The organism is Chryseobacterium electrogenes (assembly GCF_053553015.1).
Genome location: NZ_JBNPPB010000002.1, coordinates 634385 through 691298, shown reverse-complemented (window position 1 = coordinate 691298; position 56914 = coordinate 634385). Strand labels below are relative to the sequence as shown.

The 56914-nt window shown below is 34.5% G+C and carries 63 protein-coding genes and 1 pseudogene (1 of these 64 only partly in view); 37 read left to right on the top strand and 27 right to left on the bottom strand.

Annotated elements, in window-relative coordinates; all coding sequences use genetic code 11:
* Positions 1-4: 4 nt before the first annotated feature.
* The 5 genes from kdpB to ACQQ6V_RS03175 form a co-directional block, all read right to left on the bottom strand.
* Complete coding sequence (gene kdpB, locus ACQQ6V_RS03195) at positions 5-2014, bottom strand: potassium-transporting ATPase subunit KdpB (protein WP_234108521.1); 2010 nt, start codon at positions 2012-2014, stop codon at positions 5-7.
* A gap of 20 nt (positions 2015-2034) precedes the next feature.
* A complete protein-coding gene (gene kdpA / locus ACQQ6V_RS03190) occupies positions 2035-3723 on the bottom strand; it encodes a potassium-transporting ATPase subunit KdpA (protein ID WP_448844113.1) in 1689 nt (562 codons plus the stop codon).
* A 242-nt stretch (positions 3724-3965) separates the two neighbouring features.
* Complete coding sequence (gene kdpF, locus ACQQ6V_RS03185) at positions 3966-4043, bottom strand: K(+)-transporting ATPase subunit F (protein WP_081623247.1); 78 nt, start codon at positions 4041-4043, stop codon at positions 3966-3968.
* Positions 4040-4423 carry a DUF7674 family protein gene (locus ACQQ6V_RS03180; RefSeq protein WP_129758660.1) on the bottom strand — a complete coding sequence of 128 codons (384 nt, stop codon included), beginning with the start codon at positions 4421-4423 and terminating at the stop codon, positions 4040-4042. Before ACQQ6V_RS03180 ends, kdpF begins: the two co-directional genes overlap by 4 nt.
* Before the next feature lie 300 nt (positions 4424-4723).
* Entirely contained in the window at positions 4724-5083 is a 360-nt protein-coding gene (locus ACQQ6V_RS03175) for a DUF7674 family protein (RefSeq protein ID WP_123247948.1), read from the bottom strand.
* Positions 5084-5646: 563 nt separating this feature from the next.
* Between ACQQ6V_RS03175 and nhaA the strand changes: the two genes are divergently transcribed.
* The 4 genes from nhaA to ACQQ6V_RS03155 are packed head-to-tail and all read left to right on the top strand — an operon-like array spanning position 5647 to position 10762.
* Positions 5647-6978, top strand: coding sequence for a Na+/H+ antiporter NhaA (gene nhaA / locus ACQQ6V_RS03170; protein ID WP_448844112.1), 1332 nt, complete (start codon positions 5647-5649; stop codon positions 6976-6978).
* A gap of 13 nt (positions 6979-6991) precedes the next feature.
* The gene (locus ACQQ6V_RS03165) at positions 6992-8299 is read left to right on the top strand and encodes a DUF389 domain-containing protein (protein ID WP_234108506.1); all 1308 of its coding nucleotides are present in this window, start codon (positions 6992-6994) and stop codon (positions 8297-8299) included.
* A gap of 17 nt (positions 8300-8316) precedes the next feature.
* Positions 8317-10056: a TrkH family potassium uptake protein gene (locus ACQQ6V_RS03160; RefSeq protein WP_448844111.1), complete on the top strand. Its 1740-nt coding sequence runs from the start codon at positions 8317-8319 to the stop codon at positions 10054-10056.
* Positions 10057-10069: 13 nt separating this feature from the next.
* Positions 10070-10762: a potassium channel family protein gene (locus ACQQ6V_RS03155; protein WP_129758657.1), complete on the top strand. Its 693-nt coding sequence runs from the start codon at positions 10070-10072 to the stop codon at positions 10760-10762.
* Positions 10763-10805: 43 nt separating this feature from the next.
* Here ACQQ6V_RS03155 and ACQQ6V_RS03150 read toward each other — a convergent pair whose 3' ends face one another.
* From ACQQ6V_RS03150 to mobA, 3 genes are all read right to left on the bottom strand, one after another.
* A complete protein-coding gene (locus ACQQ6V_RS03150) occupies positions 10806-12143 on the bottom strand; it encodes a sigma-54-dependent transcriptional regulator (protein WP_129758656.1) in 1338 nt (445 codons plus the stop codon).
* A gap of 122 nt (positions 12144-12265) precedes the next feature.
* The gene (mobB, locus tag ACQQ6V_RS03145; protein ID WP_234108500.1) at positions 12266-13528 is read right to left on the bottom strand and encodes a conjugal transfer protein MobB; all 1263 of its coding nucleotides are present in this window, start codon (positions 13526-13528) and stop codon (positions 12266-12268) included.
* Between the two features lie 4 nt (positions 13529-13532).
* Positions 13533-13967 carry a conjugal transfer protein MobA gene (gene mobA / locus ACQQ6V_RS03140; RefSeq protein ID WP_234108499.1) on the bottom strand — a complete coding sequence of 145 codons (435 nt, stop codon included), beginning with the start codon at positions 13965-13967 and terminating at the stop codon, positions 13533-13535.
* Positions 13968-14514: 547 nt separating this feature from the next.
* On the opposite strand from mobA, the gene ACQQ6V_RS03135 reads away from it, so the two are divergent.
* The 6 genes from ACQQ6V_RS03135 (at position 14515) to ACQQ6V_RS03110 (ending at position 17758) form a co-directional block, all read left to right on the top strand.
* Positions 14515-14970 (top strand): DUF3408 domain-containing protein, encoded by a 456-nt coding sequence (locus ACQQ6V_RS03135; protein WP_234108497.1) that lies wholly within the window; start codon positions 14515-14517, stop codon positions 14968-14970.
* Between the two features lie 75 nt (positions 14971-15045).
* Positions 15046-15789 carry a nucleotidyl transferase AbiEii/AbiGii toxin family protein gene (locus ACQQ6V_RS03130; RefSeq protein WP_234108495.1) on the top strand — a complete coding sequence of 248 codons (744 nt, stop codon included), beginning with the start codon at positions 15046-15048 and terminating at the stop codon, positions 15787-15789.
* A 39-nt stretch (positions 15790-15828) separates the two neighbouring features.
* The gene (locus tag ACQQ6V_RS03125) at positions 15829-16146 is read left to right on the top strand and encodes a DUF6922 domain-containing protein (protein ID WP_139420220.1); all 318 of its coding nucleotides are present in this window, start codon (positions 15829-15831) and stop codon (positions 16144-16146) included.
* 556 nt (positions 16147-16702) lie between these two features.
* Positions 16703-17083, top strand: coding sequence for a hypothetical protein (locus tag ACQQ6V_RS03120; protein ID WP_234108493.1), 381 nt, complete (start codon positions 16703-16705; stop codon positions 17081-17083).
* Positions 17084-17183: 100 nt separating this feature from the next.
* Complete coding sequence (locus ACQQ6V_RS03115) at positions 17184-17480, top strand: helix-turn-helix domain-containing protein (protein ID WP_234108487.1); 297 nt, start codon at positions 17184-17186, stop codon at positions 17478-17480.
* The gene (locus tag ACQQ6V_RS03110) at positions 17477-17758 is read left to right on the top strand and encodes a helix-turn-helix domain-containing protein (protein WP_034979496.1); all 282 of its coding nucleotides are present in this window, start codon (positions 17477-17479) and stop codon (positions 17756-17758) included. Before ACQQ6V_RS03115 ends, ACQQ6V_RS03110 begins: the two co-directional genes overlap by 4 nt.
* 100 nt (positions 17759-17858) lie before the next feature.
* Here ACQQ6V_RS03110 and ACQQ6V_RS03105 read toward each other — a convergent pair whose 3' ends face one another.
* The gene (locus ACQQ6V_RS03105) at positions 17859-18632 is read right to left on the bottom strand and encodes a LuxR C-terminal-related transcriptional regulator (protein WP_234108486.1); all 774 of its coding nucleotides are present in this window, start codon (positions 18630-18632) and stop codon (positions 17859-17861) included.
* A gap of 188 nt (positions 18633-18820) precedes the next feature.
* Between ACQQ6V_RS03105 and ACQQ6V_RS03100 the strand changes: the two genes are divergently transcribed.
* The 10 genes from ACQQ6V_RS03100 to ACQQ6V_RS03055 all read left to right on the top strand — a co-directional run bounded on the left by ACQQ6V_RS03100 (position 18821) and on the right by ACQQ6V_RS03055 (position 25810).
* Positions 18821-19210 carry a hypothetical protein gene (locus ACQQ6V_RS03100; protein WP_234108485.1) on the top strand — a complete coding sequence of 130 codons (390 nt, stop codon included), beginning with the start codon at positions 18821-18823 and terminating at the stop codon, positions 19208-19210.
* Between the two features lie 105 nt (positions 19211-19315).
* Positions 19316-20599 (top strand): tetratricopeptide repeat protein, encoded by a 1284-nt coding sequence (locus tag ACQQ6V_RS03095; protein WP_234108484.1) that lies wholly within the window; start codon positions 19316-19318, stop codon positions 20597-20599.
* 152 nt (positions 20600-20751) lie between these two features.
* A complete protein-coding gene (locus tag ACQQ6V_RS03090; protein ID WP_234108483.1) occupies positions 20752-21450 on the top strand; it encodes a hypothetical protein in 699 nt (232 codons plus the stop codon).
* Between the two features lie 11 nt (positions 21451-21461).
* Positions 21462-21938, top strand: a complete 477-nt coding sequence (locus ACQQ6V_RS03085) for a hypothetical protein (protein ID WP_234108482.1) — start codon at positions 21462-21464, stop codon at positions 21936-21938.
* 98 nt (positions 21939-22036) lie between these two features.
* Complete coding sequence (locus tag ACQQ6V_RS03080) at positions 22037-22582, top strand: hypothetical protein (RefSeq protein ID WP_234108480.1); 546 nt, start codon at positions 22037-22039, stop codon at positions 22580-22582.
* A gap of 11 nt (positions 22583-22593) precedes the next feature.
* Entirely contained in the window at positions 22594-23148 is a 555-nt protein-coding gene (locus tag ACQQ6V_RS03075) for a hypothetical protein (protein ID WP_234108478.1), read from the top strand.
* Between the two features lie 5 nt (positions 23149-23153).
* Positions 23154-23720, top strand: a complete 567-nt coding sequence (locus ACQQ6V_RS03070; RefSeq protein WP_234108470.1) for a hypothetical protein — start codon at positions 23154-23156, stop codon at positions 23718-23720.
* 5 nt (positions 23721-23725) lie between these two features.
* Positions 23726-24292: a hypothetical protein gene (locus ACQQ6V_RS03065; protein ID WP_234108468.1), complete on the top strand. Its 567-nt coding sequence runs from the start codon at positions 23726-23728 to the stop codon at positions 24290-24292.
* 11 nt (positions 24293-24303) lie between these two features.
* Positions 24304-25206, top strand: coding sequence for an RHS repeat domain-containing protein (locus ACQQ6V_RS03060; protein WP_234108467.1), 903 nt, complete (start codon positions 24304-24306; stop codon positions 25204-25206).
* A gap of 19 nt (positions 25207-25225) precedes the next feature.
* A complete protein-coding gene (locus tag ACQQ6V_RS03055) occupies positions 25226-25810 on the top strand; it encodes a hypothetical protein (protein ID WP_234108465.1) in 585 nt (194 codons plus the stop codon).
* Positions 25811-25915: 105 nt separating this feature from the next.
* On the opposite strand, the gene ACQQ6V_RS03050 is transcribed toward ACQQ6V_RS03055, so the two are convergent.
* From ACQQ6V_RS03050 to ACQQ6V_RS03040, 3 genes are all read right to left on the bottom strand, one after another.
* Positions 25916-27166 (bottom strand): site-specific integrase, encoded by a 1251-nt coding sequence (locus tag ACQQ6V_RS03050; protein ID WP_234108463.1) that lies wholly within the window; start codon positions 27164-27166, stop codon positions 25916-25918.
* Positions 27167-27447: 281 nt separating this feature from the next.
* Entirely contained in the window at positions 27448-28824 is a 1377-nt protein-coding gene (locus tag ACQQ6V_RS03045; RefSeq protein WP_448844110.1) for an ATP-binding protein, read from the bottom strand.
* A gap of 1 nt (position 28825) precedes the next feature.
* The gene (locus tag ACQQ6V_RS03040; protein ID WP_448844109.1) at positions 28826-29503 is read right to left on the bottom strand and encodes a response regulator transcription factor; all 678 of its coding nucleotides are present in this window, start codon (positions 29501-29503) and stop codon (positions 28826-28828) included.
* A 113-nt stretch (positions 29504-29616) separates the two neighbouring features.
* On the opposite strand from ACQQ6V_RS03040, the gene yidD reads away from it, so the two are divergent.
* Positions 29617-29859: a membrane protein insertion efficiency factor YidD gene (gene yidD / locus ACQQ6V_RS03035; RefSeq protein WP_448844108.1), complete on the top strand. Its 243-nt coding sequence runs from the start codon at positions 29617-29619 to the stop codon at positions 29857-29859.
* A gap of 451 nt (positions 29860-30310) precedes the next feature.
* Positions 30311-31144, top strand: a complete 834-nt coding sequence (gene lgt, locus ACQQ6V_RS03030) for a prolipoprotein diacylglyceryl transferase (protein WP_448846170.1) — start codon at positions 30311-30313, stop codon at positions 31142-31144.
* Between the two features lie 189 nt (positions 31145-31333).
* Here the strand turns inward: lgt and ACQQ6V_RS03025 are convergent, their stop codons facing one another.
* Entirely contained in the window at positions 31334-32365 is a 1032-nt protein-coding gene (locus ACQQ6V_RS03025; RefSeq protein WP_448844107.1) for a threonine aldolase family protein, read from the bottom strand.
* Between the two features lie 111 nt (positions 32366-32476).
* A complete protein-coding gene (locus ACQQ6V_RS03020; protein ID WP_448844106.1) occupies positions 32477-33142 on the bottom strand; it encodes a head GIN domain-containing protein in 666 nt (221 codons plus the stop codon).
* Between the two features lie 129 nt (positions 33143-33271).
* Here ACQQ6V_RS03020 and ACQQ6V_RS03015 point away from each other — a divergent pair, with 129 nt between their 5' ends.
* From ACQQ6V_RS03015 to istB, 6 genes are all read left to right on the top strand, one after another.
* Positions 33272-34804: a S41 family peptidase gene (locus ACQQ6V_RS03015; RefSeq protein ID WP_448844105.1), complete on the top strand. Its 1533-nt coding sequence runs from the start codon at positions 33272-33274 to the stop codon at positions 34802-34804.
* A 61-nt stretch (positions 34805-34865) separates the two neighbouring features.
* The gene (locus ACQQ6V_RS03010; protein WP_448844104.1) at positions 34866-35405 is read left to right on the top strand and encodes a nucleotide exchange factor GrpE; all 540 of its coding nucleotides are present in this window, start codon (positions 34866-34868) and stop codon (positions 35403-35405) included.
* An 86-nt stretch (positions 35406-35491) separates the two neighbouring features.
* Positions 35492-36613, top strand: a complete 1122-nt coding sequence (gene dnaJ, locus ACQQ6V_RS03005) for a molecular chaperone DnaJ (RefSeq protein WP_448844103.1) — start codon at positions 35492-35494, stop codon at positions 36611-36613.
* Positions 36614-37357: 744 nt separating this feature from the next.
* On the top strand, positions 37358-37738 hold the full coding sequence (locus ACQQ6V_RS03000) for a hypothetical protein (protein WP_448844102.1): 381 nt from the start codon (positions 37358-37360) through the stop codon (positions 37736-37738).
* Positions 37738-38925: an IS21/IS408/IS1162 family transposase gene (locus tag ACQQ6V_RS02995; RefSeq protein ID WP_448844101.1), complete on the top strand. Its 1188-nt coding sequence runs from the start codon at positions 37738-37740 to the stop codon at positions 38923-38925. The genes ACQQ6V_RS03000 and ACQQ6V_RS02995 overlap by 1 nt, the downstream gene beginning before the upstream one ends.
* Before the next feature lie 21 nt (positions 38926-38946).
* Entirely contained in the window at positions 38947-39702 is a 756-nt protein-coding gene (gene istB, locus ACQQ6V_RS02990; RefSeq protein WP_448844100.1) for an IS21-like element helper ATPase IstB, read from the top strand.
* An 89-nt stretch (positions 39703-39791) separates the two neighbouring features.
* Here the strand turns inward: istB and ACQQ6V_RS02985 are convergent, their stop codons facing one another.
* The 7 genes from ACQQ6V_RS02985 to ACQQ6V_RS02955 all read right to left on the bottom strand — a co-directional run bounded on the left by ACQQ6V_RS02985 (position 39792) and on the right by ACQQ6V_RS02955 (position 46166).
* Complete coding sequence (locus tag ACQQ6V_RS02985) at positions 39792-40388, bottom strand: hypothetical protein (protein WP_448844099.1); 597 nt, start codon at positions 40386-40388, stop codon at positions 39792-39794.
* 470 nt (positions 40389-40858) lie between these two features.
* Entirely contained in the window at positions 40859-41491 is a 633-nt protein-coding gene (locus tag ACQQ6V_RS02980; RefSeq protein ID WP_448844098.1) for a nitroreductase family protein, read from the bottom strand.
* A 181-nt stretch (positions 41492-41672) separates the two neighbouring features.
* Complete coding sequence (locus tag ACQQ6V_RS02975) at positions 41673-42095, bottom strand: organic hydroperoxide resistance protein (protein WP_448844097.1); 423 nt, start codon at positions 42093-42095, stop codon at positions 41673-41675.
* A 13-nt stretch (positions 42096-42108) separates the two neighbouring features.
* Positions 42109-42543 carry a MarR family winged helix-turn-helix transcriptional regulator gene (locus ACQQ6V_RS02970; RefSeq protein WP_448844096.1) on the bottom strand — a complete coding sequence of 145 codons (435 nt, stop codon included), beginning with the start codon at positions 42541-42543 and terminating at the stop codon, positions 42109-42111.
* A 429-nt stretch (positions 42544-42972) separates the two neighbouring features.
* A complete protein-coding gene (locus ACQQ6V_RS02965; RefSeq protein WP_448844095.1) occupies positions 42973-43347 on the bottom strand; it encodes a DUF779 domain-containing protein in 375 nt (124 codons plus the stop codon).
* A 68-nt stretch (positions 43348-43415) separates the two neighbouring features.
* Complete coding sequence (gene adhP, locus ACQQ6V_RS02960) at positions 43416-44447, bottom strand: alcohol dehydrogenase AdhP (RefSeq protein ID WP_448844094.1); 1032 nt, start codon at positions 44445-44447, stop codon at positions 43416-43418.
* A 189-nt stretch (positions 44448-44636) separates the two neighbouring features.
* Entirely contained in the window at positions 44637-46166 is a 1530-nt protein-coding gene (locus ACQQ6V_RS02955) for an aldehyde dehydrogenase family protein (protein ID WP_448844093.1), read from the bottom strand.
* A gap of 204 nt (positions 46167-46370) precedes the next feature.
* Here ACQQ6V_RS02955 and ACQQ6V_RS02950 point away from each other — a divergent pair, with 204 nt between their 5' ends.
* Complete coding sequence (locus ACQQ6V_RS02950) at positions 46371-47297, top strand: helix-turn-helix domain-containing protein (RefSeq protein ID WP_448844092.1); 927 nt, start codon at positions 46371-46373, stop codon at positions 47295-47297.
* A 450-nt stretch (positions 47298-47747) separates the two neighbouring features.
* Here the strand turns inward: ACQQ6V_RS02950 and ACQQ6V_RS02945 are convergent, their stop codons facing one another.
* The gene (locus ACQQ6V_RS02945) at positions 47748-49010 is read right to left on the bottom strand and encodes a type II toxin-antitoxin system HipA family toxin (RefSeq protein WP_448844091.1); all 1263 of its coding nucleotides are present in this window, start codon (positions 49008-49010) and stop codon (positions 47748-47750) included.
* 2 nt (positions 49011-49012) lie between these two features.
* Complete coding sequence (relB, locus tag ACQQ6V_RS02940) at positions 49013-49279, bottom strand: type II toxin-antitoxin system RelB family anti-toxin (protein ID WP_448844090.1); 267 nt, start codon at positions 49277-49279, stop codon at positions 49013-49015.
* A 249-nt stretch (positions 49280-49528) separates the two neighbouring features.
* Here relB and ACQQ6V_RS02935 point away from each other — a divergent pair, with 249 nt between their 5' ends.
* Genes ACQQ6V_RS02935 through ACQQ6V_RS02925 form a run of 3 tightly spaced genes read left to right on the top strand, consistent with a single transcriptional unit; the run spans position 49529 to position 50859 of the window.
* Positions 49529-50191 carry a MarR family winged helix-turn-helix transcriptional regulator gene (locus ACQQ6V_RS02935; protein ID WP_448844089.1) on the top strand — a complete coding sequence of 221 codons (663 nt, stop codon included), beginning with the start codon at positions 49529-49531 and terminating at the stop codon, positions 50189-50191.
* Between the two features lie 40 nt (positions 50192-50231).
* A complete protein-coding gene (locus ACQQ6V_RS02930) occupies positions 50232-50408 on the top strand; it encodes a hypothetical protein (protein ID WP_448844088.1) in 177 nt (58 codons plus the stop codon).
* On the top strand, positions 50398-50859 hold the full coding sequence (locus tag ACQQ6V_RS02925; RefSeq protein ID WP_448844087.1) for an SRPBCC family protein: 462 nt from the start codon (positions 50398-50400) through the stop codon (positions 50857-50859). The genes ACQQ6V_RS02930 and ACQQ6V_RS02925 overlap by 11 nt, the downstream gene beginning before the upstream one ends.
* Here the strand turns inward: ACQQ6V_RS02925 and ACQQ6V_RS02920 are convergent.
* Positions 50846-50983, bottom strand: coding sequence for a hypothetical protein (locus ACQQ6V_RS02920; RefSeq protein ID WP_448844086.1), 138 nt, complete (start codon positions 50981-50983; stop codon positions 50846-50848). The genes ACQQ6V_RS02925 and ACQQ6V_RS02920 overlap by 14 nt on opposite strands.
* On the opposite strand from ACQQ6V_RS02920, the pseudogene ACQQ6V_RS02915 reads away from it, so the two are divergent.
* Both ACQQ6V_RS02915 and ACQQ6V_RS02910 read left to right on the top strand, forming a co-directional pair.
* Positions 50948-51117 (top strand): annotated as a pseudogene (locus ACQQ6V_RS02915) (sterol desaturase family protein); the annotation flags it as partial. The gene ACQQ6V_RS02920 and the pseudogene ACQQ6V_RS02915 sit on opposite strands and share 36 nt — an antisense overlap.
* Before the next feature lie 76 nt (positions 51118-51193).
* On the top strand, positions 51194-52483 hold the full coding sequence (locus ACQQ6V_RS02910) for a cryptochrome/photolyase family protein (protein WP_448844085.1): 1290 nt from the start codon (positions 51194-51196) through the stop codon (positions 52481-52483).
* Positions 52484-52680: 197 nt separating this feature from the next.
* On the opposite strand, the gene ACQQ6V_RS02905 is transcribed toward ACQQ6V_RS02910, so the two are convergent.
* A complete protein-coding gene (locus ACQQ6V_RS02905; protein WP_448844084.1) occupies positions 52681-53166 on the bottom strand; it encodes an Ivy family c-type lysozyme inhibitor in 486 nt (161 codons plus the stop codon).
* Between the two features lie 67 nt (positions 53167-53233).
* Here ACQQ6V_RS02905 and ACQQ6V_RS02900 point away from each other — a divergent pair, with 67 nt between their 5' ends.
* The gene (locus ACQQ6V_RS02900; RefSeq protein ID WP_448844083.1) at positions 53234-53428 is read left to right on the top strand and encodes a hypothetical protein; all 195 of its coding nucleotides are present in this window, start codon (positions 53234-53236) and stop codon (positions 53426-53428) included.
* A 343-nt stretch (positions 53429-53771) separates the two neighbouring features.
* On the opposite strand, the gene ACQQ6V_RS02895 is transcribed toward ACQQ6V_RS02900, so the two are convergent.
* Positions 53772-54278: a DUF2335 domain-containing protein gene (locus ACQQ6V_RS02895; RefSeq protein ID WP_448844082.1), complete on the bottom strand. Its 507-nt coding sequence runs from the start codon at positions 54276-54278 to the stop codon at positions 53772-53774.
* A gap of 9 nt (positions 54279-54287) precedes the next feature.
* Positions 54288-54533 carry a hypothetical protein gene (locus ACQQ6V_RS02890; RefSeq protein ID WP_448844081.1) on the bottom strand — a complete coding sequence of 82 codons (246 nt, stop codon included), beginning with the start codon at positions 54531-54533 and terminating at the stop codon, positions 54288-54290.
* A 1135-nt stretch (positions 54534-55668) separates the two neighbouring features.
* Here ACQQ6V_RS02890 and ACQQ6V_RS02885 point away from each other — a divergent pair.
* Positions 55669-56007, top strand: coding sequence for a helix-turn-helix domain-containing protein (locus ACQQ6V_RS02885; RefSeq protein ID WP_448844080.1), 339 nt, complete (start codon positions 55669-55671; stop codon positions 56005-56007).
* Positions 55997-56914 carry the 5' portion of a DNA cytosine methyltransferase gene (locus ACQQ6V_RS02880; RefSeq protein WP_448844079.1) on the top strand. Its footprint extends 120 nt past the window's final position, so 918 of the gene's 1038 nt are visible here — the first part of the coding sequence; it begins with the start codon at positions 55997-55999; its stop codon lies off the right edge, out of view. The genes ACQQ6V_RS02885 and ACQQ6V_RS02880 overlap by 11 nt, the downstream gene beginning before the upstream one ends.

The window sequence follows — 56914 nt, the reverse complement described above, 5'->3', positions numbered from 1 at the left end:
AGGATTAAAAGAAAACGGATATAAGCATATCTATCAGCTTGATTCCTACAAAAGGTATCAGTACACCGCCTAAACCATAAATGAACAGGTTTCTTCGAAGTAATGCACTTGCTCCAATAGGTTTGTAAGCTACACCTTTCAATGCTAATGGAATCAACATCGGAATGATGATTGCGTTGAAAATTACAGCTGATAGTATTGCACTTTCCGGACTGTGTAAATTCATAATATTCAGTCCTTGCAATGCAGGAATCGCTGTGATGAACAGTGCTGGAATGATGGCAAAATACTTAGCCACATCATTCGCAATACTGAAAGTAGTCAATGTACCACGGGTCATCAGCAATTGTTTTCCGATTTCTACGACTTCAATCAATTTGGTCGGATCGTTATCCAGATCGACCATGTTTCCTGCTTCTTTTGCTGCCTGAGTACCAGAATTCATTGCTACACCCACATCAGCTTGTGCTAAAGCCGGAGCATCGTTTGTTCCATCACCCATCATAGCGACCAAGCGACCTTCCGACTGTTCTTTTTTGATGTAATTCATCTTGTCTTCGGGTTTTGCTTCTGCGATGAAATCGTCCACACCTGCCTTCTCAGCGATAAATTTAGCAGTCAAAGGATTGTCGCCCGTTACCATGACGGTTTTGATACCCATTTTACGCAGCCGTTCGAAACGTTCTTGAATACCCGGTTTGATGATGTCCTGTAGCTCAATTACACCCAATGCGATTTCATTCTCTGATACGACCAACGGTGTACCTCCATTAGAAGAGATGGCTTTCACTCTTTCTTCGACCTCTTTTGGAAAGTTATTACCTGCTTTTGTAACCAGATTTTTTATCGCATCGGTTGCACCTTTTCGGACACGCACATTCTCATAGTCTATACCTGAACTTCTAGTTTCTGCTGTAAACTTGATGAATTGAGGATTTTTGACTTCGTAACTCAAAGGGTTGATACCTGCTAATTCGATAATCGATTTACCTTCAGGAGTTTCATCAGCCATGGAGCTTAATACAGCCGCTTTAATTAATCTTTTCTCGTCAATACCATTTGTTGGATGAAAATGAGTTGCTTTACGGTTACCAATCGTGATTGTTCCTGTTTTATCCAATAATAAGACATCGATATCACCTGCGGTTTCTACCGCTTTACCACTTTTTGTAATAACATTGGCTCTCAATGCTCTGTCCATCCCTGCAATACCGATTGCAGACAACAATCCTCCAATGGTAGTCGGGATAAGACATACAAATAAAGAGATAAAAGAAGCAATGGTAATCCCCACATTTGCATAATCAGCAAATGGCTTAAGCGTCACACAGACAATGATAAACACAAGTGTAAATCCTGCTAACAAAATGGTTAAAGCAATTTCATTTGGTGTTTTTTGTCGGGCTGCACCTTCTACCAAGGCAATCATCTTGTCCAGGAAGCTTTCGCCCGGTTGCGTTGTTACCTGCACCACGATTTTATCGGACAAAACTTTGGTACCACCGGTAACAGAACTTTTGTCGCCACCTGCTTCACGAATCACAGGAGCAGATTCTCCGGTAATTGCACTTTCATCGATGGTCGCTAAGCCTTCAATAATTTCCCCATCAGAAGGAATGATGTCGCCAGCTTCACAGATGAAAACATCACCTTTTTGTAATTGAGCAGAGGAGATCGTTTTCCCATTTTTTAATCTTGCAGGCGTTTCTTCTCTTGTCTTACGCAAACTATCTGCTTGTGCTTTACCTCTTGCCTCAGCAATTGCCTCGGCAAAATTGGCAAATAACAGGGTAAGCAAAAGGATAATAAAGACGGTAAAATTATAACCAAAACTTCCTTGTCCCTGAGCTCCTGCCAACGTCCATAAACTCACGGCTAGCATAACCAAAGTACCGATCCATACAGTAAACATGACCGGATTACGGAACATGGTTTTCGGATTGAGTTTCACAAAAGATTGTTTCAGTGCTTCCTGAACCATATCTTTTTGAAACAATGATGTATTATTGTTCATTTCTAAATTCTTTAATCAGTTTAATAAAGTGAAAAGTACTCTGCAATAGGACCTAATGCCAATACCGGGAAGAATGCTAAGGCAGCTACGATTGCGATTACAGCGAATACCATTAGTCCGAAAGTTGCCGTATCGGTTTTCAGGGTTCCGTCTCCCTCTGGTATAAATTTCTTTTGAGCTAACAAGCCTGCAATGGCTACCGGACCAATGATCGGTAAGAATCTTGAAAGAATAAGTACAAATCCTGTTGCAATATTCCACCAAGGTGTATTATCTCCCAATCCTTCAAAACCACTACCATTATTGGCAGATGACGAAGTGAACTCGTATAGCATTTCACTCAATCCGTGAAATCCCGGGTTATTTAGAGAGTCCATAGTATATTGTGGTGATGCAGCGGCTAATGCTGTTCCTACTAATATCAGGAAAGGATGAAGCAAGGCAATAATCATGGCTATTTTCATTTCCCTAGCTTCCACTTTTTTACCTAAGAATTCTGGTGTTCTTCCTACCATCAATCCACTGATAAATACAGCAAGAATGATAAAAATAAAGAAGTTAAGTATTCCTACACCGACTCCTCCGTAAAACGCATTGATCATCATTGCTAATAGCTCATTCATGCCTGACAATGCCATTGAGCTATCGTGCATAGAGTTTACTGATCCAGTAGAGATTACAGTGGTGACAATGCTCCAAAAGCCAGATGCAGGTGCTCCTAATCGAATTTCCTTTCCTTCCATTGCTCCAAGAGAATTATCAATTCCCATAGCTGCAATAGCAGGATTTCCGTTCATTTCCATGTTGATATTTGGAATGGTCAGCATTAAAAAACCTACTGTCATTACACCGAATATCATCCACGATAATTTTCTTCTTCTGATAAAATAGCCAAAGGCAAAGATCATCGCTAATGGTACGATCAGCTGAGCCACCATTTCGACCATATTGGATAGGTAGGATGGATTTTCAAACGGATGGGCAGAATTCACTCCAAAGAATCCACCTCCGTTGGTTCCTACGTGTTTAATAGGCACAAATGCCGCTGCGGGTCCTCTTGATACTTCCACAGAATCACCTTGTAAAGTGGTAATAGCGTCTTTACCTTCAAAAGTCATCGGGGTACCTTCAAATGCAAGAATGATGGCAATTACAAATGATACAGGTAATAAAATACGTGTACAAGATTTTACAAAGGTGTTGTAAAAATTACCCAAGGTTTCAGATGATTTGTCTCTGAATGCTCTAAATAACACTACAGCAGCAGCCATACCAGTTCCCGCACTTACAAACTGTAAGAACATTAACCAGTATTGTCCAAGATAACTTAATCCTGATTCCCCGGAATAGTGTTGCAGATTACAGTTTACCACAAATGATATCACCGTATTGAATGCAAGGTCTGCGGACATACTTGGATTGTTATCCGGATTAAGCGGTAGGCTTCCCTGCGTCATTAGAACAACCATTCCCAACAGGAACCACACCATATTGATCGTGATCATGGCTACCATCTGCTGTTTCCAGTTCATTTCTGTTTGCGGATTGATACCGCTTATTTTGTAAAAGATTCGCTCTATCGGATTAAAAATCGGATCGAGCAGCGTTTTTTCACCGCCATAGACTTTTGCAATGTATTTACCGAAGGGTATTGCAAGCAATATCGACAGGGTAAACATTACGATTATTCCTAAAATTTCTGTATTCATTTTTATTAATTAAATATGGTTTTAAACATCCATCCGAACAGCCTGACCAATGCTAATACAATCAGGAATATCAAAGCAATTCGGGCTACATCTTTCATTTCAGTAAGTATCTTTTTCATAGCAATATTTGAATTTTTAGAAAAGCCAGATAAATGATCGAAATGAAGAACAGTATCCAGAATATGATGGATACCCATTCCTTGATTTTTCCTTTTGTATCTTTCTTCATCTGCTGAAGCGTTTTAAAATTTTTCTGGTTTGAGCAATACGTAGCATATATAGACAAATACACCTATGGCTACTATGAATAATGCTGTCATAGACTTGTTTTTTGTGTTAAATAATTTGTGTTCTGAAGCTGATAAACATGCTTCAGGTTATTGGGAATGAGCTGGTACATATAAATCCATTGTTCTGTAGTGCAACGTCTTTTCATTCCTTCAAAAGAGCGCACAAACAAATTTTCAATGATGTATTGTACATACTCATTTCCTCTTTTATGAAGCCAACCGATGAACTTAATCTTTACCCCAATTTTCTCTATCTGTCCTTTGGAAAGCAAGAGATTGATGTGGTTGACGATTGCCTGAAATATTCCTGCAAAATTTTTTCGCATGGATAGTTCATTGATTTCTTCTTTAATTTCACCGTAGTGATGTGCCAGATAAGTACTGGCTGTGTTTTCATTTATTTCGTTCATTGATTTAAAAACTTCTTTTTATTTACTGGAGAACATCGCATAGAAAATACAGAAGACAATAAAAGCTAAAAGTACTTTTGCCAATATATCCGTAACTATTTCCCTATTTGATTTTCGTTCTTTTTTCATCTGCTTATTAATTGAAAGAATAAAAAGAAAAATACAAAGCCGATCAAAAGACCTGCGAATCCGCCAAGCTTTACGCATACGGCAAACAGGACAAACAATAAAATTGCTAATACTGCTTTTTTTATTTTAGCCGACCAATGTGTTTTTTCTTTTAAAACTTTCATTACTTAATTAGTTTTCTAAAATGGTTTTGATATACCCTTTCCGTAATTCGATCGGAAATAAATCCATATGTTTTTTTAGGCTTCCTGGGCTTTCTTCAAAAGATAGCGCTGTCAGAAACTCATTTTCAATGGCATTCCGCGTGTATTGATTTCCTCCTTGATACAAAAGATTTATAACTTTGGCTATCTCTTGAACACGCTCTAATTCATCTTCTAATCCAGAACCTATTTTTTGTGAACAAACTTCTGCCAGTTTATGCAGTAGCAGATAGTCTGCAATAGAATCGTCCAAAGTATCCAAATCAGGAATGAGTCTTGCGGCTTCAGGAGCCCATTGTTGTATCGTATTTATGATTTTTGTTTTCATTTTATTTTAGATTTTCTCAAAGAAGTCAATTGACTTAATGAACAGACCGAAACAGGCTAAACCTGCGAGTACTAAAACTATTGTTATCATTTTTATTTATTTTTAAGTGGTACTAATGTGCTTCATAATTGCTCCAAAAATCATAACCACAATAAATGCGAAAAGTAATAAGTGGTATGATTTTAGCCATTTTGGAAACGAAGGCGGTTCTTTCTGCTGTTTCCATTTGACATTTCTTTTCCTCATTTTTAATTTCTTTTATATCCTCTATGCCAAAACTTATTCCAATAGAATTTCACAAGTCATAATAAATTGAAAATCAATATTTTATTCCGATCTCACGGAATTTATTGAAACAAAAACCTTATCAAAATGATAGGATGATTATCATTTTGATAAGAGCACAGATTTTTTGGGGATAACGAGCGAAATTCTAAAGGACTATATCACCTTGATTAATATGGGGAATCGTTTTTAATTTTATATTTTTGTACTTTATTAATCATAAAATGACTGGTTTCTAAGTCATTTTCAGCATAAATCAGAGGGATAAGCAAAGAAAGATGAATAAATTAAAAAAGACTCCTATTGAGAAAATCGTATCACCCATTCAAAGCTTTATTAAAAATGAAAAAGCAGGTGGCATTGTATTAGGAATCAGTGTGGTGATTGCATTGATATTAGCCAATTCGCCTTTAGCTGAAGAGTACCATCATGTTCTGGAACATAAATTTGGACTTCAGTTAGACGGAAGCACGTATTTTGAATACAATCTTCATCATTGGATCAATGATGGTTTGATGGCTATATTTTTCTTTGTAGTGGGTTTAGAACTAAAAAGAGAAATCGTTGGGGGAGAGTTATCCAATCCACGAAAAGCTTTATTACCCATCGCTGCTGCATTTGGAGGAATGGCTGTGCCGGCTGCGATTTATTTATTCTTGAATCCAACAGGAGAAGTGCACAGCGGTTGGGGAATTCCAATGGCAACAGATATAGCCTTTGCGTTAGGAGTGCTTTATTTATTGGGAAACAGAATTCCGCTTACACTAAAAGTTTTTTTAACTGCTTTAGCTATTGTTGATGACTTAGGTGCTGTTTTGGTTATCGCTTTTTTCTATACTTCAGATATCTCCATGTTCCATCTCATTATCGGTGCTTTGGTGCTTTTGACGATGTATACCGGTAATAAAATGGGAGTAAGAAGCATTTTATTCTATGCCATTTTAGGAATTGGCGGTGTTTGGACAACTTTTTTACTTTCGGGTGTACACGCCACTATCGCAGCTGTTTTAGCAGCATTTACCATTCCGGCAGATGTGAAAATCAATGAGAAAATATTCAGTAATAATATCCAAAAACTTTTAGACAAGTTTAAGGGCATTGACCCGGATAACAGCAAACCTACTTTGACAAATGAGCAATTACATATTCTGGAAGAAATTCAAAATAGTACGGTAGCAGCAACTCCGCCATTGCAACGATTAGAACATGCAATGCATCCCATGGTGACCTTCTTAATCATCCCTATTTTCGCTTTAGCAAATGCCGGTGTTTCATTGGCTATCGATATGGAACATTTATTCAGTACCAATGTAGCGTTGGGTGTTGCCTTAGGTCTTTTGGTCGGTAAGGTTGTTGGCGTGGTTGGTTTTACATTGCTTTTGGTGATGCTGAAAGTGGCTCCTTTTCCAGAAGGAATGAATGTAAGAAACCTGTTTGGACTAGGTTTACTGGCTTCTATAGGTTTTACGATGTCGTTATTTGTAACTTCTTTGGCGTTCTCGCATGAGGAATACATGACACAGGCGAAGATTGGAATTTTTGCAGCTTCTATTATTGGCGGTGTATTGGGTTATTACGTGCTGAGTAAGCAGTCTAAAAAGCAACTGTAAACGTTGTAAGCAAATGAGCAATAAATTATGGGATTTTATCAATCTGCACAACGGTGAAGAAGATAAACAGAAAGTTTTAGAAAATGTAACCGCTAACATTTCTTTCAGGGGATCTAACCTATGGATATTGGCTTGTGCTATCCTTATCGCTTCTGTTGGATTAAATGTCAATTCAACAGCTGTGATTATTGGAGCCATGTTGATATCTCCTTTGATGGGGCCTATTTTAGGAGCAGGATTTGCATTGGGAACGTACAATTTTTTACTCTTACGGAAATCTATTAAAAATCTTTTAATAGCAACTGTAGTTAGTTTATTGGTCTCAGCCTTTTACTTTTATATCAGTCCATTCAAAGATGTGCAATCCGAATTATTAGCCCGAACTTCTCCGAATATTTATGATGTATTGATCGCTTTTTTTGGAGGTTTAGTAGGTGTTATTGCCATCACAAGGGTAGAAAAAGGAAATCCCATTCCCGGTGTAGCCATTGCTACGGCTTTAATGCCTCCATTGTGTACGGCAGGGTATGGACTGGCTACCTTTAATTTTAGCTATTTCTTTGGGGCGTTTTACCTGTACACCATCAACTGTTTTTTTATTTGTATTGCCACGTTTTTAGTTATCAAATATTTAAAATATCCTGCTTCTGCTACGATTGAACCAAAGAATGAAAAACGCATCCGGTACGGAATTACCACCTTGATGATGATTATGATCATCCCCAGTTTTTATCTGGCGTATAATCTATTTGAAGAAAAGAAGTTTACTAAAACCGTTGAAGAATTCATCAATTCTGAATTCAGTAGCAGAGGATATACGGTGATTTACAAAAAACTGAATTATAATTCCAATCCAAAAAAGGTGGATCTGGCATTTCTGAATAAAAAACTCAGCAAAGAAGAAATGGAAATGTATAACCGATTACTGGATGAAAGAGGTATTCATAATACGATGCTGAATTTCAGACAGGATGATGCAGATCTTAAGTCGGAGATACTCAGTGAACTGAATAAGCAGGATGCTTCTTTGTCAGAAAAAGATGTGACCATCAACAACCTTCGACAAGAACTGAATAAATATAAAGTAAATGAATCAGGACTTGTTAGAGAACTGAACGTTCTTTTCCCTGAACTGAAAGATGTGTCTCTTGGTAAAATAGAAAAATTTTCAGGAACAGATAGTGCCAAAGTTGAATGGTTGGTGTTATATCATTTGGAGAAAGGGACAAAAGAAATTGATAAATCGAAAATGAAAAAATGGCTGAACGAGCGGCTTAATGTTGATAATACACTGATATTACAAGACACCCAATCCGAATAGCCTGAGAGAATTTTTAAATGAAAGAGTTTTTATATGCCAAATGGATACAACAGCTCATTGTTGTATTACACTTGGTTGCACTTACAGCACTAATAGCTGATTACGGTTTTATACTAAACCCAACCTTACAATTAAGTATCATTTCTTTGTATCTGTTTGTATTGGTTATTGGTGTTTTTTATACTGTTTTGAAATACTATTATCATCGAAAAGAATTCATATTAAGTGTTTTTATCTTTGATACATTGAGTGTTTTGTTTGTGTTTTATTGCTTATACAAACAATTATCAACAGGGGGAATATCAGAAATAACCCATTGGATACGGTTGGCTGTTATCTTAAAATTGATACGGGAATTTACACGCCCGCGTTTGAGCTATAAGCGTTCTTTACTCAATCCTGCCCAATTATTTATCATCAGCTTCATGGGATTAATTGTCGTGGGAGCCTTACTATTAATGCTGCCTAATGCAACCTATCAAGGTATAAGCTTTGTGGATGCTCTATTCACTTCTACCAGTGCAGTGTGCGTAACGGGATTAATAGTGGTCGATACGAGCAGTTATTTTACAGCTTTTGGGCAAACCTTAATCATGCTATTGATCCAAGCTGGTGGATTAGGGATCCTTACATTTGCCAGTTACTTCAGTTACTTCTTCAAAGGTGGATCTACTTACGAAAATCAATTGGCATTGAGTGATATGACCAATTCTGAGAAAATAGGCGAGGTTTTTACAACGGTAAAGAGGATTTTAACCATTACTTTTTTAATAGAGTTTATTGGAGCTATATTTATTTTCTTTAATTTGGATAAAGCTTTAATTCCGTCCTTTTCAGAAAGAGTTTATTTTTCTGTGTTTCATTCTATATCTGCATTCTGTAATGCGGGATTTTCGACTTTACCCAATGGAATGATGGAAGACAGTTATGTGTATAATTATCCCTTACAGTTCATTATTGTCATCATCTTTGTATTCGGAGGTTTAGGTTTTCCGATTGTTATTAATTCCGTTCGATATATTAAACATCTAATATCCAGATATATTCTTTGGTTTGTAGAGAAAAAGAACAATTACCGTCCATGGATTTTAACCTTGAGTAATAAGATAAATTTATTGACCACTTTCATATTGATTGTTTTAGGAACCGTCATTATCTACATCAAAGAATATTACAATGTACTTGGAAATCATCAAGGTTTGGGAAAGGTTGTTACGGCATTATTTACAGCAACTACACCCAGAACGGCGGGTTTTAATTCGATAGACTTTAGCCAAATGCACTTTTCTTCCATCATTATCATCATTTTTTTAATGTGGGTAGGTGCATCTCCGGCTTCAACTGGTGGTGGAATTAAAACAAGTACGTTTGCCATTGCTACTTTAAACTATTTTAGTCTTGCAAAAGGAAAAACCAGGATAGAAGTCTTCAGAAGAGAGATTGCTGATATCTCGGTTAGAAGAGCTTTTGCGGTAATGAGTCTATCCTTATTGGTAATAGGAATAAGTGTTTATCTGATTTCTCATTATGATAGTCATGTACCTCTTTTGGATATCGCATTTGAAAGCTTCTCAGCTTATAGCACTGTTGGGCTTAGTTTAGGAATAACCGGAGATTTAAGTAGTGAAAGTAAATTGGTTCTTATTGGAACTATGTTCGTAGGAAGGGTAAGTATGTTAACCATTCTGATTGCCTTTTTTAAAAAGGTCAGACAGGGAAATTACCATTATCCATCGGATGAAATATTAATCAACTAAAAGAAAAATTGAAATGAAATTTATAATTATAGGATTGGGAAATTTTGGAGGCTCATTGGCAGAAAAACTAACCCAACAAGGAAATGAAGTTATCGGTGTGGATTCACGCTCGGAAAAAGTTGTAGCATTAAAAGATAAATTGTCTCACACCATCTGTATGAATGCTACAGATCAATCAGCCATTACTCATTTGCCGCTGAAGAATACGGATATCGTGATGGTTTGTATTGGTGAAGACGAAGGTGCAAATATCATGGTCACAGCACATTTTAAAAATCTGGGTATAAAACGATTGATCAGTCGTGCCATTAATCCACTTCACGAAAGTGTTCTACAAGCTATAGGCGTTAACGAAATTGTGCGTCCGGAAGAAGAAACGGCTGAAAGATGGGCTAAAAAACTATGTTTAAAAGGAGTTATAGACTCTTTTGACCTGAACAAAAGTTATAGTATTGTAGAGATTGTGGTGCCGGAAAAATACATTGGAAAAACCATAGAAGAAGTAAAATTCAGAGAATTGCATAATGTGTTAATTCTGACGATTATCAGAGATGCCCAAGAGAAAAGCTTCTTAGGAAGAAGCAAAACCGTTGCTAACGTACAAGGAATTCCGGAACCGACTACCATGCTACAAAAAAATGATATCATCGTTATTTATGGTAATAATGAAGATCTGCAAAGATTTGCAAAAGTAAAATATGAATAGCCTATATTATTTCTCAATCAAAAATGCATTAGATATCAAACTGCTACTGAAGTTTATACAACTCCATTTTTCGGTAAAGGGTTGCAATCCCGATTTCTAACAAGCGAGCTGTTTCTGCTTTATTTCCATTGGTATGATTTAGTATTTTCTGAATGTGCAGTTTCTCTGCACTGGCCATAGAAAATGCAGACAATTGTTTTGCATTTGATTTTGCATATTGAAGGTCTACCGGCAGCGTATCTAAGTCAAGCAGGTCATCATCCGCTAAAATCACGCTTCTTTCAATCACGTTTTTCAACTCGCGTATATTTCCTTTCCAGGGATTGTTTTCCAACGCTGTAACATAATCCTCAGATAGGGCTAATGGCTTTCTATTGGATTTGATTGCAAAAAGATCGGCATAATACTGTGCCAACAATTTGATGTCTTTTACACGCTCTCTCAAAGATGGAAGTTCTATACCAAATACAGAAAGTCTGTAAAACAAATCACTTCTGAAATGACCTAACTCAATTTCGTTTTCCAGATTTCGATTAGTTGCAGCGATTACACGCACATTGACTTTTATGGGTTTGGCATCACCAACACGCAAAAATTCACCCGTTTCTAATACACGTAAAATTTTAGCTTGCAAGTCCATAGCCATTTCTCCTATTTCATCCAAGAATATGGTTCCATTATGAGCCTCCTCAAAAAGTCCTTTTTGATCTTTATTAGCACCTGTAAATGAACCCGCTTTGTGACCAAATAATTCGTTTTCTAAGAGCTCTTTACTAAATGCAGAGCAGTTTATCGCAACAAAATTTTGGTTTGCTCTCGGGCTACCTTGATGAATGGCCTGTGAAAAAACCTCCTTACCAGTTCCTGTTTCTCCGGTTAATAATACTGTTGTATCTTTTGGTGCGACTTTTTTAGCCAATTCAATTGCTTTTAGGATTGGCTTTGATGTACCGATAATTTTATCAAAGGAATATTTTTTGCCTAACTGCTTTTCTAATTGTTGAACTCTTTTGTTTAAAGCTACCTTTTCACTGGCTTTATAAAGAAGTGGAATAATCTTATTGTTATCATCACCTTTGGTTATATAATCGAACGCACCGTTCTTAATAGCTTGTACGCCATCCGGTATATTGCCGTAGGCGGTCAGCAGAATAACTTCTACTGATGTGAATTTTTCTTTAATCAGTTTTGCGGTGTCCACACCGCTTCCATCAGGAAGCTTGACATCGCAGATAATAACATCTATTTCTTCTGCTTCTAACCTTTGTAAACCCGATTTGATATTGGATGCCTGAAAAACCTCAAAACCTTCAAAACCAATTATTTTTGAAAGGAGGTTTCTCAATTTTTCCTCATCGTCTATTATTAATACTCTGCCCACGTTCAAGCTAAATTGTTATATGCGAATTTACAATTATTATAGCTGTTTTAAGTTTATTGTACCAATTTATTATAACATCTGCGAAAGAAGTTTATGAATCATGAGTGAATATTTTATTAGTACTAGTGTTTTCGTCTTTTCCACCTCTTCTTCATCTGATTAGCAAACTTTTCCTCTTCGTAATCCTCTCCTTGTGTATCAGATAACACACTCAACAATCCTAAATCTGAACTGTGGGAATGTTCCTGTGAACTAAACTCAAAAAGGTCTTTCATTGGCAAATCGTCCGATGTGTTTGTTTTGGAAACAGGGGTGTCCTGTATTTTTAATTCGGGTTTGTTTCCGTTGTTCCACCAATCATTGAATACGTTTGCCGACAAATTTCTGTCTAATTGTGAGCCGTTCCAAACACTTCGGTTTTCGTGGTCGATCAAGGTCATTCCGTAAATCCGTCCGCTTTCGTTCCGGCGGACAATCATACTGATACCCTGTTCTACAAGTTGCTTTTTAAACTCCATTTCATTGCCTGTTGTATGTATGGAAAGTTCCACCGTATTTTTCAAAACAGACCTTGCAGGATTGGTTTTCATTTTCTCGTTAGATTGCTCAAAATGTTTTTGTAGTTGTGCCACGCCTGCATCTTTCCCGAATAGCGATGCTTTAAATGGATTGCTTACCTTGTTTCCTTTCTCATCCAATGCTACATACACCAATCCGTTTACAGGTTGTCCGTTCCGCTCGCCTTTTACTTCTTCTACTGTAATGTTGAAAAGTGACAGCAAAGCATTGTAACTACCCATAGTTGAAAAGCTGTAGTACTTTGGCAAATACCGTACTACCGAAGCAATCTGACTTTTGATGTCGCCTTTGTGGTAATCTACAGGCTTGAAAATTTTGTTGGATTGTTTCTGCTCTTGTTCGGTGGCTTTGTGCAGATTATATTTCTGCTCTAAATCCCGACAGATTGCCATTGAGCGTGGATGGTCGTAATCATCGGGGATTTTCTTTCCGTCAATATCTACGCAGGTTGAAACGATATGAATGTGTGTTCGGTCAATATCCGTATGCTTGAAAACAATATAGGGTTGATTGCTGTAACCCATACGTTCCATATATTCCTGTGCCATTTCCATAAATTGTTCATCACTTACCTGGTCTTTTGGGTCGGGGTTCAGCGAAATATGCCGTACCGTTTTTTCCGTTTTGATGTTTGCTGATAAATATGACTCAAAACATTTATTAAAATAGGCTACAGAATAGTTGCCGTCTACTGTATCAGGTATTTTGTTTAGTAACAAAACTGCTCCGTTTTCCTTTTCCACTTTCTGCTGATTGTACAAAATCGCTCCATACATATTGCTTCCTTTTCCTATTTTTGCAATCATAACTTTACTCTTTTTTCAAATACTTCTCTTCAAATTCCTGTGTCAAACGGATGACTTCTTTTGTGACTTGTACCAATTCAATTGTTTCTTTTTCCAATTTAAACAGGTAAGTTCCTGCTTTTTTCTCTGAAAAATTGCGGTACAATATCTTCACAATCTGATTGTAATTTGTTCCGATTGCTCGGAACTGGCTAAAAAATCGGGTCAACTTTTCGTGATATTCTATTGCATCCATATCAATCTTTACGGTCTTTACGGTCTTCTGAAAGATGCAGGCGGTAATAAAATGGGCAATTACTTTCATATCTGATTGGTCAAAGAGGGCAAGAAATTTGGCATTGTCCTCTGCGTTCAGGTTGATAGAATACCGATTGACGGCAGGGTCAATCTTTGGTTTCCTTCCTGTTTTTTTAATCTGTTTTCTGTTTTTCTCTTCCATAATAATCCATTTTTAATTTTACATAAACGAGCGACTTCGGAGCCGTTTCCAGCCCCCTGCAAGGGCAAGTGCTCTTGAGGTGCGGAAATTTATTTCGAGGACCTCAAGAGATAACTTGCTCTGAACAAGGGTTCAGAAAAATCCGTTTTGCAAACGGATTGGAGTTAGCAGGGAAAACCCATAGCTTCCATTACAAATTTCGGCAAGACTATTTGAATAACAGTTATTTATAACAATGACAATGAACGCCAAATGATGCCACTGAATACCACCTTAAGGCAGATTGGGACTGCTTTTATTTCCTTTGTATCTGGTTAGCTGGCTGATTGGTTATAACCTTAACTAGGTAATCAATCAGCATAAATCCCAACAGCAAATCTGCGTGACTGAATGCAGACGAATTGCACACTTTTCAGTTAAGGAAACAGCTAATTAAGGGTATGTAGGTGCATAGGTAGATAGGTTGTTACATAGGTGTAACAGTCCATACAACTGACTGCTTAGCTAGCCAAATAGCTAATTGGATATAATATTAAAATTAAGAGATATGATACACGAAGAAAACAAAAATCAGCAACCCGAAAAAGAGAGTTTTTCTATTGAAAATTTCCTAACTGAAAAGAAAGAACCTGAACAAGAGCAGAACACTTTACCGCATAGTGATGACCTTACTGCCATCGAAACAGGCGAAAAATCTGTAGAACCAGAAGATACAAAACCGATTGCAGGCAATACCAAAAGAACCGTTTCAAAACCAAAGAAGCTGACGAAAGAGGATTATTGCGTAACGTTCTTTAGAATCCCTAAAAGAAATGCAAGCAAAGGTAAATCGGTCTATGTACGGCAGGAACATCACGAAACATTTAACAGGCTTACCAACATTATGGGAATTGACAAGCTGACAATTTATGCTTATCTGGATAATATTATCGAATACCACTTTCAGGAGTTCGGAGAGCTGATTAAGGAAATCTATAACGATAAGCACAAGCCGTTGTTCTGATAACGGGTTGTGTAGGCAAAGAGCAATATAATCTTTTGGATATTCATCGCTCATTGTGTCCATGAACGCCAAACAGTGCCACTGACTACCATTTTGGGCAAAGGCTTCGTTTTCGGGATTAAATTCCCGAAAAAGCGAAAAATCATGCTACACAAAGAAACAGTCAGCAGTGAGATGTGGAAACTTCTCCAGACACTAATGAAAGATGAAATGCTAAAAGATTTTAACCTTGTAGGGGGAACTGCATTAAGTCTACAGATTGGTCACCGATTGAGTATTGATATTGACCTTTTTACAACCAAAGGCTTTGATGAACAGAAGCTATTAAAACATTTAGTCACTCAATATCCTCGGGTATTGATAAACGATATGTTTAATAATACAATCTTACTTGATATAGATAAGATTAAAGTTGATATTCTTTCGCATCAATATCCATGGCAAAAGCCAATTGAAACAAAAGATGGGATACGATTAGCATCCTTAGAGGACATAGGGGCAATGAAACTCCACGCCATCTTCCAAAATGGTACACGGATTAAGGATTTTATAGATATGCATTTTCTATTAGAACACCATCCGTTAAGAACCTATTTAGAAGCATATCAAAATAAATATGGCGGTAATCCTGCAATGGCTACATACGCATTATTGTATCACAAGAATATCGACCACGAAGCAAAAGTTAAGTTGTTAAAAGGTAAAGAGACCGATATGGAAAAAATTAATGAACGCTTAAACAAGGCGGTTCTTAATCCGTCTTTAAAATTTGGACAAATACCCGATCTGCCGAAAAAAGGTAGAGGCTTTAGGCGTTGAAAAATCAATGAACAACTAAAAAAATCGTATCTTTACTATATGGAATTAAGAGAAAAAAATAACGACATTCCAAATCTTGACCGAGTGTTTTTTTGGGATTTCGACATCGAAGCAATGGACTTTAAGAAAGCCTACAAGACTATTATAGCCCGTATCATAGAACGTGGCGGTCAAAATGAAATTGATGAGCTTGTCCGTTTCTATGGTCATAGCAGGGTTATCAAAGCAATCCGTGACGAAATTTACTTCTTACCCAACTATGCAATTGATAGGGCATTGAGGTTCTTCCCAGAACTTAAAAAGGAAGAAATGTACTGCTACCTGAACCGTAAGGATAAGCCTTACCATTGGATATAAATTAAAATCTTATAGAGGGATAGGTTGAGAAATCAGCCTGTCTTTTTTTTTCATCCAACGACTTTTAGCCTAATAGTTTCAACCCCAATAGCGGAGTTCTTTTTGCTTCCTTTTCTTGCTCCGCAACTTGTCAAGAAAAAGAAATTGGGCTATCCCGAACCATAGATACAAGGGGTATCCTGCATATGCTGATTATAGTTCTGAATCTCTCTCTCAAAAAATATTTTCAAAACAAAAAAACAGAAAAAAAAGAAAGCCATTTTAACAAGGCGGACAGACGAAAAACCAAAAGGAAACGGAATAAGTCCCGAAGGGTGGCAGGGTAACACGACAACTCGGCGAAGCCACCTTTTTGCTCTGCCATTATGCCGTAAGCTTTTGGTTGGGCGGTGCGGTGGCTGTCCGCCTTACCTTTGCTACCTTTTTGTTCTTTTTTGGGTACACTTTTCAAATATTCCTTTTATCAAAATGCCTTTGACTGCCAAAGACTGCCACTAAATGCCAAAGGCAAATGGAGTAAACTTCTATGGTTTACATTGGGGAAAATTTTGAACCTATGGCACAAAAAGTAATTACCGACAAAGAGCGGAAAGAGAAAGAACAATCCGAGCAAAGAAAGAACACACCTTTTATGCAGGTCGATAAGAACAGTGACCCAATTTCCAATTTCATTACCAGCTTTAAACGTCAATTCAAAGACATAAAGGGTTTAGGTCTTGGCAGGCTGTTCGGGGGCAAACCTGCTGAACTACCAAAGCAACCGGCCGAACCCGAAAGCGTAATAGGTGCGACAAAAACTGTTATGCGTTCGGATTATAAAAATGCTGAAAACAATCAGACCGTACAGACCAATAAAAAGCCTGCTTTAAAAATGGACAATTCAAACAAAATACAACAGGCTCGCCCAAAAAACAAAAAAACAAAGTTGGGATTTTAACCGAGTATTTAGCATCTGAACGCCAAATGCAACCTTTGACTACAACATTGGAAAACCCTGTATAAGCACCTTATATTTTTGAAGTTTAAATGATGTAGATATGGAAATAACAGTTTTAGACATTCAGATTTTAAAGACATTGCACAGGGAAGTAAAGGAAGTGTCCTTATTGATTAAGGAAATTACATTGCCCTACAAAGCATTGCAACAGGCAACAAAATGGCTCGACCAGCAGGAAGCCTGCCAACTGCTTAATATCAGTAAGCGAACATTACAGACATACAGGGCAAAGGGCATTCTTGTTGCAACGCAAATCAATCGAAAGACTTATTTCAGATTATCCGATGTGGAGTTACTTATGCAGGGAGAGCGAACATTAAAAAAGCAAAAGAAATGAAACAGATTGGAAATTCAAACGAGGATATGCTTGCCCTGCTCGAAGCTGTGGTAGGTATCAAAAACGAACTGCTGTATATCAGGGAATATTTTCACCCACTCTTAAAAGGAGAAATCTACCTGTCAGGTGAACAGGTTTGTGAGATGTTGCATATCAGCAAACGGACATTGCAACAGTACAGAGATGACGGACTGATACCCTTTATCAAACTCGAACGGAAAATCCTTTTCCGTGAAAGCGATATTATCAAGGTGTTGGAAGATAACTATCAGCGTTAGCCACTAAATGAATGTTTTGAAACTGGAAGCCGTATCGGTCAATTAAAGAAACAGCCCACCGTTTTAAGCGGTGGGCTAATTTATTGTGGAGTGATTGAAATTATATCCATCCCTGTTTTATAATTTTCGCGCCTAATTCTGTCAATGTTTTACACTCTGTTTTTCTAAAAATATTTTTGCGGTGCGTTTTAATTGTATGAATGGACAATTTTAAAACATTAGCTATTTCTTCAGATTTTTGTCCCGATAACATTAGGTTTACAATCTCTTTTTCCCGTATAGATAAAGGAGAATTGACCTCTTGTCTATCGTAAGGCAATAAAACATCGTAAAAAGATGGTTCTCCGTCTAAACCAATAAACGAAAGTCCGGAAGGCGTGGCTTCTGTTTTTAGAAATGAAATATCGGTATGGACACCTAAAACTCTTATCACACCACCATCGTCAGAACTCTGTATAGTAGAAACTTGTTGTAAAATCCATTTGTAGCAATTGTTAGCGCAACGTAATCGGTAATCATAATGAACTTTGTAGTACGGGATTTTATTTGAAGGCAGTTGAGTAAAAAAATCAGTTACTTTTTGTTCATACTGTACAAATCGATCTTGATCTTCAGGATGAATGTTATGGACAACTAAATCTGGCGAGAAATCTTCAGGTTTGTATCCAATAACACTAGTGACCTCAGGGCTTACAAATTCCATTTTAGCTTCAAAAACATTAAAAATATAGTAATAATAAGGTCCTGGATGAAACCTATCAAATAACTTCTTATAGAGGTCTAATTCAAAATCGGGAGGTAAAGATATTTCTCTGTCATATTTAGAAATTTCTGACCAGGTCTGCTTTACTACATCAAATTTTAATGATCTCATAAATAGAATGTTTTTAGTTAAAATTGATTGCTTACAAACTTACACAAAAACCTATATCGATGAATAATAAAATATGTCTTTTTAGTACCGAAAGCACATGTTTTACACCATTAAATACCTCCTTAGAGGTATTGCGTTGAGAAAACCGGCAAATTATCTTTGTTAATAAAAACTTAATATTTATAAATATGAACACCATTACTAAAATTCTAGCAGGTATTTTCGGGATGATGATATTGCTAATCTCACAAAATGTACAAGCGCAAGTACAGTCACCAAATGTTGTGTACATTATCGCAAAAGAATATGGAAGCAATAAAACAATTATTACTTATCCATTTGGTGGAAACTGTAGTAAAATGTTTTATGGAAAAACAAATATAATCAATGAGTACAAAGAAAAATATGGTAAACGAAATAACGGGAAAACATTAATCTCAGTCGAAATAAAAGGACCGTATTCATCACATGAAGAAGCGCAGAAAGCATACTATAAGGATCTAGACAAACTTGTTGAAAGCTCTATCAGTTCTTTTCCCTTTCCTTTTGGATTAGAATGTAATGTGGGAAAGCAATAAGATGAATTTTCTTTTTTCATTTGTTAGATCCTATCAAAACTAAATTAGACAAACAGTCAGTCAATACCTAAAGAATTCAAACAAATTATATTTAAATCAATTATCATGATAAAATTCATTTATACACTTTTACTTTTGTTTGCCTCTAATTTTATCCAGGCACAAAGCAAAAATGCATCGGATTACATCTTTGATGCTAGATTATCAGGAGATCGCATTGCTCAGATACGTATTTTAACCGAAGGTATAAAACAAAATCAACGAAATTCGGAATTGTATACCATGAGAGCAGAAGTTCATCTTACAAACAACTCGCTTGATTTGGCAGAAGCCGATGCACAAGCTGCATTAAAAATAAAATCAAAAGATTTCGAAGCTTTATATTTATTATCTGAAATTGCAGAAAGTAGAGGCAAAAATGGAGAAGGAGATCTGTTTTTAGAAAAGATATTTAAAACTGATAAAAAAGAAGCTGCTGTAATAGCACAAAAACTCACCGAAAAGGCTAATAAACTGTTAAGAATTGAAAAATCTCCGGATCTTAAACTTCTTATTCGCTATTATCAACGTGCCATTATATTAGAACCTATTGCAGAAAATTATTTATATCTAGGGGAATATTTATTCCGAAATAATATGCATAGTGATGCACATAAGATTTTTGCAAAAGTTTTGGAATTAAAAACCGACAATGACTCAAAAATTTTAGCATATAATGGTTTAACAAAAACTTGTATCGACTGTACTCAACAACAAATGGATAGCTACCTTCAAAATATCGTTAAATTAAACCCAGATGCTCTTCTTTATGATTACTTTAATCCACTATACGAAGCTGAAAAAAACAACCGGCAAGCTATTTTAGATAGATGGGGCAAATTAGCACCTAATGATTATTTTTATCATTCAGTAAATGGACTATACCATTACGAAGCTAAAGAATATCAGCAGGCGATCGATGCATTTGATCGCGCAATAAGTTTTAAATCCAGAGCACTTATCGACTATACTAGAATCTATTTTTTTCGAGGAGAATCTTACCATCAGCTTTTTCATCAACAAAACAATCCTGAATTGTTGATTAAAGCAGAAGCCGATTTTACGCAGACCATTGCATTAGATAAAAGCATGTTAAATGCTTACGTTCTTAGAGTGGAAGTAAAAAAACATATGTTTCAAAATAAATATGAAAATGATAAAACAATAGATCAAAAACTTGCTGATGAAATGCTTACAGATCTAAAGTACATTCTTTCTCAGGATAACAAATTTGCATATGCATATAAAACCCGTGCATTGATTAATTATATACTAAACGGAGAAAAAGAAACAGACGAAGTTTTAAAGGATGAAGAATTAGCTGAAAAATATAAAACGGAAATACAATAAAAATTGTCAGGATGAAATAATTAACCTGTCAGAGATTCTTAAAGTAAAACATAGGTTCATTTGTAAATTAGAAAATTGCCTGAAAAAGTATTTTAAATGGCGCCAAAAACGTAACCGGAATTCTGACCAAAAACAATTAAAATTCATAAATTATGGGTAGTATTAAAATTCTTTGCATACATGGTATCGGTGGAAAAGACAACCCCAATGAACAGCAACAATGGCAAACCAGTTGGGAAAAAGCAATTAAAGAACATACTTCAAAGGAAATAGAGGTTACTTTTTCTGAATTTGATAGTTTCTTCGACTCACAAAAAGCTACTTTGAAGGACTATCTGTTTTTTCTTCGTAATGCTATTTTTGGAAGAGAAAGACCAGAAAAAGGATTGTTCCCTGATTTAAAAGATGATTTTATCGATATGATAGTAGAATTTTTTAGATATGAGGGAGTTCGAGAAGAACTAAGAAGACTCTTAAAAAAAGATATAGAAAAAACACATTGCAATATCATTTTTGCCCACAGTTTAGGTTCCCTTATGTGTTACGATTTCTTTCGTGAAGAATTTCAGAACGACTTATTTAAAAATATAACCCTTATTACTGCCGGAAGCCAGCTCGGGCATAAAAACTTACCTGACTTTAAGCCGATACAGGCTTTGAATATTAAACATTGGTACAATCTGAATAATCAAAGAGATGGTGTTTTCGCATCAAGAAAAATAGGTAGTTCCAAAAATAATTGTGAAGATATTCCTTTGAAATTTGGTTTCCGTTTCGGAAATGCTCACGATGGAGAGCGATACATTAAAGAAGGAGCTATATTATGGAAAAAAGTTTTGGATAATTATTAAAAGAAAACGAAATGAATTTACAAATCAAAACCACCATACCAAAATTTCAACAGGCTTTTGAAAGAGCACAGGAAGTTTTGGATAATCCCATGTTTTGGGAAGCTATCGAATCAGAACCAAAATTTGAGCATACGAAAGTATCCCCTCGTGAAATCGCCAAATTGCTAAAGGAAACTAATCATCTCATCACGATTATAGATTGGAAACCGTTAGGTCTACAAGCTCAAATCAGATATAGAAAAACAAATGCGTTAACAGAGAGTAAAGATGTTATAAAAATGAATGTTTTAAAAGATTACAGAGAGATTATAGATATTGCAGGAACGATAATCCACGAGGGAGTACACGCTATAGATCAGGCACATCCCTATTTAAATTTTGGACATAAAGGAAATAAAGAAAAAGGGAATAAAAATACAGCACCTTATTGTATTGGAAATTTAGCGATTAGAATTCTAAAAGGAACGTATGGACTAAATAATCCGTGATACTTTTTAGGAGAATGAAAATTATAATCTAAATATGAAACAATTTTAAACTTTACCTCTATAAAATCAAGATTCACGAACACAAAAATCAAATAAAAATGAATGTGAGTAAAACAATAACAACCTTATTATTAGTGCTTTTTATTTTTACCATAAGTTGGGCACAACAAAAAAATGATTGTCACTTAGGTAATGGAAAAGAAAGAGCATTACGAGGTATCTGTAGTCATGTGATTTCTCCTGAACTGTATGATGGTGAATATAGTTATGTTACTAAATTTAAAAAAGCGGCAGGTGTTACACCAGAAGATTCTGAAGAAGAAATGTACCGAAAAATCCGTGAAGTTTGGGACAAATATGAAGATTGTTTGATTTGCGACACCATTGCATTTTCTCTTCGGGGTGGGAGCATCCTCAAGGCCGCAACAGTTAGTCTTAATAAAAACTTTTATAATACCGTAATAAAATGGGGAGTGAATCTTAACAGAATAGATACTGTTGATGGTAAAACAGTTCTCGATTTTATTCAGGATAAAATCGCAATCAATCCACCTAATATAGAATTTTATCGAGCGTATTATAATGTTTTAAAAGAACACGGCGCCAAACATGCAGCAGATATTTTAGCAGAGAAAAATAACTAAAGATAAAAATCATGATCAAAACAATAACAACCCTATTATTAGTGTTTTTTAGTTTTACAAATTCTTTTTCACAAACCACATTGGAAAAACAACAAAAGAATGATTGTCCGCCTGATAAACCGAGGGCTCTACGGGGTATTTGTAATCATGTCATAAAACCAGAATTATTTGATAATGAGTTGAGTTATGTAACCCACTTTAAAAAAGCTGCAGGTGTTACACCAGAAGATTCGGAAGAGGAAATGTATCGCAAAATCCGCGAAGTATGGAATAAATACGAAGATTGCTTGATTTGCGATACTATGGCTTTTGAAATTAGAGGAGGGAGTATTCTAAAAGCCGCATCGATTAGTGCAAATAAGATTTTCTATAACACTATACTTAAATGGGGAGTAAACCTTAACAGAATAGATACTGTTGATGGAAGAACAGTTTTAGATTATTTTAGAGATGAAATGGCTAAAAACCCACCAAATATTGAGTTTTATCGAGCGTATTATAATGTTTTAAAGGAACACGGTGCCAAACACGCAGCAGAGATTTTGGCTGAGAAACAACTAAAATAAAAATTATGATAAAAGCAATAACAACTATACTGTTTGTACTTTTTAGCTTTACAAGTTCTTTTTCACAAACAGCATTGGAAAAACAACAAAAAGAATGTTCCGAGAGAATAAAGAATGGTGGAAACGCTAGAGCCTTACGCGGTATTTGTGAACATGTGATTACTCCTGATTTGGTAGATGGAGAATTGAGTTATGTAACCCGCTTTAAAAAAGCCGCAGGTGTTACACCAGAAGATTCGGAAGAAGAAATGTATCGCAAAATCCGCGAAGTATGGAACGAATATGAAGATTGTTTGATTTGTGATACCATCGCTTTTTCATTAATAGGAGGAAATATTTTAAAAGCAGCAACTGTAAGGCGTAACAAAGATTTTTATAATACGGTTATCAAATGGGGAGTAAATCTTAATAGAATTGATCCTGTTGATGGAAGAACAGTTTTAGATTATTTTAGAGATGAAATGGCTAAAAATCCACCAAATATTGAGTTTTATCGAGCGTATTATAATGTTTTAAAAGAACACGGCGCCAAGCACGCAGCGGAGATTTTGGCTGAGAAACAACTAAAATAAAAATTATGATAAAAGCAATAACAACTATACTGTTTGTACTTTTTAGCTTTACAAGTTCTTTTTCACAAACAGCATTGGAAAAACAACAAAAAGAATGTTCTGAAAGAATAAAGAATGGTGGAAACGCTAGAGCCTTACGCGGTATTTGTCAACATGTGATTACTCCCCATTTAGTAGATGGAGAATTGAGTTATGTAACGCGCTTTAAAAAAGCCGCAGGTGTTACACCTGAAGATTCGGAAGAAGAAATGTACCGCAAAATTAGAAAAGTTTGGAACGAATACGAAGATTGTTTGACCTGTGACACCATTGCGTTTTCACTTATAGGAGGAAGTATTTTAAAAGCAGCAACTGTTTCTCTAAATAAAGATTTCTATAATACCGTCATAAAATGGGGAGTTAATCTCAATCGTATTGATCCTGTTGATGGTAAAACAGTTCTTGATTTTATTCAAGATAAAATCGCTACAAACCCTCCGAATATTGATTTTTATGAAGCTTATTATTTAGTGTTGAAACAGTATGGTGCCAAGCACGCAGCAGATATTTTGGTATCACAAAAGAATAATTAAAATCTAAAAAAATGAAAAAAATCATCACATTTTTAGCTTTATTCCTTACAGTAGGAATAGCAAATGCGCAAACCGATTGGCAGAAAGAAGAGCTGAAAGGAAAAGTTAAAGAACTTACTGAAAAGCGTAAAAAATCTATGAAAGATGTCCCACCAAGTGAATGGGCGATTATACAGGATAAAACATTGGTTTTTAACATACAAGGTTATAAAACAGAATCGAACGATTTGAATTATGAAAAAAGAGACGAAAACCATATAGCGTATGAATATGATGCTAAAGTGAAACTAGTACTCGAAAAAGACCTTAGTTCACGTGGAGAACCTAGGGTAGTAAAAGGGTATGCTTACGACAAAAAAAACAATCTAATAACAGAAGTTAAATACGACATATTTGGAAAACCTACAGAAGGAACAATTTACACCTATGATAAGAGCAACAACTTAGTGAAAATAGAGTCTGAGAATACTGGTTACGGAACATCCGAGAAAACATATACGTATAATTCCAAAAATCAAATAATAGAAGAAAACGAAGCTTCCTGGCATGGACGTTATCGTTATACTTTCGAATACGATAGTAAGGGAAATATAACGGCTAAAAATGAATATAATAGTAAGCAAATTACAAACACTGTTAAGAGTCAATATGCAGACAATGGAAAAATAAGTGAGGAAACAACTTTTACTTACAAAGACGGAGAAGCCCCAAAAAAGACGTATTACCGAACTTACAAATATGATGCAATGAATAATTTGACCGAGTACATCTCTCAATCACATCACCTTACAACTCCCTTTACCACAACGTATAAATACGAATATGACACATTTAAAAATTGGGTAAAACGTGAAAAATACGATAATAAGAATCTAAAAGAAATTATTGAACGAAAAATCGTTTATTTCGAATAAAAACTTTAATGCAAAAAGCATGAATCCTGACCGCAAAAATCAATTGTTAGCTAAAAGAGCGCAACTGCAAAACCGCATTCGATTCAATGAATTTGTGGAAAACCGCATTGTGCCTTTTTTAGAAATTTTAGATGAACTGCAAAATCTGGAAATTGAACATTCCATTATTTCGTTTCGTTGTATTCCGCCAGAGTTTCACGAACTTTTGCGGAGACATACCCAAACCGAAGCTTTGGAAAAATACAAATTAGCTAAGGTTGAAATAACTACAGAAGATACAACAGTAGAAACGGTTTTAGAAAAATACCCAAGCATCAATCCGTTTCGTTATGTTTTGGATGCATCTGTGGTTGGTTATGGTAACTTGCCCGATGAAGCCTTGCAGGAAATTCAGGAAACGCAGCAATTTAAGGAAGAAAAAGTATTTGTCTACTGGCTAAAATATGCTTTTTTATTAGAAATAGATTTTAAAGATTTGGTTAAAAGAGCAAATGATGATCTATTCAATTCATGGCATGACGATGCGGTTATTTTCCCGAAAGATTACAGCTGGCTTATTGCCTATACAATAGAAGATGAGTGGCGGGTTGATAAAAATAAGTAAATAGATAAAGTAATACCAGAATGTTTTTTTGATTTTGATAATCTATATAAATAAGAAAAGTCCAATGTTAAAAACATTGGACTTTTCTTGACTATTTTATATTTTTCAGAGTTGTGAAACAAAGGAACTCTCCATTCCTTTAAATTTATGCGACACCTTTTGCATGTCCTTTCCAACTTTCTCGTTGAGGATCTTAGCATAAATCTGTGTGGTGGCAATGTTTTTATGTCCTAACATTTTACTTAAACTCTCTAAAGGAACACCCTCGCTTAAAAATAGCGTGGCAAAGGTATGACGTGCCAAATGAAAGGTTATTTTCTTTTCCCTTAAGCAGTCAATTTGATTAGATATTCGCTTTAAACCATTATTACAAACAGAATTGGAGGGTACAGGAAATATTGTTCCATCTTTTGTCAATCCTTTATATTTTTCAATAATCATTTTTGGAATATCCAAAAGCATCACGTTTGACGATGTAGCCGTTTTCTTTCTGCGTACGATTATCCATTGGTTACCATCAAAAAAGTCTTGAATATTACTGTTTCTAAGTCCTTTCATATCTGAATAGGAAAGACCTGTAAAGCAACTGAAAACAAACAAGTCTTTAACTAATTCGTCTTTCTTTTTATCGCAGTTGAATGTTACAAGCTGTTCCAATTCGTTCCGTAACAGATAACCACGGTCTTTGTCCTTTTTAGTATTCTTGTACTCGCAGAACGGATTAAAGGCAAGATGCTTTCTGCTCATTGCCAATCGGCAAAGCGTGGTAAATCCAATCATATACAGCCAAATGGTATTGTGTGTCAAACTTTGGTCATCACGCAAGTAGTAATCAAAGTCCTGCACAAAATCTGGAGTAAGGTCGTTAAAGGACACATCGGAATAACCGTATTTTGTAAGTGCAAAATTTCGCAGGTGTTTTAAAAGTATTTTGTATTTACTGCATGTGCCATTTACCCGAAGTCCGCTGTTTACCTTTTTTTCATAGTCGGACAGGAACTGTTCATAGAATTTGAAAAAGGTCAGTTCTCCGCTCTCCATCCCAAGAAAGGCATTTTTAAGTTTAGCACTGTTTACAGCCCCCTCGTTCTTCAGGATTTTGGAATAGCATTCCTCAATACCCGAACGAATTTTGTCAAGTTTGCTGTTTGTGTCTTGGGCTTCTCGGCTTTTACCTAAAACCCTTCCGTACTTCAAATCCCAATTTGATGCAGAAATATCCAGCTTGGTACTGAATGCAGACTGTTTGCCGTTTACGGTAATCCTGCACATAACCGTAACTTTCCCGTTCTTCTTCGGGGCATTTTTTTTAAGGTAGAAAAGAACCTTAAACGTTGATTTTTTTGTCGTTTCCATAATCACAATTCTTAATGATAAAATTAAACCTATGTGAGCTACGGAACAATATGAAAAACTATGCAGAAAGCTGAAATACAGCATCTTAAAACGATTGTTTGTAATGTTTGAAAGTAACGTTTTAGTAACCTTACTTTTGCCAAACATCGCTTTTTACTGCTTTTTATCTCATCACCAAAAAATCATAAAACGGCTGTAAAGTCTTTATTTACAACCGTTTTGCCTGTTATTAATCTTTGATGTATTTTTACTGAAAATTTATTTTAAAAGAAATCGGTTATTTACAATTGTTTTTTTGAAAACTTCAATTGAAAAACGTTTTCATTTTCCTGAGGAACTTTATAAAAAATATCAGCTTTATGATATTCTAAAATTCTTTTTACAATCCTAAGTCCCAATCCTGATCCTGCTCTATTTTGAGAATTCTGACCTCGCATAAAGACACTGAAAAGTCTTTGTTCTTCTTCCTTTGTTAAGGTCTCTCCCATAGATTTGACATCAATAATAATTTCATTTTTATTCTCTGTGATTTTAATATTTACCTTTTGATCATCAGAATAGATCGCGGCATTTTTCAAGAGATTAATAAAAACTATTTCTAATAAAGATTGTACGCCTGTTATAGAGAGATCTGGATCAATATCATTATTTTCTTCAATTTCGAAGTTCATATTAAGATTAGGAAAGTTGAGAATTACCGAGTCATAGGCATCAAAAATCACCTCGTCTATCCTAACATTTTCGTATATAGATTGGATATTTTCTTTATCGAATTGAGTTAGTAATAATAGTGATTTTGTAAGATCAGATAATTGATAAACATCTGTTTTCAGTTGTTGCAGAGTAATTAATGTTGCTGGCGAATGTTGCTCTAGATTAATCAGATTTTCTAACTGAAAAGCCATTCTCGTCAGCGGTGTCCTAATCTCATGCGCCGCACTGGATGTAAAATCTTTTTGTGCCTGGAAAACATCGTTCAACCTAGAAATCATCAGATTGAAAGACTTAGCAAGGATATTAATTTCATCATTAGATTTTGCTTTTACAGCAACTGTACTGGTTAACTTATGAGCCGTAACTTCAGAAATATTATGCTGAAGATCTTCTAAAGGCTGCAACATCTTACCAACAATGTAATAACTGAAAAACCAAATTAAAACTAAACTTATAAAAAAAGCGAATATCAAAGAATACTTAAGGTAATCTAATTTTTTCTGCCCATTAGTATCATATGCACTGGTAACAATATAATAATTACGTCCTTTTATATGGGTCAATACGGCGTAGATTTCTGGGACAGATTGCTCGTCATAGATCACTTTTTTATGATCTAATTCTATTAATAAACCTTGGTTTTTACTAATATTTTCGTCCTTAACTGTACTGTAGATTAATTCTTTTTTCTCGTTAAAAATTATGATTTTCTCATTAAGTAATACATTATCCGCATTTTCATTAAAAAACAAAAATGCTTCTTTTTCAAAATTGCTTGATTTTAATATAAAATTGGATGTAAACTCTAATCTTTTCTGGAATCGTTCTTTAAACTCTTCTCTTCTAAAATCATTAAAAGACACATAGATAATCGCCATTATAACACCAAATAACAACGAAAAAGCTATGCTTATATAAAGTGCTACCCTACGTTTTAAGCTCATTTTACAAAGGACTTAGGTAATATCCAAAACCGGGACGCGTATGGATTAATTTGGTACTAAAGTTTTTATCAATTTTTTTTCTCAAAAAGTTGATATAGACTTCAATTGCATTATTAGTTGATTGAAATTGATTTTTCCAAACTTCATCAGAAATATGTTGTTTAGACAAAGTTCTTCCATTAGCCTTTGCTAACAAAACCAACAACTGAAACTCTTTTACCGTAAGATTAATCTCCTCTCCTCCTCTATAGACCTTACTATCGTCGGGAAAAATTTCTAGATCTTCTATAACAATTTTTTCTTTTTCTACATCCTGAGGCTTTTTATTTCTTAGTTGAGAATTAATTCTTAGCAATAACTCCTCTAGTAGAAAAGGCTTTACCATATAATCATCCGCAGCACGCTGAAAAGCTTCTTTCTTATCCTCTAACGCATCATATGCGGACAGGATAATTATCGGCGTAGTAACATCTTTTTCTCGTATCTGTTGACACACATCTAACCCATTAATCTTAGGCACATTAATGTCTAATAGAAAAATATCATATTTCTGTTCTTGAGCTTTTGTAAGAAGCATTTCCCCATCTGTTGCAAGATGACAATCCATCTGATGAGCACTTAAAAATTTTATAATTTCTGAAGAAAGAACGAGATCGTCTTCTAAAATCAAGACTTGCATAACAATTCATTTGTAACAAATATATCTCTTTCTACACTAACTCCCATATAATTAATTAACATTATTAAAACTCTAATTAAGAAAAATCCTCTATTTTTGCTAAGTAATAAGACATGTTAAACAAAATCATAACATTCCCGATAGTTATTTTGATACGATTTTACCAACTGGCGATATCGCCTTGGCTGGGCAAAAATTGTCGTTATGAACCAACTTGTTCTCATTACACATTAGAAGCACTGCGTGTGCATGGCTTTCTTAGAGGCGGTTGGATGTCTATAAAGCGTATTGCAAGCTGTCATCCTTGGGGCGGCGAAGGCTATGATCCTGTACCGCCAAAATCTTCAAAACATTAAAAAATTTATTTATTCTATGAATAAGCTATTCTTAAAATTATATCTCGTCCTTTTTATTGGACTTTTCCAATCTGTATTTGCGCAGAATAATGCAGACGGATTATCAGACGGAACTCTTAACATCAATAGTCAGAAAATCCCTGTTAAAATTTTCGCAACTCAAGATCCAAATCTTTTTTTAGACAATTCTAGAAAACCATCTTCCAATGCAGAGCTTGTTATTCTGACTAAAGACAATATAGAACCTGCTTCTGCAGACAATGAAGCCTTTATTATCACTGTTATCAGCAATTATAAAAACAATGGTTTTCAACTTTTGGACAAAACATTTCAACCAAGAGAATTAACGGATATCAAAGCTTTGCAAGACGTAAAATATCTGTACAAATCCCAAAGTCCTACTCAACTCATAAAGTCTGGTGACAAAACAGAATTAGAAACAAGCTTCAAAATATGGGATCCATCAACCGGAATTCCATTAGGGCCATTTACATTACATTATTACAGTTTAATGTTTGTCTTTGCCTTCGGCTTAGGTTATATCTTAATGAAAAAAATCTTCACTATTGACAATGTAGACGAAAAATTCTTAGATCCTTTTTTCACTTGGACACTTGTAGGGACAATTTTGGGAGCGAGATTAGGACACGTTATTTTTTATCAGCCAGAATTATTTAAGCAAGATTTCTTAAGCGTTTTCTTACCGATAAGTACACGAGGAGGCCTTCATTTTACAGGATTCTCTGGATTAGCAAGTCACGGTGCAACAATTGCATTAATTTTCACGACCTTATATTATAGCATAAAAATAATTAAGAAAAATCCACTTTGGGTCTATGACAGAATCGGAATTGTAGTTGCATTAGGTGGTGCATTTGTAAGAATGGGTAATTTTTTCAACTCAGAAATCATCGGGAAACCAGTTTCAGAAAACAGCCCTTTTGCAATTTTATTTCCACAGCAAAGTTCAGAATATGGACTAACCATTCCGCGTTATCCAACACAACTTTTTGAAGCAGTAGGTTATGTTTTGCTTTTCGTTTTACTTTGGTTTTTATATAGAAAAACAGACAAAAAATATCAGCAAGGTTGGTTATTTGGATTATTTTTCATCATCCTTTGGGCAATAAGATTCTTTGTAGAATTCCTGAAAGAGCCACAAGGTAACGAGTTTATCCAGATTGGCGGGCTCAATACGGGACAGGTTCTCAGCATTCCTTTTATGCTTGCAGGTCTTGTGGTTATGATTTATTCTAAAAAATTTAAACTTCCAAAAGACAACTAAAAATACAAATCCCGAATCATTACAATTCGGGATTTTTTTATGGCAATTTTTGTCGGCGCCACCGCCTATCCTTTCGCCAACAAAACCGGGCTATTTGTTACAATCTTTGTGGGCAGAAGACTTTCGCTTACGCTCCGTCTTCCGCCCACAAAGGATTTCCACGGCTATCCCTATCGCGGGTTTTGTGTGTTATAATAAAGATTCTATTTCATTAACCAAAGCATCAACCGCTTCGTCGGTAGTTGCCCAAGAAGTAATCAATCGGACTGCGGACTCTTTGTCATTCACTTTTTGCCAAACATAAAACTGAAATTTTTCCAACAATTTTTCAATATGCTCCGTTTTCAAAATCGGAAATAATTGATTAGTATGAGACTCCGTCAAAAACCGAACATCTTTGTCAGAAAAAGCCTTTTTAATTTTCATGGCTTGTTGATTGGCATGACTTCCTAGCTCCAGGTAAAGATCATCTTTCAATAATTCTAAAAATTGAATCCCTAGCAATCTTCCTTTTGCCAGAAGTGCACCTTTTTGCTTGACATGAAATCCAAAATCTTCTTGTAAAGCTGGATTAGTAATCACTATAGCTTCGCCAATTAACGCACCATTTTTTGTTCCTCCAAAATAAAAAACGTCGGTTAATCTAGCAATATCTTCCAATTGCAGATCAGAATTCTCAATCGCTAAAGCTTGTGATAATCGCGCACCATCCATAAAAAGTAATAACTTCCTTTCTTGGCAATATTGATACAACTCTGTAAGTTCTTGCTTTGTATAAATTGTTCCCAACTCGGTAGAATTAGAAATGTAAACCAACTTAGGCTTCACCTGATGCGGAATATTAGCATGTGCATCCAAAACACCCTGAATATCTGCAGGCCTAAGCTTCCCGTCTTGTGATATAATCTGATTAATCTTATGCCCAGTGGCTTCTATTGCGCCTGTTTCATTATTAAGAATATGCCCAGAAATCGCAGAAATAACACTCTCGTGAGGTCGTAATATCGATGAAATAACAATGAGGTTAGTTTGGGTCCCGCCAGATACAAAATGAATTTCGGCTGTAGGATTATCAATTTTTTGTTTTAATAATTCTTTAGCATCTTTAGAATAACGATCTTCTCCATAACCTAATTCTTGAGAAGAATTGCTATCTATCAAAGCTTGTAAAATTCTGGGATGACATGCTTCTGCATAATCATTCTTGAAAAAATATGTCATGTTTTATAAAACTTAAGCTGTAAAATTAAAATAAATAATCCTTTATTAGTATCAATTATAAAATAAAAAAAACCGAAGTTTCCTCCGGTTTTACTCTTTATAAATCAATAATTAATGATAGTTAATCTTACCACCAATTAGCTTCTTATCATTACGTTCGTTAGGATTACCATAGATATCAATAACGCCACCTGCTCTAGTTTTTGCGGTTACAGATTTAGAAGCAAAAACCTCTGCCTCACCACCCGCATTAGTCGTAACAGAAGCAATCTCTGACTCTAACGATTTTGCATTATATTTGGCACCTGTATTAACGATAACATTCTGTGTATCGGTACTTCCTGATAATGTCATCATCCCTCCTGTATTGATTTTTACCTCCAGAGATGATGCATCAATATCTAGATCTACATTAGATCCTTCATTAGAAACAAGATTTAATTTTATAGCTTTAACTACACCATTAGAAGAAATTCTTGCACCTTGGCTTGCTTGGATATTATTAATGTTTTTATAGTAAAGTATAATCTTGGTATCATCACCTTGTAATATTTTACTGGTTACCATGCGCACTTTGAGCTCACTCCCACTATTTACAAATTCTACATCTCTAGCATTGCTTCCTGATATCTCTACTTTATAATCATTGGATTGTACTAATTGAACAGGGATTTTATCAAAAACCTTAAGCGACGTAAAAGCACCTACGGTTTTAGTCTGTGCCCATGAAAACTGAATTGCAGCTCCTAAAGCTAATGCAGTTATTATCTTTTTCATAATTCTATTTTGTAGATAGTTTACAAATAGAACGCCAAAGTTTTAATTTTTAATATAAAATAATCATAATAATGAATTTTAAAATTAGAAATACGATAAAAATAGTATCTTTAATATTCAAAGTCTATTATGAGAAAGATTTATTATTTTTTTATTGCCTCTATATTAATCATTAGTTGTAGATCTGTAACCTATTATAATGCATTAGTAGATAAAAAAATAGCTCCAGATTTATTAAAACAAGATGCAGATGAAGCTTTTAATAATTTAAAAAAATACCACCCAGAATTATATTTATATACCTCTGAGCAACAGTTAACTTATAAATTTGACAGTCTTAAGACCACGATCAATGAGCCATTAACTGCTAACGAATTTTTTTTTAAGCTAGCACCTGTAATTTCTCAAGTTAAGGAAGGTCACCTGAGACTACGTCCTATCTCTAAAAAATATACGGCATCTGAAGAGAAATCGCTAAAAAATAAAACGCCATTATTAGGTCAACTTAATTACAGAATTATCAACGACAAGTTATTTATTTTAAGCTCTAATAATAAGAGTATTAAAATAAAACAAGGTTCGGAAGTTTTGAAAATTGGTAATGACTCTGTGGCGGATTTGATCTCAAAATACAAGAAATTAATTAACTCAGACGGTTATAATACGACATATCAAAAGTACAATCTTAATGATATTTTTTTCAAATTTTACACCTTAGAAAAAGGCATATTAGACAGTGTTACTTTACAAATAAAACAAGATAATCTTACTCAACAAGTAGCATTGATAAGAAGTGACGAAAGTAAAGAAAATATTAAAGCCAAAGAAGATCTAATAAAAACCGCCACTGACAAGCGCATCAACGACTACAATGCTGTAAGCAACACCTACAATAGAAGTATGAAATTTATGGTACCTGACAGCAGTATTGCTTACATGAAAATTAAAGTATTCTCAGCAACAGCTGCCTCAAAGTTCTATAAAAAAACCTTTACAGAGCTCCAAAAAGGAAAAACTAAATATCTCATTTTGGATATTAGAAATAACCTAGGCGGCTCTCTGTCAGAGATTAATACACTCTATTCCTACCTTGCAAAGGAAAAATTCACTTTGATAAAAACGCCAGAAATGAATTTCAAAACGGCCGCCTTACACCGCAATTACTTCTATGGACAATCCCCAATAATGAATGTAGTATCGAGCGTGGCATATCCTGGATTTATTTTGGCCAATTATGCTATTTCTAAAAAAGGTAAAGACGGAAAATATTATTTTAACGAATTTTCTGCTAAGCCAACCGATATAAAAGCAGATGCTTTTGGAGGAGAAATCTTCGTATTAATAAATGGCAGTAGTTTTTCTGCGTCCGCAGTACTAGCTGCAAAATTACAGAATGATCAACGCGCCACATTAGTTGGAGAAGAGACAGGAGGCGCACATGATGCTACAGTAGCTGGGTTTTATAATACAATTACTCTCAAAAATTCTCAATTAAAACTTCCGATTGGGTTATTACTCATCCAACCCAATGTAAAACCTCAAAATAAAAACAGAGGTGTCATTCCTGATATTCCGTTATCGCCTTCTTTTAATCAAATTACGGATAACAAAGATCAAGAGCTAGATTGGATTTTAAATTTCATTAAAAAGAAATCTGACTAATTGTCTTATTCTGATGCTTTGGCAAATTCTTTGTGAAGTAGCCTTTGTTAAATTCAATATAATGGAAGAAAACAAAGATATACACGAAGAAAACGAAACACTCTTAAACCAAGAGAATCAAGATACACAAGAAGAAGTAACAGAAAATGTGACAAAACAACCTTCTGCAGAAGAATTATTGGCAGAAGAAAAGGATCGTTATGTTAGACTTTTTGCAGAATTTGAAAATTATAAAAAACGAACAACTAAAGAACGCAATGAGTTTTTTATGTATGCCAATAAGGACTTAATGACCTCTATGTTGGCAGTTCTTGATGATTTTGAAAGAGCTTTAAAAGAAATTGCAAAAACAGGAAATGAAGAGGATCTTAAAGGTGTAGAATTGATTTATCAAAAACTTAAAAATAAATTAATAGAAAAAGGCTTAAAACCTATCGAAGTTAATGCTGGTGATGATTTTAATGTAGATTTCCACGAAGCTATTACTCAGATCCCTGCACCTACAGAAGCTTTAAAAGGGAAAATCGTAGATGTTATAGAAACTGGCTATCAATTACACGATAAAGTAATCAGATTTGCTAAAGTAGTAACAGGAAACTAAAATTTATAAATGATTAAAGATAATTGATACACGATTACTGAAAATCTATTATCAATCCATTATCATTAATCAACGATTAATCAATTATGAAAAAGCGAGATTATTATGAGGTTTTAGAGATTTCTAAATCTGCAAGCGCAGAAGAAATCAAAAAAGCTTACAGAAAAATGGCGATAAAATTTCACCCAGACAAAAATCCAGGTGATAAGCAAGCTGAAGAAAATTTTAAAGAAGCTGCTGAAGCTTACGAAGTCCTAAGTGACGATAATAAAAAAGCACGTTATGACCAATACGGTCACGCTGGTATGAGCGGAGCTGCTGGAGGCGGTGGCTTTGGCGGTGGTTTCGGTGGAGGTATGAACATGGATGACATCTTCAGTCAATTTGGAGATATCTTTGGTGGACATTTCGGTGGAGGTGGAGGTGCCAGACAACAATCTTCTCGCGGAAGTAACTTAAGAATCCGTATTAAGCTTAACCTTGAAGAAATGGTAAATGGTACACAGAAAACCATCAAGGTAAAGAAAATGAAATTGGCAAAAGGCGTTACATCTAAGACTTGTCCTACTTGTCAAGGAACTGGCGCTCAGATAAAAGTGATGAACACCATGTTCGGGCAGATGCAGACTCAAGCAACTTGTAGCACTTGTCAGGGTGTTGGTAAAGTTGCAGATAAGATCCCAGCAGGTGCCAATGCACAAGGACTTATCAAAGAAGACGAAGAAATTACCATTAACATCCCAGCAGGAGCAAGAGACGGCATCCAACTTAATGTTAGAGGAAAAGGTAACGATGCGCCATTCGGAGGTACGCCTGGAGATCTATTGGTGGTTGTAGAAGAGGAAGTTGACAATTTGATTAAACGTGAAGGTGATAATCTTCACCAAGAATTATATATTTCTTATGCTGAGGCTGCTTTGGGAGTTTCTAAAGAAATACCAACAGTTGGCGGAAAAGTTAAAATCAAAATTGATGAAGGGACACAATCTGGTAAAATTTTAAGATTAGCAGGTAAAGGTCTTCCTAACATAGAAGGTTACGGTGGCAAAGGTGATATGTTTGTTCATATTAATGTATGGACGCCACAAAATCTAAGCAAAGAACAAAAAGAATTTTTCCAAAATCAATTGGATACTGGCGAAATGGCAGCAGAACCAACTGGTAAAGAAAAATCATTTTTTGAGAAGGTGAAAGATCTTTTCAATTAAAATCTAAAAAAGAAAACACTCTTAATTTTACATTACCCCTAAAAGTTATATCCTTTTAGGGGATTTTTATTTAAAATAAATATCGATCGTATTTTGAATCTATATTTATTTAAACAAATATTTTTCAGCTTTTCATACATTTATAAAATAAAAAAACAAGGATATTGTTTAATATTAATTATAGAATAAAAACAGAAATTGACCAAAATAAATATTGAAGAACTATTAATATAATTCTATCTAGAGTTTACAAATATTAGAACAAAAAAAGCCTTACTTATAACAGTAAGGCTTTCCACATAATAACTTATAACTATTTTTAATACATTCACTCCTATCAGAAGTGATATCGCTGTGACAAAATTAATTTGCAGCTACACGCATAAAATAATTTTCAATGATATTCACACCACTAAATTCGCTTTTAGACTCAGGCGTAAATGAGCTTCTTTGTACCAAAGTTTGATCAGATTGTAAATTAAAATATAGTGTTATAGGAGCACCTGTTGCATTATTATATACAAATGCTTGTGTTAACTCAAAATCTTTCCCATAATATGGCTCAAAATTAGAGCTTTGTAATCGGTAAATAATAATACAGAACTTTTCGTAAATAAGACTACAGAATAAATGGCAAGAACAAATACAGAGTTTTTGGCAACAATGAATACATAGTTCACCCTATGGGGCATACAGCCCCATAGGAATTAACCACCTTTGTCATGCAATAAAGACAAGGTAATTATGAACTATTATTTAAACAAACTTATGATCTATCATGAAGTTAATCGGATGAGTCGAGAAGGCTTTTCCATTTCAAAAATTGCTGATTTTCTCGGCATGGATTGGCGTACCGCCAAACGTTATCTCACCCAGAGCGAAGAAGAATTCGCAGTTAAGCTCTCGGAGCCCAAAGGTAGGAAGAAAGTTTTAGAAGTTTACACCCAGTTTGTCAAAGAGCGATTAGAAGTCTATCCTGAAACCTCGGCGGCTCAGATGCACGATTGGCTCAAAGAGCATTATCCTGACATACCTCGTGTAAGTCAGAAGACTGTTTTCAATTTTGTACATCATGTACGGTCTACTTACACCATTCTAAAAAAGGAAAAGAGAGGGAGTATGTAATGGTTCCAGAATTAGGCTACGGTTTACAAGGACAGGTAGACTTCGGTTTTTTCAATATGCGCACAACAAACGGAAAGGTTCGTAAAGTGCAATACTTTACTTTTGTGCTCTCTCGTTCACGCTATAAGTACATTCTATTCCAAGACACTCCCTTTACCGCATTTGATGTCATCCGTGCACACGAAGTGGCATTCCAGCACATTGGCGGTGTTCCCAAAGAAATTGTTTATGACCAAGACCGATTATTCTTAGTCTCAGAAAACTTAGGTGATCTTGTACTGACCAATGAGTTCCGGAGATACGTGCGAGAGCGCGGCTTTACGACCTATTTTTGTAGAAAGGCAGATCCTGAATCTAAAGGGAAGGTTGAAAATGTGGTGGGGTATGTGAAGAAAAATTTCCTGTACAATCGTTCATTTAAAGATCTAGAGGTTTTAAATATAGAAGCTCTGGAGTGGCTAGGGCGTACGGCGAACGCATTGCAGCACGGCACAACCAAAGCTATACCGTACCAGGAGCTTAACATCGAGAGACCCTTTTTAGACCCATGGCATCCAATTGAACTGCCTTCGCAGCCCTTACTTATGTATACAGTTCATAAGGACAACAAAATATCCTACAAGGGAAACTTTTATAGCCTTCCATTTGTAACCTACAAAGGGACTAACACGCAAGTTGAAGTAAAGGTCATGGCAACCGAACTTATTGTGCTTAATGACCAACGCTCAGAGCTCTGTCGACATCAAATTTGTCTTTTGAAAGGTCAAAAAATCATTGCACGAGATCACAAGCGTGACAAAAACACAGCCATTATGGAGATGATGAGTGAGTTATGTGATCTTATGGAGAATAAGCTGTTAGCGCTACTTTGGATAGAACGTATACAGGCACACAAGCCCAGATATATTCGTGATCAAATACAGGCGCTCAAAGTGATCGTCAATACGACGGAGCGCTCCATAGTATCCCGAGCATTGGACTACGCTTATCAAAATGACATACTGAGTGCGAGGGACTTTAAAGCTCTAGTGCTTATGCTGGAAAAAGAACAGCAAGACGTCGTACAATTAGACCCTAAAATCATTGCGCTCAATCCACTGGATGGTACTAGCAGGCTTTTAGCTCAAACGAATCCCCAGAGAAGTGAGCTAGGGAGTTATGATGATTTTTTCTTGAATGTAAGATAACCAAAAACCACAATTACAAAAATGGAAACACAAAAGCAACAAATCAAGCAGTTATGTAACAGCTTCAGACTCTCGGCAGTCAGCACACAGCTGGAGGATGTGATCTCTTACGCGGAAAAACAAGAGTTAGGGTTCGTACAATACACCTTGAAATTACTCGAAGCAGAAGCGGATCATCGCCACAAAAAAGACGAACTAAGACGAACTAAAGTAGCAGGACTCCCTAGAAACTCGAACCTAGACCTCTATCAAGCCGATAGGAACGGGCTTCCATCTGAGCGCCTAGCCCAGCTACTGGAGTTAAACTGGATTGATCAACTCTTCAATATTGTTCTAATGGGTCCTAGTGGAACTGGTAAAACGGCACTGGCTGCAGGGCTATCCATGGATGCGGTTAAAGCAGGCTATAAGGTCTATTTTAGAACAATGGATGAAATTCTTACTACGCTAAAAACGAAAGATTTTATGAAATCACAGATGATTGAATACAAAAAATTACTAAAGGCAAATTTGCTTGTGCTAGATGATATTATGCTTTTTCCGCTTGAAAAAAACATGGCAGTGACCTTTTTTAACTTTATAAACCAAATATATGAACAAACGTCCATCGTCATAACCACCAATAAAAAACCCACGGAATGGGCTAAAATGTTGGACGATGAAGTCATTGCAACCGCATTGTTAGACCGTTTGCTTTATAGATGTGAAGTAATAAATCTTACTGGAAAAAGCTTCAGAATGGAAAATCGGACAATGCTATTTGAAAATCCAAATTAAAAATATACTTTTGAGGTGAGCTATGCATACATTGTTGCCAAAAACTCTGTACTCTTAATTGCCAAAAACTCTGCATTTTTACTTACCGTTCACAAGCTTCCTAAAATGGGATCATCGTTAGATTTAGTATTATCACTACCTAAATTCTTTGTCCCTACATAAGTTCTTAAAAATGAAAAACCATCATTAGTAGACTTTAAAATATGAACTTTAATGTAAATCATATGAGATCCTGGAGGTACAACTAAGCTTGCTATAGAATTCCATCCAACATTACCAATAGGAGTATATGCAGGCCAATTAAAAACTCCAGAAACTGGCTCTTTTGAGAAAATATTAAGGTATTTCCATGATGCAGTACCATCTGCACTACTGAATAAAACTTTACGATCACCTTCTGTCCCATCTGCTAACTTAAAACCAGCAACAGGTGTTGTAGCGGTTCCTTCTGTTTTTACATCCAATTTAACAGTTGGAGAAACATTACCAATACCTACATTACCGGTATTAGCCATAACCACAACATCATCGGCTTTATTTTCATTTTGAGGATCAAGAATCGTAGGATTAATGTGGAATGCACCTTTAGGATCATTCGTGTTGATTCCTACTTGAGCGCTTACTGAGTTAAAAACAAAGAAAGGCACTAAAAATAAAACATTTTTCATTTTGTGTTTTACTAACATAATATTTAAACTTAATTTTAATTAATAATATTTAACATAAGACACCAATAAACTAATTGCAATAACACTATTAAATATAAGGCTAATGGTAATTAAGGATTTATAAGTGTTATAATGGAGTAAGCCTAATTGGTGAAACTTTTACTCCTTAATTTTTACAAACTATCATATAAAATCATAGATAGCTTGTTCTCGCGATAATTATTATAAAAGTTGCTATGGAAACAACTAAGGATTAACAAACTGATAATTAAATATTTACATCTACAACTATCAGTTTTTTAATAATAACTATTAAGTATCATTGGCTTCGTATAATTCTTGATTTCTCAACGAAATATATTGAAAAATTTTATTTAATATAAAACTGCTTCGTTATTAACAACCTAACCTATAAGGTACTTACGCGAAGCCAATGATAATGTGTTAAAAAATAACTTTATGATTAATCAATTCTAAGAATTAATTATTTAAAATTCTAAAACAAACTCGTCCTTAGGAATTCTAACTTTTTTCATAGGTGCAATCCAGTCTTTCTCAGGATCTGCATAACCTACATACATTAAGGATACGCTTCTTAATCCATGTTTTCTCAAATCAAGAACTTGATCTACAACATCATTGCTAAATCCTTCTGCTGGAGTAGAATCTACCTTTAATTCTGCTGCTTGTGCTAAAGAAAGTCCTAAAGCAATATAAGTCTGACGAGCTGTGTGAGCAAAGTTTAATTCTTCGGATTCATTCATATAGATATTCTTTAATTGATCTGTATAAGACCCGAATCTACCTCTTGGCAAACCTCTCTCATCAGTTGTAAAATCATACACTTTATCAATTCTATCAACGGTGTATCTATCCCACGCTGCAAAAATAATAACATGAGAACAATCTCTCATACAATCCGGATTAAGAGCACCTTCTGCTAATTTTTCTTTAACTGCCTGATCTCTTACAATGATAACTTTAAACGGTTGCAAACCAGAAGACGTAGGCGCTAATCGTGCTACCTCTACAATTTTATCAATATCGTTTTCGTTTACTTTTTTTGTAGAATCATACGCTTTTACGGCGTGTCTCCAGTTCAAATCTTCAATTAATGACATTTTTTTTATTTTGAAATTAATACAATTAATATTAGTTAGAAAACCATTTCTAAAAACTATTTTAATTAGAAACGATTATTAATAAATTATTTAGCATATGTAACTATTACTTACAAATAACTTACCAATTTTGTATATTATAATAATTTATATATTATAATACAATGCACTGCATCTATTTTTAGTTATTAGAAACAGTTAATTTCACTTCGATATTTCCTCTCGTAGCGTTAGAATAAGGACATACTTGGTGTGCTTTATCCACAAGATCTTGCGCCACATCTAATTCTACACCTGGTATGTTAGCGTGTAACTCAACAGCTAGCCCAAATCCTCCATTTTCTATTTGTCCAATACTTACTTTTGCTGTAATAGTTGTTTCGCCTGTTTTTATTTTCGATTTATTTATAACAAGATTTAAGGCACTATCAAAACATGCAGAATATCCTGCTGCAAATAACATTTCTGGATTAGCATAATCATCGTTTGCTCCACCCAATGCTTTTGGCATACGCACTTCGATGTCTAATACTCCGTTATCACTTTTTACTTGACCATTTCTACCACCTTTGGCAGTTGCATTAGTTGTATATAATGTTTTCATTTTTTGGGAATTTTTATTTATTTAAAAAATTTGTAATTACACTCTTTAGTTCCGAAAGCTCTTCTAGAGAAAACCCCATCGATTGCATCAATTTTTGAGGAATTTCTTTTGCTTGATCTTTCATATCAATACCATATTGCGTTAGTTTTAATTTGACAACACGCTCATCTTGGGCACTTCTTTCTCTAGTAAGAATATTTTTTTGCTCCATTCTTTTCAACAAAGGAGTTAAGGTTCCTGAGTCCAAAAATAGACTTTCGCCCAACTGTCCAACCGTTTGTTCACCTTTATCCCACAAAATAAGTAAAACTAAATATTGAGGATATGTGATATCAAGCGGATCTAATATCGCACGATAATGATTCACCACTTTTTTTGACAGTGCATAAATGGGAAAACACACTTGGTTCTTTATATTTAACGAGTCTTGCTCTTCTTTACTTTCCACTACTTCTATTAACTGTGCAAAGTTAGTAAATTATATTGTGCAAAATATAATTTTATGCAATTATTTTTATTTTTTTATCTCAAATCAAAATATTACAAAAAAAAATAGAGATTAAAACAGTGCAAAAACTATGATTAATAGGCAATAAATGACAATATTACATCACAAAATTATCTATTAACCTAATGAGCTAAATGAAGAAACTTAAAATTAATTAAAGTATTTCGCTGTTAAAAAATTGAGATTAGGCGAAAGAAAACATATTTCAGAATGAAGAAAAACTTAAAATATTATAATATTTTAAGTTCAATAATTAAAAGAAAAATAAAAGAATAATATAAGTAATCTGGCTAATCACAAATATTGTACTGAGCTTAAATAAATAAAAAATTATTAGTTAATAGAAAAAAATAAAACTTAAGGTTGCAACTATTGATTTCGTACAATTAGTGCTAAATCCTGTAATTCTTCTGGGGAAAATAACCGATAATGAACTTTAAAAGTCTTACCCAAAGGTGTTTCCAAAGAAAAACCACCAGGACCAAAACCATCTAATACATCGAGAGTAAAATGCGAATACTGCCAATATTCATAAAGGTCACGATCTATCCAAAACTCGAAATCCTTGATATGACCAATGAGAACGTCATTCATCCTTGGGAAAAAACCACCTTTCTCAAAACATTGAGGCTGCGTCCCTTCACAACATCCTCCAGCTTGATAAAACATTAACGGACCATATTTTGCCTCCAACTCTTCTACAACTTCTAATGCTTTATCTGTAATATCTAATCTAGAAATCATGATTTTATTTTTGTTAAAGTTAAAAAAAACCTGACATTTCTGTCAGGCTAAACACAAAACTAATATTACTAACTTCCGGCAATGTCTAGAACGACTCTACCGTCAATTTGACCTTTCTTCATTTTATCGAAAACATCATTGATATCTTCTAATTTTGCTGATGTTACTGTTGCTTTTACAAGACCTTCATTAGCAAATTCTAAGGCTTCTTGCATGTCTTTTCTTGTTCCTACAATAGATCCTCTTACTGTAATTCTTTTCAATACCGTCTCAAAAATAGGAAGCTCGAAAGATCCTGGTGGCAAACCGTTAAGAGCAATTGTGCCCTTTCTTCTTAATACATCAATACCCTGCTTAAAAGCGATTGGTGATACTGCGGTAATTAACGCACCGTGCATACCTCCTACTTCTTTATGAAGATATTGCCCTGGATCTGTCTCTTTGGCATTAACAACTAAATCTGCACCTAGTTTCTTAGCTAATTCTAACTTATCATCTGCTACATCTATTGCTGCAACGTGCATTCCCATAGCTTTGGCATATTGTACTGCAACGTGACCTAGACCTCCAATCCCTGAAATTGCTACCCATTCGCCTGGCTTAGTTTCGGTTTCTTTAAGTCCTTTATAAACTGTAACTCCTGCACATAATATTGGTGCTATTTCTAGGAAATTAACATCTGATTTTAGATGACCTACATAACGAGAATCTGCAATTACATATTCTGCAAAGCTACCATCTACGCTATAACCACCATTTTGCTGAGCTTCACAAAGTGTTTCCCATCCTGTAATACAATATTCGCAACAGCTACAAGCGCTATATAACCAAGGCACACCTACAGCGTCACCTTCTTTTACTTGTGCTTCTGGACCACAAGCTACTACAATACCCACACCTTCGTGTCCTGGGATTAATGGCATTTTCGGTTTAGCTGGCCAATCGCCATCTACAGCATGCAAATCGGTATGACAAACGCCACAAGCGATTACTTTTACTAGTACTTCGTATCTACCTGGTGTTCTTACAGGTACTTCTCTAATGTCTAAGGGTTGTCCGTAGCCTTGTACGACTGCGGCCTTCATAGTCTTTGGAATCATAATTTTTATTTTTTTATTGGTTTGGTATTAAATTTTAATAACGACATCCGCGTGAGGGCGAAGCCGAAAACCCCGCAAAGAGGCGCGAGCGAAGCGAGCGCCGACTGAGGAGTTGTAGGCGTAGACCGACCCTTTGTTTTGCGGTTGACTAAGCTTGGCAAAACAAAGGGGCACGCCCAAAATTAAACTCTAGAAGAAGCCTAATTTATTTTTGTTATAAGAAATCAACATATTCTTAGTCTGACGGTAATGATCCAACATCATCTTGTGATTTTCTCTACCGATACCTGATTGCTTATATCCTCCGAAAGGTGCGCCAGCAGGATAACTATGGTATTGATTAACCCAAACTCTACCCGACTGAATTGCTCTTGGTATCTTATATAATTGATGTGCATCACGTGTCCAAACACCCGCTCCTAATCCATAAATTGTATCATTGGCAATGGCAATCGCCTCTTCTTCGTCCTTGAAGGTAGTTACCGCCAATACTGGCCCGAAAATTTCTTCTTGGAAGATTCTCATCTTATTATGTCCTTTAAATAAGGTCGGCTGGATATAATATCCATCTTCTATATCGCCACCGAGATGGTTAGCATCGCCACCTGTAAGTACCTCAGCGCCTTCTTCTTTACCTAATTTGATATAAGACATGATTTTATCTTTTTGGATCTGTGATGCCTGAGCACCCATCATCACTGTTGGATCTAGTGGGTTACCAACTTTAATTGCATTAACACGCTCGATAACTCTTGCGATAAATGCATCGTAAATGTCTTCTTGAATTAAAAGTCTGGACGGACAAGTACAGATCTCACCTTGGTTAAGCGCGAATAATACTGCACCTTCGATTGCTTTATCCAAAAACTCATCGTCCTCATCCATTACCGAACTAAAGAATACGTTAGGAGATTTACCACCCAACTCTAATGTTACCGGAATAATATTTTCTGTTGCGTATTGCATTACTAATCTTCCCGTTGCTGTTGACCCTGTAAAAGCTGCTTTTGCTACTTTAGGGTTAGTTACCAAAGCACGTCCTAGCTCAGCTCCGAATCCATTAACAATGTTGATTACGCCCGCAGGAATAAGATCGCCAATAATCTCCATAAGTACCAAAATAGATACTGGCGTACTTTCTGCAGGTTTTAGCACAACGCAATTTCCTGCTGCTAAAGCTGGCGCCAACTTCCAAACTGCCATTAGAATTGGGAAATTCCAAGGGATAATCTGAGCAATAACCCCTAAAGGCTCATTGATAATTAATGACAAAGTATCTTTATCTAACTCATTAGCAGAGCCTTCTTCCGCTCTAATAACGCTTGCAAAATATCTGAAATGATCAATCGCCAAAGGAATATCCGCAGCCAAGGTCTCTCTCACCGCTTTACCATTATCTATAGTCTCTACTGCAGCAATGTATTGAAGTTTTTCTTCCATACGATCTGCAATCTTATTAAGGATAATGCTACGCTCTGTTACAGAGGTATTTTTCCAAGTTTCAAAAGCTTTGTGTGCCGTATCTACTGCCAATTCTAAATCTTCTTTGGTAGAGTGTGCTACTTGTGTAAAAACTTTACCATCTACAGGAGAGATAACATCAAAATATTGTCCTAAAACTGGTGCCGTAAATTTGCCGCCAATATAATTATCATATTTCGCTTTAAAATCCGGTCTTTGTAATGCGTTATCTTTCTTAGTTTCTGTTACTGTACTCATAACTATTAAATTTTAATTATTAATCTTGTTTTGTTGTTTTCGAAATTACCTTTGCTATGATGAAACGAATAGCATAATGCTATATTTTTATAGTAAAATCATATCTGCCGTAAAAACTTTATCATTTCTTTAACAAAAACAAAAGAAAGCATTAGGGAAATTTTATTACATTTAGAGCATTAGCTATTCAAAAAAATTGAGGTCATGAAGAATGCCAAATATATGTTGGATAAACCCGCATTATTAAAGGAAAATCACTTATCAAATCTCGTAGAAAACAAAACAACTTTCAGTCTTAAAGATTGTGAGTTCAATATATATGAAACGCACTTGAGTGCTTATAATGTTAAATTAAATTTTGAAAATCTTGCTTTCACAAGTATGCTCCGTGGGAAGAAAATGATGAAACTTGATGGCAAAACAGACTATTTTGAATACCTCCCTGGAGAAAGTGTTCTCGTTGCACCTGGAGAAACTATGCTTATAGATTTTCCCGAAGCTACTGAGAATGCTTCGCAATGTGTATCTCTAAGCCTAAATCCAGAATTTGTAGAAAATGCACTTAATAATCTCAATCTAACTGCTCCAAAAATAGACGAGACCTCTAACTGGGATATTTCTAACGAAGAATATTATCTTTTTAATACGCCATCATTAGCCTCCGCAACTAATAATATTATGAGAATTGCGATGGATGATAATTCTCACAAAGATGTAATGGCGGATTTTGCATTAAAAGAACTTCTCATCCGGCTAATGCAGACGCAAGGCAGAAATCTAGTAGAGAAAAACTTAGTGAAAAGCAAGTCAAGAATTGCCTTTGTCGTAGACTATATCAAGAAAAATATCCATAAGAAGTTATCTATTGATAATATTGCAAAAATGGCTTACGTCAGCAAATCTAATTTCTTTAAAATGTTTAAACAAGAGCTTGGTATTTCTCCTAACGAATATATATTGCAAGAACGGATTACACGTGCCAAAGAACTCCTTGATCAGAGAGAAAGCATCAAAGAAGTGGCTTATCAGACAGGATTTTCGGATACTAATTACTTTACAAGAGTCTTCCGCCAGATGGAAGGTACAACGCCTAAATTATATCAAAGCAAAATTATCTTCATCAATGATTAATTGCTAGATAATCCTGCAAGGATTACTCGTATTTTTAAAAAAAAATCTATGAAAGAAATATAGTTTAATAGAACATTAAACTAAAAATAAGATTTGAAAACTTTCTTCCTATTAAGGTAAAAGCATTATAATGATTATAGAACCTATTGAAGATCTATACAATATTAGGAAACATCATTTGTGTTTTTATATTTCTTTACAATATAAGTTAAGTTTATCTATGTACGTCGTATAAATATGATCTCCAATAAAATTCTACACTTTTTTCATCATCAAATTGTCTTACAAAAGTATCGAAAGTGACAACATGAAAAAATCCCTGTTTACAGCTATTTTATTAATCTCAATTTTATAATATTTTCAGTCTTAACAGATATAATTAAAACTAATAAGAATATAGTTTTACTAAAAAACAAACATAATTTTCTTACAACTATTTTATACAAAAAGCTACATAAGATTAAACTCAGACTCTATTTTAGCAATAGCTTTAGATGGAATGTTCTCTTCTCCTGACAAAACCCTGAATTGTTTGGTCGCCAAAATTACTTCATCAATGATAGCATTCGGGTTTTTTATTGTAAATTGATCTGCTATTTTTAGTAGGTCATTTCTATTAATTTCATTTCTTTTCCCATTAATAGACAATGCTCTCGTTACTCTTGTATAATTCTTAAGAGCATCTAGTGGATAAGTCAAATCATAAGCTGGCGCTATATTCCAACGGTCTTTTTTACTATTGTAAATAAAAGAAAAGTTCTTTAGGTGATCATCAATATTCGCAAATACCAAATTAAAAACCATTCTTCTATACAATTGCTCAATATCCTTATGAGGAAGCTTAAGATCAACTGATAGCTTAAAAAGATTTTCGTAGCTTGAGTATTCTGGTTTCTTAAAATCCCAACCAGTCATCCCAGAAGCCGTTAATATATGCTGCTTCTCTCCGAATAGCCTATCAAAGCGTAAAGTAGCGAAATGCTTATCATCTACCATTTTAGAATCCATCATATTAATCCCTACTTTTCTAGCTATCTGATAGTAGATATACTCCACTTTCTCCTTAGAGTAACCTTCGTCTTCATCTATTGAAAGCTTAATCAAATAATGGTTATAATCAATAGATGTTGCTAGATCGCCAGCAACTAACCTACCAGTTTCTTTATGCTCAGACACCAAGATTTTAGGCCTTGCTCCACCTGCTGAAGTTCCTATTTTGAAGATATTAAGTAATGCTGCATCGCTAAGCATTTTCTCATTGACAGACTCTCTAACGTCCAAAACTTTTTTTACAACTTCTGTAATAGCATCTACATCTATAGAACCATCAGATACAATTTCTTTGGCTGGCATAAACTCCAAAGCACCCATCCCTCGCTGACCAACATATGTTAATTGCTCTAAGGGAGAAATATTAACAAGATCTTTCTGCGTAGCTTCTAACCATTCTTTAAAGACAATATTCCCGAAATAATCAGGTAAAGAATCTGCAATCATTGGAGGCAAACCACGGAAAGTTTCTCCTTCAAACTCAGAAAAAATCTGGGCATTGGGCGTCCTTCTTATAATATAAGGGAACAATCTTTTATACTGATCCATTTCTAAAAAAGTTGGATTATATTGGAAGGAAGATTTACGTTGATTCTCGTCATATCCAATTTTCCCAATTTCTAAACCTCTAAAATAAACAGATATTACTTGATTTTTTGCCATAATTAGTACAGAGATTGATTGTTGTCAACATTTTCTATTTTATCAGTAACAAATTGATTCAATGTCTTCATTTCATCAAAATATTGTAAGACTTTTAGCACAGTGTCTAGCGTTGGGTTTTCACCATTTTCTAGCTTAGCAATTGTAAACCTAGAAAGATCTAATTCCTCAGCCAATTCTTGTTTGGTAAGATTTTCGGCTTTGCGCATCTCTCTACACCAAGTGCCAATACTAATTTTAACTTCTTTTATCGTAATAAAATCAAGCATAACATTGTTTATTATAATAAACAAATTTAGATAAAATTAATTAAATGAGCATTATAGTAATCAAAAACCAAATATTAATATTCTATTAAATTAAATTAGACTAAGCAATATTTTTAATACAAGTATCTTATGTAAAAGGTATTTTACAACCAAATGTTTATTTTATTTTTAAATACACGCAATATTAAATTAAAGTACTTTTATATTACTAAATGAATAATTAGTGTATATTTACACAAATTAAATCAAATGAATTACAAGCTTTTGCATGAAGTTATCAATTTGTTAGAAGAATTTGAAACTAAAAATAGTGATAGAAATCACGACAACAATATAGAAGACTTTAAGGCTTGGATTGCCGAACAAGCATCTCATAACGAGGTTAAAAACAATGCAGATTGGGAAGGCAAAGAAAACGGAAGAAGCATAGATAGTATTATCAATACGCTGATTATTAACATGAATCGCTATGCCAAAAGCTATTCTAAGTCTGCCATCTATAATTCTGATTTTTCTACACAAGAAGAATTTATTTATTTAATTAATCTAAAAGCATTTGGCAAAATGTCAAAAATAGAATTAATTAAGAAAAATGTCCACGAAAAATCAATCGGAATAAAAATTATAGATCGATTAGTAAAGCATAATTGGGTATTGCAAGAAGACTCTTTAGAAGACAAAAGAACTAAAATTCTTTCTATTACAGAAGATGGCATAAAGACTTTAGATTCTCAAATGCAGAAAATAAGACAAGCTTCTAAAATTGTCTTAGGTAATCTATCAGAAACCGAAAAAAACCAACTTCTGAAGCTCTTACAAAAGCTAGATAATTTTCATCAATCAATATATGACGATCAGATTACACCAGAATTGTTGATTGATCATGTTAGCAAAGTCTATGAAATAATATAAAATATGCCACAATCAAAATCTCAAAAACAAGTCGCTATTATTGGATCAGGATTTTCTGGATTATCCGCAGCAGCATACTTATCATACTAAGCAACAATTACTAGATAAAAACTTCCGAAACTACGAAGAGAAAGATTGGAAAAAAAGAACTTTTGCATCGTCTTGTCTAATCTATTATTTAGGATTTAACAAAAAAATAAATTACAATGATTTATAAATTTTTCAGAGAACAACAATTAAATACCGATATAGAAACTGCATGGGATTTTTTTTCTTCGCCTTATAATCTTGCTACAATAACGCCAGAAAACATGGCTTTCGAGGTTAAAAGTCAACATGAAGGACAAGAAATCTACGAAGGTCTATTGATTGATTATACAGTTGCTCCTTTATTATCTATTCCGCTTAAATGGCAAACGGAAATTACCCAAGTGGATAAGCATAAAAGTTTTACAGATTTTCAAAGAAAAGGACCTTATAAATTATGGAATCATCGTCATAACTTTTTCCCTAACGAAAAAGGCGTGCTAATGCAAGATACCATCTATTACGAACTTCCTCTTGGATTCTTAGGAGATATAGTTCGTAATCTTTTTGTAGAGAAAAGAATTAATCAGATTTTTGATTACCGTTTTAAGGTTTTAGAAAAAATATTTAATCAAAATTAAATGCCATTAATTTTTTAATTATCGTTGCTGTATTTTTTCTGATGGAAGGTCTTACTTGGCTTACTTTGGTATCTGCATCGGCCTCTGAATTACAATATATGGATTTGCCTATTTTTTTGTGCATGATCTTTTCATTCATCAAAGATTAAAAATACTAAAAACACTCAGAATCCTTACTTTCTCGCCATCAGAAGAGCTCACAAGCAGCATCATAAACATATAGGGAAAGAAGATGGAGAATGTTTTGGTTTTCTGTGAGTGTCTGTAAAATATTTTAAAATGTACTTTAAAAAAAATAAATTAGAAAAAAACTAATTACTCACTAATAAAAACAATGGATAAAATAGTCATATTTTGGTTCAGAAGAGACCTAAGACTTTATGATAACGCAGGTCTAAGCAAGGCATTATCTTCAGGTTATAAAGTTTTTCCGATATTTATTTTTGATCCTGAAATCCTCAATCAATTTGAAGACAAAGAAGATCGTCGTGTAGATTACATCCATCAAGCGCTTCACCATATTAACCAAGAATTACAAAAGGTTGGATCTGCTGTAATAACGTATTATAATAATCCTGAAAAGGCATTTAATGATATTGTCCAAAAATATGATGTAGCCGCTGTATTTTGCAATAACGATTATGAACCTAGCGCTATCGCCAGAGATAAATCTATAGAAGAATTCTTAAACTCCAAGTCGATATCTTTTTCTAGCTCGAAAGATCAAGTTATTTTTGAAAAAAATGATGTTCTAAAAGCAGATAATACACCATATACAGTTTTCACTCCTTATTCTAAAAAATGGAAAAGCTTACTCACCGAAGATCATTACAGTCCTTACGAGGTCAATATTAATCAGTTTTTCAAAATAAACCCAAGCAAAATATTAGATTTAAAAACGATAGGCTTTGCTAAGAGTGATTTAACATTAGTAGAACCTAGCCTAGATTCTAGTATAATCTCTAACTATGATAAAACTCGAGATTACCCAGGTATTAATGGGACTTCGGGAATTAGCTTAGCGCTTAGATTCGGGATAATATCAATACGAGAATGTGTAAAAACGGCAATAAAAAATAACGAAACTTGGCTTAACGAATTAATTTGGCGGGAGTTTTATATGCAGATATTATTTCATTTTCCACAAGTCGTTCATCAAAGTTTTAAAGTAAAATACGATAAAATGGATTGGATTAATAATGAAGTAGATTTTGCGCATTGGTGTAATGGCACTACAGGTTATCCAATTGTTGATGCTGGTATGAGGCAACTTAATCTCACGGGACATCTTCATAACCGTGTAAGGATGATTGTTGCAAGTTTTCTGACCAAACATCTATTGATAGATTGGCGTTGGGGCGATGCGTATTTTGCTCAAAAACTACTGGATTATGATCTTGCAGCCAACAATGGTAATTGGCAGTGGGCAGCAAGTTGCGGATGTGATGCTGTGCCTTATTTTAGAATATTCAACCCGACGGAGCAAGCTAAAAAATTTGATAAAGATCTTAAATATATCAAAAAATGGGTCAATAATATAGAATCCTTCTCTTATCCGTCTCCAATTGTTGATCATCGTTATGCTAGAGAAAGAGCTATTGCCCGATATAAAGACATTCAATAATTATTAATATTTGAGAAAAATCGCACCAATTTTTGGCAGTATAATTAAGTCATCAAACATTATAAAAACAGTTTTCAGTAAAAAAATAATACCTTCAAAAAACAAATAAACCAAAGCAAAAATTGAATTTCACTTTGGTTTATTTTAAAATTTCCAACCTTCAATCTGATAAGATTTTTAGGATAGATCAATGTTAATTATTTAGCTTTTAGCGCATCAGAATAAGCAATTTCAGCTTTTTCTTTTAGCACTGTACTTTTACCATTTTCATCGATTATAATATTCAGATTATCACCAGCAGCATCATATAAAATTGTTGTTTGATAAGCTGGGCAGTTATGTTGCTTACATCCACTGAATTTATAAACGGAAGATTCTTTAGCAATTGGTGTTTCTACATTAAAATTCTTCTTAAAAGCATCATACTGATTCCCCGCTAATTTTTTTATACGATCTCCAATTACACTATCATCAAACAATTTAAGCTCTTCTGGATACTTACCAACATTTTTAGTAATAATATTTTCTACTCCAGTTACTACCAATGTATCATTTTTAACAGCTATAGTATCATGCTTAACAACTAACGTATCTTTACCAGATTCTATAACTGTAGTTTTTTCTTTAGAACATGACACTGCTAATAAAGAAAGAGTACCTATTGCCAATAATATTTTTTTCATTTGTATTTGATTTAATAGTTTTAAATATTTTAATGGGAATAAGGCTACCAAAAGTATACCAAATTAAATGATTAAGATTAATTGTATTGAAGCAAACATAACAATATCGGATTCTATTTCAGAATTAAAAATTATATGGAGTTTTAAAATTCAGGTTATCTATCAAACTGCTTTAAAAAAGTCACAAAATCAATTTGAAAAATTATATGATAATATAAATTTGGAAAGCAAATATTATCATTTAGAAAATTATAAAATATAAGTTAAACTACTATATATTCGTGAATCTAAAAAAATAATATATTTTAAATACTAATATACAGTCAATTACAATAAAAAAAAAAAAACAAAATAAATAAAAAGGATTGACGCAAGTTATATAAATCGGATTGACGCAATACGTAAATTTGAACGTTGTTACGAAACGACCAGAACTGGTCATCATCGCAAAACTTCGGCTTTGAAAAATTTACTCTTAGAAGCAAGCTTCCTGAGTAAACTTCACAAAGCCGAGCCTCCGTTAGCTGTAATAATATTCAAAATTGCACATAAAAAATATGGGATAAAATAATAATTAAATCCCATATTCTTAAATTTTAAGATTACTATGATTTCTTTTTTTGTCTAGTTTTACCAATAACGAAAACTGATACTAAACTAACAACTGTTCCGCCTGCAATTATTCCACCAACTGTAGTTTCTCCAGAGTATGCAAGGAAGGTACCACAAGAAATTCCAAATAAGCCAATAATTAAACCAAAAATTTGACCAAGGCCACTTTGTTTATTTTGACTTGTAATCACTTTTGTTTCAATATTAATTCTATGGTCTTGTTGTTTTTCTGCCATCGCCATAATTCGATCAGCTCCGTTAGGAATTACTGAATCGTATTGAATTAAAGTTTCAGCATCTGGAAGAGGTCCTGAATGAGATTTTTCTTGTATTAGTGTAACAGAAAAACTTCTCAGCAATTCTTCTTTCTTTTCTTTTTTTATTCCATCAAAAATTCTAGGATTAACAGATAACAATTCCCGCTCTAGCTCAATAATTTCAGATTTATGTGACTTTTGCTCATTATCTGATTGCTTTTGTGGTAAAGACTTATCACTCATAAGATTATTTTAGTAAGTTAGGCAAATATCTTCATTTTTATTTGCTTTCTTTACTTTTTTCAAAGATACTCTAATATCTTCACCAACATTTTGCCAATCAGACTCCAAAGCTTTAAAGTCAGCTTCTTTTGATGAATTAGAATAATTATATTCAAAATATGAACCTAACAAGTTTAACACGCTTCCCAATCCTATAATGAAATCATTATTTGGTAAAAGAAAATCAGTTTTTCTAATTTTAGTGTGTCTTTTCATAGTGAATGTTTAATTTTCAGATAACAGAAAAAGTATTGGCGAAGTGCGGAAAAAAATGGACTGAAAGTTCAATTTTGACCAAACGTAGCGAATGCTTTTTCAATATTGCTAATTTATAAAAAATATAACACATACAAAATATAATAAGTGTTAATCTTTTTCTACTAATTATAACGCCAAAATATATGCCATATTACTTCTGCTAACATTGGTAACCGTTGCACAACTCTGTAATTTTTAAAAATACAGAAAATATCGACCTCGTTTTAGCCTTTTTAAGCGAGGTTAATTCTGGCAATTTCCAGGAAAATAGAATAATCAAAGAGGCTTAAATCCAAGCCATCGAACAAGTATTTTGTTGCTTATCTAAAAAAACAAAGCCTCTTCTTAAGAAGCTGCATTTTTTTCACACCAAACATTGCTTTGTAAGCTTCTTTTTTCCATTGATGATGTTGCTCTACCAGCTTTTTCCGCGTAGATATAGTTATGAATTCTGAGTATCTTCTAAAATTGAGTTGTGCAACGAGCACATAGGTTTTGCAAAATGCGGGGCTTAAGTCTGAATTGAAAATTTTGTAATATTTTGCCGCCGCTGCTTTTCAATTCCGTTTCCTTTTTGTAATTTCACAGCATTGAAAAAGCATCGGCTCCGTTTGGTCTTTCTTGAACTAAAGTTCTTCGAATTCCCGCACTTCGCAAAGCCTTTTTCCGTTGTTGCGACAACTCCCTATGGTCGCTGTCGCAACAACGGAGGCTCGGCTACGCCGACGTTTTACGAAACGACCAGAACCGGTCGTCATCGCAAAACTTCGGCTTTGAGAAATTTACTCTTAGAAGCAAGCTTCCTGAGTAAACTTCACAAAGCCGAGCCTCCGTTATCGGTAATGGCATTTGAACGCTACGTCACAAAATCAACCGACTTACAAAAACGAAAAAAATTGCCAACGCTTCGCAAAAATTAAAAGAGGTGCAAGCCTCCGCACAAATCCAACGCTATTGCACCACATTTAATTTTGCCCCAACGCTCCCAAGCCCACCCACCACCCCAAATTCTAAAAAATCAAGTTTAAAGTTTTTTGAGGTTATAATATTTGTGTAAATTTGTCAAAATCGTCAAGATTTAAAATTCAAGACAATGGAAGCAAATTTTGGAGAATATATAAGAAAGTTAAGAACTCAAAACAATTTCACACTTACACAATTAGGTGCAAAAATTGGTATTGATTCAGGTGCTTTAAGTAAAATTGAAACAGGTAAAAAAGATTTTGACGAAAGATGTTTAGAAAAATTAGCAAACACTTTTGGGCTTGACATTGAAGAATTGAAAACCGAATATTTTGGAGACCAATTTGCAAAAAAAATGTATCAATATAACTGTTCTCCCAAAACATTAATTGTAGCAGAAGAGAAAATGAATTATTTAAAGAATATAAACGTAAAACAAGGAGAAATCAATTTTGATAATGAAAAATAAACCAACAGTTATAGACTTATTCTGCGGTTGCGGTGGACTTTCCTATGGGTTCATCGAAGCAGGCTATGACGTACTTTTGGGAATTGACCATTGGAAAGATGCGATTGTAACTTTTGAGAATACGCATAAAAACGCAAGAGGAATTGTTGCTGATTTATTTAACGAAACACCTAAAGAAATAAGTAAAAAAACGGAAATAAAAAATGTTGATATAATCATTGGAGGTCCGCCTTGTCAAGGTTTCTCTATTGCAGGAAAAAGAATTGTAGATGATGAACGTAACCAACTTTATAAATCGTTTGTGAGTTTTGTAAAATTCTATCAACCGAAAGTTTTTTTAATGGAAAATGTACCAAACATTATTTCTATGGGAAAAGGTGTTGTTAAAGACAGTATAATTAAAGATTTTGAAAAACTCGGCTACACCGTAGTTTACAAAGTTTTGCTAGCTTCTGATTTTGGAGTTCCACAAAACAGAAAACGTGCATTTTTCATTGGAACAAAAAATAAAAAAGAATTTATTTTTCCTGAACCAACAATAAAAAAACATATCACTTCAAAAGAAGCTATTTCAGATTTACCAAAAGATACTTTGGAAGATGGAAGCCAATATCCTATCAAACCTCAAAATGAATTTCAGAAAATGATTAGAAAAAACTCCAAAGGAGTTTTCAACCACCAAATTACAATTCATAATGATAAAACGATTGAAATCATTTCGATGGTTCCTGATGGAGGAAATTATAAAGATTTGCCCGAAGAACTTCATCAAACAAGAAAAGTAAATATCGCTTGGACAAGATTAAACAGTCAAAAGCCGAGCTTTACGATTGACACAGGACATAATCATCATTTTCATTATGAATTTGACCGAGTGCCGACTGCGAGAGAAAGTGCAAGACTTCAA

Coding starts and splice junctions, on each gene's coding strand:
- ACQQ6V_RS02905 (WP_448844084.1), bottom strand. CDS start 53,166: ATGAAAAAAATATTATTGGCAATAGGTACTCTTTCTTTATTAGCAGTG.
- ACQQ6V_RS02950 (WP_448844092.1), top strand. CDS start 46,371: ATGAAGAATGCCAAATATATGTTGGATAAACCCGCATTATTAAAGGAA.
- ACQQ6V_RS03105 (WP_234108486.1), bottom strand. CDS start 18,632: ATGAGATCATTAAAATTTGATGTAGTAAAGCAGACCTGGTCAGAAATT.
- ACQQ6V_RS03120 (WP_234108493.1), top strand. CDS start 16,703: ATGGCACAAAAAGTAATTACCGACAAAGAGCGGAAAGAGAAAGAACAA.
- yidD (WP_448844108.1), top strand. CDS start 29,617: ATGTTAAACAAAATCATAACATTCCCGATAGTTATTTTGATACGATTT.
- ACQQ6V_RS03160 (WP_448844111.1), top strand. CDS start 8,317: ATGAAAGAGTTTTTATATGCCAAATGGATACAACAGCTCATTGTTGTA.
- ACQQ6V_RS02935 (WP_448844089.1), top strand. CDS start 49,529: ATGAATTACAAGCTTTTGCATGAAGTTATCAATTTGTTAGAAGAATTT.
- ACQQ6V_RS03080 (WP_234108480.1), top strand. CDS start 22,037: ATGAATGTGAGTAAAACAATAACAACCTTATTATTAGTGCTTTTTATT.
- ACQQ6V_RS02900 (WP_448844083.1), top strand. CDS start 53,234: ATGATTAAGATTAATTGTATTGAAGCAAACATAACAATATCGGATTCT.
- adhP (WP_448844094.1), bottom strand. CDS start 44,447: ATGATTCCAAAGACTATGAAGGCCGCAGTCGTACAAGGCTACGGACAA.
- ACQQ6V_RS02965 (WP_448844095.1), bottom strand. CDS start 43,347: ATGATTTCTAGATTAGATATTACAGATAAAGCATTAGAAGTTGTAGAA.
- ACQQ6V_RS02975 (WP_448844097.1), bottom strand. CDS start 42,095: ATGAAAACATTATATACAACTAATGCAACTGCCAAAGGTGGTAGAAAT.
- ACQQ6V_RS02895 (WP_448844082.1), bottom strand. CDS start 54,278: ATGAGTGATAAGTCTTTACCACAAAAGCAATCAGATAATGAGCAAAAG.
- ACQQ6V_RS02925 (WP_448844087.1), top strand. CDS start 50,398: ATGATTTATAAATTTTTCAGAGAACAACAATTAAATACCGATATAGAA.
- ACQQ6V_RS02920 (WP_448844086.1), bottom strand. CDS start 50,983: ATGCACAAAAAAATAGGCAAATCCATATATTGTAATTCAGAGGCCGAT.
- mobB (WP_234108500.1), bottom strand. CDS start 13,528: ATGATTGCAAAAATAGGAAAAGGAAGCAATATGTATGGAGCGATTTTG.
- ACQQ6V_RS03015 (WP_448844105.1), top strand. CDS start 33,272: ATGAGAAAGATTTATTATTTTTTTATTGCCTCTATATTAATCATTAGT.
- ACQQ6V_RS03020 (WP_448844106.1), bottom strand. CDS start 33,142: ATGAAAAAGATAATAACTGCATTAGCTTTAGGAGCTGCAATTCAGTTT.
- ACQQ6V_RS03050 (WP_234108463.1), bottom strand. CDS start 27,166: ATGGAAACGACAAAAAAATCAACGTTTAAGGTTCTTTTCTACCTTAAA.
- nhaA (WP_448844112.1), top strand. CDS start 5,647: ATGAATAAATTAAAAAAGACTCCTATTGAGAAAATCGTATCACCCATT.
- ACQQ6V_RS03125 (WP_139420220.1), top strand. CDS start 15,829: ATGGAATTAAGAGAAAAAAATAACGACATTCCAAATCTTGACCGAGTG.
- kdpB (WP_234108521.1), bottom strand. CDS start 2,014: ATGAACAATAATACATCATTGTTTCAAAAAGATATGGTTCAGGAAGCA.
- ACQQ6V_RS03100 (WP_234108485.1), top strand. CDS start 18,821: ATGAACACCATTACTAAAATTCTAGCAGGTATTTTCGGGATGATGATA.
- ACQQ6V_RS03090 (WP_234108483.1), top strand. CDS start 20,752: ATGGGTAGTATTAAAATTCTTTGCATACATGGTATCGGTGGAAAAGAC.
- ACQQ6V_RS03175 (WP_123247948.1), bottom strand. CDS start 5,083: ATGAAAACAAAAATCATAAATACGATACAACAATGGGCTCCTGAAGCC.
- ACQQ6V_RS02885 (WP_448844080.1), top strand. CDS start 55,669: ATGGAAGCAAATTTTGGAGAATATATAAGAAAGTTAAGAACTCAAAAC.
- ACQQ6V_RS03010 (WP_448844104.1), top strand. CDS start 34,866: ATGGAAGAAAACAAAGATATACACGAAGAAAACGAAACACTCTTAAAC.
- relB (WP_448844090.1), bottom strand. CDS start 49,279: ATGCTTGATTTTATTACGATAAAAGAAGTTAAAATTAGTATTGGCACT.
- ACQQ6V_RS03095 (WP_234108484.1), top strand. CDS start 19,316: ATGATAAAATTCATTTATACACTTTTACTTTTGTTTGCCTCTAATTTT.
- ACQQ6V_RS02890 (WP_448844081.1), bottom strand. CDS start 54,533: ATGAAAAGACACACTAAAATTAGAAAAACTGATTTTCTTTTACCAAAT.
- ACQQ6V_RS02995 (WP_448844101.1), top strand. CDS start 37,738: ATGGTTCCAGAATTAGGCTACGGTTTACAAGGACAGGTAGACTTCGGT.
- ACQQ6V_RS02955 (WP_448844093.1), bottom strand. CDS start 46,166: ATGAGTACAGTAACAGAAACTAAGAAAGATAACGCATTACAAAGACCG.
- mobA (WP_234108499.1), bottom strand. CDS start 13,967: ATGGAAGAGAAAAACAGAAAACAGATTAAAAAAACAGGAAGGAAACCA.
- ACQQ6V_RS03165 (WP_234108506.1), top strand. CDS start 6,992: ATGAGCAATAAATTATGGGATTTTATCAATCTGCACAACGGTGAAGAA.
- kdpF (WP_081623247.1), bottom strand. CDS start 4,043: ATGACAGCATTATTCATAGTAGCCATAGGTGTATTTGTCTATATATGC.
- ACQQ6V_RS02945 (WP_448844091.1), bottom strand. CDS start 49,010: ATGGCAAAAAATCAAGTAATATCTGTTTATTTTAGAGGTTTAGAAATT.
- istB (WP_448844100.1), top strand. CDS start 38,947: ATGGAAACACAAAAGCAACAAATCAAGCAGTTATGTAACAGCTTCAGA.
- dnaJ (WP_448844103.1), top strand. CDS start 35,492: ATGAAAAAGCGAGATTATTATGAGGTTTTAGAGATTTCTAAATCTGCA.
- ACQQ6V_RS02980 (WP_448844098.1), bottom strand. CDS start 41,491: ATGTCATTAATTGAAGATTTGAACTGGAGACACGCCGTAAAAGCGTAT.
- ACQQ6V_RS03055 (WP_234108465.1), top strand. CDS start 25,226: ATGAATCCTGACCGCAAAAATCAATTGTTAGCTAAAAGAGCGCAACTG.
- ACQQ6V_RS03045 (WP_448844110.1), bottom strand. CDS start 28,824: ATGAGCTTAAAACGTAGGGTAGCACTTTATATAAGCATAGCTTTTTCG.
- ACQQ6V_RS03135 (WP_234108497.1), top strand. CDS start 14,515: ATGATACACGAAGAAAACAAAAATCAGCAACCCGAAAAAGAGAGTTTT.
- ACQQ6V_RS03025 (WP_448844107.1), bottom strand. CDS start 32,365: ATGACATATTTTTTCAAGAATGATTATGCAGAAGCATGTCATCCCAGA.
- ACQQ6V_RS03115 (WP_234108487.1), top strand. CDS start 17,184: ATGGAAATAACAGTTTTAGACATTCAGATTTTAAAGACATTGCACAGG.
- ACQQ6V_RS03110 (WP_034979496.1), top strand. CDS start 17,477: ATGAAACAGATTGGAAATTCAAACGAGGATATGCTTGCCCTGCTCGAA.
- ACQQ6V_RS03040 (WP_448844109.1), bottom strand. CDS start 29,503: ATGCAAGTCTTGATTTTAGAAGACGATCTCGTTCTTTCTTCAGAAATT.
- ACQQ6V_RS03060 (WP_234108467.1), top strand. CDS start 24,304: ATGAAAAAAATCATCACATTTTTAGCTTTATTCCTTACAGTAGGAATA.
- ACQQ6V_RS03155 (WP_129758657.1), top strand. CDS start 10,070: ATGAAATTTATAATTATAGGATTGGGAAATTTTGGAGGCTCATTGGCA.
- ACQQ6V_RS03075 (WP_234108478.1), top strand. CDS start 22,594: ATGATCAAAACAATAACAACCCTATTATTAGTGTTTTTTAGTTTTACA.
- ACQQ6V_RS03000 (WP_448844102.1), top strand. CDS start 37,358: ATGAACTATTATTTAAACAAACTTATGATCTATCATGAAGTTAATCGG.
- ACQQ6V_RS03180 (WP_129758660.1), bottom strand. CDS start 4,423: ATGAACGAAATAAATGAAAACACAGCCAGTACTTATCTGGCACATCAC.
- ACQQ6V_RS03070 (WP_234108470.1), top strand. CDS start 23,154: ATGATAAAAGCAATAACAACTATACTGTTTGTACTTTTTAGCTTTACA.
- ACQQ6V_RS03085 (WP_234108482.1), top strand. CDS start 21,462: ATGAATTTACAAATCAAAACCACCATACCAAAATTTCAACAGGCTTTT.
- ACQQ6V_RS03065 (WP_234108468.1), top strand. CDS start 23,726: ATGATAAAAGCAATAACAACTATACTGTTTGTACTTTTTAGCTTTACA.
- ACQQ6V_RS02910 (WP_448844085.1), top strand. CDS start 51,194: ATGGATAAAATAGTCATATTTTGGTTCAGAAGAGACCTAAGACTTTAT.
- ACQQ6V_RS02985 (WP_448844099.1), bottom strand. CDS start 40,388: ATGTTAGTAAAACACAAAATGAAAAATGTTTTATTTTTAGTGCCTTTC.
- kdpA (WP_448844113.1), bottom strand. CDS start 3,723: ATGAATACAGAAATTTTAGGAATAATCGTAATGTTTACCCTGTCGATA.